Annotated in this window: 37 protein-coding genes and 5 pseudogenes (2 of these 42 running past the window's edge); 17 read left to right on the forward strand and 25 right to left on the reverse strand. The window is 69.9% G+C overall.

All coding sequences use genetic code 11. From position 1 onward, the window contains the following. The 4 genes from DNK56_RS30485 to DNK56_RS30500 all read left to right on the forward strand — a co-directional run. Positions 1 to 463, forward strand: the final stretch of a protein-coding gene (locus tag DNK56_RS30485; protein ID WP_241990135.1) for a sigma-70 family RNA polymerase sigma factor. Its footprint begins 755 nt before the window's first position; only the last 463 of its 1,218 coding nucleotides appear in the window; the start codon falls outside the window, past its left edge; its stop codon occupies positions 461 to 463. A gap of 65 nt (positions 464 to 528) precedes the next feature. Next, positions 529 to 3,681, forward strand: coding sequence for a helicase-related protein (locus DNK56_RS30490; RefSeq protein WP_111338995.1), 3,153 nt, complete (start codon positions 529 to 531; stop codon positions 3,679 to 3,681). Further along, positions 3,678 to 5,555: a DUF1998 domain-containing protein gene (drmB, locus tag DNK56_RS30495; protein ID WP_111338996.1), complete on the forward strand. Its 1,878-nt coding sequence runs from the start codon at positions 3,678 to 3,680 to the stop codon at positions 5,553 to 5,555. The genes DNK56_RS30490 and drmB overlap by 4 nt, the downstream gene beginning before the upstream one ends. 3 nt (positions 5,556 to 5,558) lie before the next feature. Next, a complete protein-coding gene (locus DNK56_RS30500; RefSeq protein WP_111338997.1) occupies positions 5,559 to 6,686 on the forward strand; it encodes an AAA family ATPase in 1,128 nt (375 codons plus the stop codon). 60 nt (positions 6,687 to 6,746) lie between these two features. Here the strand turns inward: DNK56_RS30500 and DNK56_RS30505 are convergent, their stop codons facing one another. The 3 genes from DNK56_RS30505 to DNK56_RS30520 all read right to left on the reverse strand — a co-directional run bounded on the left by DNK56_RS30505 (position 6,747) and on the right by DNK56_RS30520 (position 12,028). Next, positions 6,747 to 9,248 (reverse strand): Hsp70 family protein, encoded by a 2,502-nt coding sequence (locus DNK56_RS30505; RefSeq protein ID WP_111338998.1) that lies wholly within the window; start codon positions 9,246 to 9,248, stop codon positions 6,747 to 6,749. Between the two features lie 52 nt (positions 9,249 to 9,300). After that, a complete protein-coding gene (locus DNK56_RS30510) occupies positions 9,301 to 9,909 on the reverse strand; it encodes a nucleotide exchange factor GrpE (RefSeq protein ID WP_111338999.1) in 609 nt (202 codons plus the stop codon). 283 nt (positions 9,910 to 10,192) lie between these two features. Further along, positions 10,193 to 12,028: a hypothetical protein gene (locus DNK56_RS30520; RefSeq protein WP_111339001.1), complete on the reverse strand. Its 1,836-nt coding sequence runs from the start codon at positions 12,026 to 12,028 to the stop codon at positions 10,193 to 10,195. Between the two features lie 464 nt (positions 12,029 to 12,492). On the opposite strand from DNK56_RS30520, the gene DNK56_RS30525 reads away from it, so the two are divergent. Together DNK56_RS30525 and DNK56_RS30530 are read left to right on the forward strand one after the other, a co-directional pair. Continuing rightward, positions 12,493 to 12,867 carry a hypothetical protein gene (locus DNK56_RS30525; protein WP_111339002.1) on the forward strand — a complete coding sequence of 125 codons (375 nt, stop codon included), beginning with the start codon at positions 12,493 to 12,495 and terminating at the stop codon, positions 12,865 to 12,867. Between the two features lie 11 nt (positions 12,868 to 12,878). After that, a complete protein-coding gene (locus DNK56_RS30530) occupies positions 12,879 to 13,607 on the forward strand; it encodes a nucleotidyl transferase AbiEii/AbiGii toxin family protein (protein ID WP_111339003.1) in 729 nt (242 codons plus the stop codon). On the opposite strand, the gene DNK56_RS36285 is transcribed toward DNK56_RS30530, so the two are convergent. Continuing rightward, positions 13,571 to 14,035 (reverse strand): ATP-binding protein, encoded by a 465-nt coding sequence (locus DNK56_RS36285; RefSeq protein WP_342211051.1) that lies wholly within the window; start codon positions 14,033 to 14,035, stop codon positions 13,571 to 13,573. The genes DNK56_RS30530 and DNK56_RS36285 overlap by 37 nt on opposite strands. A gap of 35 nt (positions 14,036 to 14,070) precedes the next feature. Between DNK56_RS36285 and DNK56_RS36290 the strand changes: the two are divergent. After that, positions 14,071 to 14,801, forward strand: a pseudogene (locus tag DNK56_RS36290) (DUF5753 domain-containing protein); the annotation flags it as partial. Further along, positions 14,798 to 14,989 (forward strand): DUF397 domain-containing protein, encoded by a 192-nt coding sequence (locus DNK56_RS30545; RefSeq protein ID WP_111339680.1) that lies wholly within the window; start codon positions 14,798 to 14,800, stop codon positions 14,987 to 14,989. The pseudogene DNK56_RS36290 and the gene DNK56_RS30545, both read left to right, overlap by 4 nt. A gap of 72 nt (positions 14,990 to 15,061) precedes the next feature. Here DNK56_RS30545 and DNK56_RS30550 read toward each other — a convergent pair whose 3' ends face one another. From DNK56_RS30550 to DNK56_RS30580, 7 genes are all read right to left on the reverse strand, one after another. Next, the gene (locus tag DNK56_RS30550; RefSeq protein ID WP_241990136.1) at positions 15,062 to 16,573 is read right to left on the reverse strand and encodes a hypothetical protein; all 1,512 of its coding nucleotides are present in this window, start codon (positions 16,571 to 16,573) and stop codon (positions 15,062 to 15,064) included. 840 nt (positions 16,574 to 17,413) lie between these two features. Beyond that, positions 17,414 to 18,670, reverse strand: a complete 1,257-nt coding sequence (locus tag DNK56_RS30555) for a hypothetical protein (RefSeq protein ID WP_111339007.1) — start codon at positions 18,668 to 18,670, stop codon at positions 17,414 to 17,416. 259 nt (positions 18,671 to 18,929) lie between these two features. Then, positions 18,930 to 19,514 (reverse strand): hypothetical protein, encoded by a 585-nt coding sequence (locus DNK56_RS30560; protein WP_111339008.1) that lies wholly within the window; start codon positions 19,512 to 19,514, stop codon positions 18,930 to 18,932. A gap of 173 nt (positions 19,515 to 19,687) precedes the next feature. Further along, on the reverse strand, positions 19,688 to 21,442 hold the full coding sequence (locus DNK56_RS30565) for a DUF6119 family protein (protein ID WP_111339009.1): 1,755 nt from the start codon (positions 21,440 to 21,442) through the stop codon (positions 19,688 to 19,690). 151 nt (positions 21,443 to 21,593) lie between these two features. Beyond that, a complete protein-coding gene (locus DNK56_RS30570; RefSeq protein WP_111339010.1) occupies positions 21,594 to 25,712 on the reverse strand; it encodes an Eco57I restriction-modification methylase domain-containing protein in 4,119 nt (1,372 codons plus the stop codon). Beyond that, a complete protein-coding gene (locus DNK56_RS30575; protein WP_111339011.1) occupies positions 25,712 to 28,690 on the reverse strand; it encodes a DEAD/DEAH box helicase in 2,979 nt (992 codons plus the stop codon). Before DNK56_RS30575 ends, DNK56_RS30570 begins: the two co-directional genes overlap by 1 nt. Positions 28,691 to 28,740: 50 nt before the next feature. Beyond that, a complete protein-coding gene (locus DNK56_RS30580; protein ID WP_111339012.1) occupies positions 28,741 to 35,079 on the reverse strand; it encodes a protein kinase domain-containing protein in 6,339 nt (2,112 codons plus the stop codon). A gap of 334 nt (positions 35,080 to 35,413) precedes the next feature. On the opposite strand from DNK56_RS30580, the gene DNK56_RS30585 reads away from it, so the two are divergent. Then, positions 35,414 to 37,159: an N-6 DNA methylase gene (locus DNK56_RS30585; RefSeq protein WP_111339681.1), complete on the forward strand. Its 1,746-nt coding sequence runs from the start codon at positions 35,414 to 35,416 to the stop codon at positions 37,157 to 37,159. Positions 37,160 to 37,259: 100 nt separating this feature from the next. Here DNK56_RS30585 and aceB read toward each other — a convergent pair whose 3' ends face one another. Together aceB and DNK56_RS30595 are read right to left on the reverse strand one after the other, a co-directional pair. After that, a complete protein-coding gene (aceB, locus tag DNK56_RS30590; protein WP_111339013.1) occupies positions 37,260 to 38,879 on the reverse strand; it encodes a malate synthase A in 1,620 nt (539 codons plus the stop codon). Between the two features lie 234 nt (positions 38,880 to 39,113). Further along, entirely contained in the window at positions 39,114 to 39,719 is a 606-nt protein-coding gene (locus DNK56_RS30595; protein WP_111339014.1) for a nucleotidyltransferase family protein, read from the reverse strand. A 181-nt stretch (positions 39,720 to 39,900) separates the two neighbouring features. Between DNK56_RS30595 and DNK56_RS30600 the strand changes: the two genes are divergently transcribed. Next, positions 39,901 to 40,215: a DUF5955 family protein gene (locus tag DNK56_RS30600; protein WP_111339015.1), complete on the forward strand. Its 315-nt coding sequence runs from the start codon at positions 39,901 to 39,903 to the stop codon at positions 40,213 to 40,215. Positions 40,216 to 40,244: 29 nt separating this feature from the next. Here DNK56_RS30600 and DNK56_RS30605 read toward each other — a convergent pair whose 3' ends face one another. Next, positions 40,245 to 40,877 (reverse strand): response regulator, encoded by a 633-nt coding sequence (locus tag DNK56_RS30605; protein ID WP_111339016.1) that lies wholly within the window; start codon positions 40,875 to 40,877, stop codon positions 40,245 to 40,247. After that, positions 40,874 to 42,076: a sensor histidine kinase gene (locus DNK56_RS30610; protein ID WP_111339017.1), complete on the reverse strand. Its 1,203-nt coding sequence runs from the start codon at positions 42,074 to 42,076 to the stop codon at positions 40,874 to 40,876. Before DNK56_RS30610 ends, DNK56_RS30605 begins: the two co-directional genes overlap by 4 nt. 108 nt (positions 42,077 to 42,184) lie before the next feature. Between DNK56_RS30610 and DNK56_RS30615 the strand changes: the two genes are divergently transcribed. Together DNK56_RS30615 and DNK56_RS30620 are read left to right on the forward strand one after the other, a co-directional pair. Next, positions 42,185 to 43,285 (forward strand): ABC transporter permease, encoded by a 1,101-nt coding sequence (locus tag DNK56_RS30615; protein ID WP_111339018.1) that lies wholly within the window; start codon positions 42,185 to 42,187, stop codon positions 43,283 to 43,285. Continuing rightward, complete coding sequence (locus tag DNK56_RS30620; protein WP_111339019.1) at positions 43,282 to 43,965, forward strand: ABC transporter ATP-binding protein; 684 nt, start codon at positions 43,282 to 43,284, stop codon at positions 43,963 to 43,965. Before DNK56_RS30615 ends, DNK56_RS30620 begins: the two co-directional genes overlap by 4 nt. A 75-nt stretch (positions 43,966 to 44,040) precedes the next feature. Here the strand turns inward: DNK56_RS30620 and DNK56_RS30625 are convergent, their stop codons facing one another. Then, a complete protein-coding gene (locus DNK56_RS30625; protein ID WP_111339020.1) occupies positions 44,041 to 44,841 on the reverse strand; it encodes an IclR family transcriptional regulator in 801 nt (266 codons plus the stop codon). A 314-nt stretch (positions 44,842 to 45,155) separates the two neighbouring features. On the opposite strand from DNK56_RS30625, the gene allB reads away from it, so the two are divergent. After that, positions 45,156 to 46,505 (forward strand): allantoinase AllB, encoded by a 1,350-nt coding sequence (gene allB / locus DNK56_RS30630; protein WP_111339021.1) that lies wholly within the window; start codon positions 45,156 to 45,158, stop codon positions 46,503 to 46,505. Further along, positions 46,502 to 47,617 (forward strand): allantoicase, encoded by a 1,116-nt coding sequence (gene alc, locus DNK56_RS30635; protein WP_111339022.1) that lies wholly within the window; start codon positions 46,502 to 46,504, stop codon positions 47,615 to 47,617. The genes allB and alc overlap by 4 nt, the downstream gene beginning before the upstream one ends. A gap of 31 nt (positions 47,618 to 47,648) precedes the next feature. Here the strand turns inward: alc and DNK56_RS30640 are convergent. The 5 genes and pseudogenes from DNK56_RS30640 to DNK56_RS36300 form a co-directional block, all read right to left on the reverse strand. Beyond that, positions 47,649 to 48,248, reverse strand: a pseudogene (locus tag DNK56_RS30640) (aldo/keto reductase); the annotation flags it as partial. An 11-nt stretch (positions 48,249 to 48,259) separates the two neighbouring features. Then, the gene (locus DNK56_RS30645) at positions 48,260 to 48,613 is read right to left on the reverse strand and encodes a transposase (RefSeq protein WP_111339023.1); all 354 of its coding nucleotides are present in this window, start codon (positions 48,611 to 48,613) and stop codon (positions 48,260 to 48,262) included. A gap of 74 nt (positions 48,614 to 48,687) precedes the next feature. Then, positions 48,688 to 48,975 (reverse strand): annotated as a pseudogene (locus DNK56_RS36870) (IS200/IS605 family accessory protein TnpB-related protein); the annotation flags it as partial. A gap of 15 nt (positions 48,976 to 48,990) precedes the next feature. Beyond that, a complete protein-coding gene (locus tag DNK56_RS30655) occupies positions 48,991 to 50,187 on the reverse strand; it encodes an IS110 family transposase (protein ID WP_111330384.1) in 1,197 nt (398 codons plus the stop codon). 224 nt (positions 50,188 to 50,411) lie between these two features. Continuing rightward, positions 50,412 to 50,762: pseudogene (locus tag DNK56_RS36300) on the reverse strand (hypothetical protein); the annotation flags it as partial. A 322-nt stretch (positions 50,763 to 51,084) separates the two neighbouring features. Between DNK56_RS36300 and DNK56_RS30665 the strand changes: the two are divergent. Further along, complete coding sequence (locus DNK56_RS30665) at positions 51,085 to 52,302, forward strand: ISAs1 family transposase (RefSeq protein WP_111339024.1); 1,218 nt, start codon at positions 51,085 to 51,087, stop codon at positions 52,300 to 52,302. Between the two features lie 145 nt (positions 52,303 to 52,447). Here the strand turns inward: DNK56_RS30665 and DNK56_RS30670 are convergent, their stop codons facing one another. The 3 genes from DNK56_RS30670 to DNK56_RS30680 all read right to left on the reverse strand — a co-directional run bounded on the left by DNK56_RS30670 (position 52,448) and on the right by DNK56_RS30680 (position 54,824). Further along, positions 52,448 to 53,209, reverse strand: a complete 762-nt coding sequence (locus DNK56_RS30670) for a hypothetical protein (RefSeq protein WP_111339025.1) — start codon at positions 53,207 to 53,209, stop codon at positions 52,448 to 52,450. Between the two features lie 1,190 nt (positions 53,210 to 54,399). Continuing rightward, complete coding sequence (locus DNK56_RS30675) at positions 54,400 to 54,630, reverse strand: DUF7848 domain-containing protein (RefSeq protein ID WP_111339026.1); 231 nt, start codon at positions 54,628 to 54,630, stop codon at positions 54,400 to 54,402. Next, the gene (locus tag DNK56_RS30680) at positions 54,627 to 54,824 is read right to left on the reverse strand and encodes a hypothetical protein (protein ID WP_030697984.1); all 198 of its coding nucleotides are present in this window, start codon (positions 54,822 to 54,824) and stop codon (positions 54,627 to 54,629) included. The genes DNK56_RS30675 and DNK56_RS30680 overlap by 4 nt, the downstream gene beginning before the upstream one ends. 156 nt (positions 54,825 to 54,980) lie before the next feature. On the opposite strand from DNK56_RS30680, the gene DNK56_RS30685 reads away from it, so the two are divergent. Beyond that, the gene (locus DNK56_RS30685) at positions 54,981 to 55,703 is read left to right on the forward strand and encodes a GntR family transcriptional regulator (RefSeq protein WP_111339027.1); all 723 of its coding nucleotides are present in this window, start codon (positions 54,981 to 54,983) and stop codon (positions 55,701 to 55,703) included. Positions 55,704 to 55,773: 70 nt separating this feature from the next. Here the strand turns inward: DNK56_RS30685 and DNK56_RS30690 are convergent, their stop codons facing one another. Next, the gene (locus DNK56_RS30690; RefSeq protein ID WP_111339682.1) at positions 55,774 to 56,646 is read right to left on the reverse strand and encodes a GntR family transcriptional regulator; all 873 of its coding nucleotides are present in this window, start codon (positions 56,644 to 56,646) and stop codon (positions 55,774 to 55,776) included. 441 nt (positions 56,647 to 57,087) lie between these two features. On the opposite strand from DNK56_RS30690, the pseudogene DNK56_RS30695 reads away from it, so the two are divergent. Continuing rightward, positions 57,088 to 57,671, forward strand: a pseudogene (locus tag DNK56_RS30695) (replication initiator) (it continues 762 nt past the right edge of the window).

Genomic DNA, 57,671 nt, shown 5'->3' on the forward strand with positions numbered 1-57,671 from the left:
CAGCAAGGTCGCCAATGCCGAGCGGAAACTTCTGAACGAAGGCCGTCCCAGGACTGTCGACAACGTCGCCTATGCCACAGGTCTGACCTTTGCCCAGGTGGAGGAGGTGCGCAGGATCAGCCGCCCGACCGACTCGTTGGACCGAATTATCGGCGACGACACGGCGCTGGGTGACCTCATCATCGGGCCGAGCCGGCTTCCCGGGCCGCTTGTCGTGATTCTCCGTAAGGAGCTTCAGGCCCGTGTGCGGCTGGCATTGGAGGGCCTGGTCGAGCGGGAGCGGCACATCCTCATTCGAAGGACGGGCCTCGACGGTGACGAGCCGGCCACGTTGGAGGAGCTCGGAGTGGTCTTCGGCGTCACTCGCGAACGTATTAGGCAGGTCGAGTCCAAAGCGAAGGCGAAGTTCCGCGGGCAGGCGATTCGCCTCGGATTGGCGCCGGCACATCGCGCGCTCCGCTGAACACGGGCGAGCCCCGTCTGTCGGCATCGGCTTTGACCACGAACATCACATCGAAGGATCCACCCATGGACCCCCGCCAAGACCTGGTCGACTACCTCACCCGCCACCTCGTGGGCCCGGCCGCCGGAGAAGACGAGGTGCTCGATGCCCCGCCCGACCGCCAGTACCTGATGGGCACCCTGTACCCGCAGCAGGCCGAACTTCAACGGCGCCTCTCCCACGCGGTCGAGGATCCGGAGGGCCAGGGCGCTGAACAGGGCGCCCCCGACACGAGCCCGGCCGGCGACCCGTTGCCCGAGGGCAACAGCTGGCTCCCCGCCTCTCTCGGCCTCAGCTTCTACACCGACGCGCCCGCGGTCGAGGTCGGCTGCACTGCGGCCCGTTACGAGACGCTGAAGAGTGAGCCCGGGCGGGGGCGCCGCTGGCGCCGCATCGCACTCAAGCCCGAGACACACCTGATCGAGCCGGACCGCGACTGCGTTCCCGTCCTCGAAGAGCGAGCCGAGATCCGGCTGACCCGCCGCCCTTACGGCAAGGGCACGCTCGTCACCGTTGCCCTGGTGAATGCGGCCCGGCATGAGTTGACCGACAGCAAGCCGCCGAGCTGGGACGACATGCTCTTCCAGTGCGAACTGACCGCCCGTCCCGTTGACGGCAGTGTTCTCCCGTATCCCAGTGTGCGGCTTGCCAGCCGCGACCCTGAGGAGCGCGAACTGCGTCTGCAGTACCGGCACGTCATCACCCGTGCCGTCGGCCACGGCTGTGCCGTGAGAGAAGTCCTGGCCGAGGACGGATCGATTGAGCAGCTCTCCTGCGAGACCCTCCCGCGCGCCGAAGTCCCGGCCATCCGGGCCGGAGGCCCGCTGGACTCGCCCGTGCTCAGGCTCTCCCATCTGGCGGACCCCATCGTCGGAGTCCAGCAACTCGGCGCGGAACTCGCCGAGTTCGCGTCCACCTACCACGCCTGGTACGTGGGTCAACGTGCCGTTGAAGTGCCCTCCTGGGGCCAGGAGGCAGCCGACAGGATCCTTGACCGCATCGGTCGGGCCGTCAGGCGTATCGAGTCGGGCGTACGAACTCTCTGCGACCCGACCCGCCCCGAACTCCTCGCCGCCTTCCGTATCGCGCAGCGCACCATGCATCTGCAGATGCGCCACTCCGCACCCGACCTCGCAGGGCAGCGACGTCAGCGTGCTGATCCGACCGTCACCGCCCCGACTGTCGATGACACGGCGGCCTGGCGCCCCTTCCAGCTCGCGTTCTTCCTCCTCGCCCTCGACGGCCTCGCGGACCCGGAGCACCCAGACCGCGAGACAACCGACCTGATCTGGTTTCCGACCGGTGGGGGCAAGACCGAGGCGTACCTGCTGCTCGCCGCGTTCACCATCGCCCTGCGCCGCATTCGCAACGAAGGGGACGGAACAGCCGTCCTCAGCCGGTACACGCTCAGTCTGCTCACCACACAGCAGTTCCAGCGCGCCGCGACCACGATCTGCGCCATGGAGCAACTCCGTCTGACCGAGCCGGGCCTCGGACTCGGCACCGAACCGATCACCATCGGCCTCTGGGTCGGCGATTCCACCACACCCAACAGCTTCGAGGCCGCGAAGAAGGCGTTCGACGATCAGCGCGTGGCTGCCCGTCCCGAGGACATCTTCATTTTGGACCGCTGTCCCTGGTGCGGCACGCGCATCCTGCCCGCGGCCAGGTCCACTGTTCGGGCGGACTACGGAGTCCGGGCGGAGCTGGACGAGTTCTCCTTCTTCTGCACCCGCGACGAGTGCCGCTTCCACGAGGGCCTGCCCGTTGCCGTGGTCGACCAGCACCTTTATCGGAACCCGCCCACATTCGTGCTCGGTACCGTCGACAAGTTTGCGCGGCTCGCCTGGGAGCGTGATTCCGGTCGGCTCTTCGGCGCGGGCACCGACAACCCGCCCCCGTCGCTGATCATCCAGGACGAGCTGCACCTGCTCACGGGACCGCTCGGCACCACTGTCGGCCTCTACGAGTCCGCGATCCTCGAACTGTGCACCGGCACCGACCGCCACCCCCCGAAGATCGTCGCTGCGACCGCCACCATCCGCCGGTCGGCGGAACAGGTCCGGGCCCTCCACAACCAGGACGTGCAACTGTTCCCACCGTCCGGACTCGATGCCCGCGACAGCTTCTTCGCTCTCCCCGACGAGGGCCGTCCCGGCCGCCTCTACCTCGGCGTCATGGCGCAAGGACACACCGCGGGCCGCGGAGCCGTCGCCACCACGGCGGCCATGCTCCAAGGGGCCCACGAGCTCCCCGAGGATCACCGCGACGACTACTGGACCCTCGTCGCCTACCACCACAGCCTGCGCGAGCTCGGCCGTACCGTCACTGCCGCTGGTGATGACATCCCCGCTCAAATCCGCAGCCTCGACGAAGGCACCGGCGTCCGCACGCTCGGTGACAGTGATGTCGAGGAACTCACCAGCAACCTGCCGAGGGCCGAACAGCCCATCCTCCTCGATCGCCTGGAACAGCCCTGGACGGACCCACGCTCGGTTTCCTTCCTGCCCTGCACCAACATGCTGTCCGTAGGCGTCGACGTGAAGCGCCTCGCCTACATGCTCATGCAGGGTCAGCCCAAGACCACCGCCGAGTACATCCAGGCCACCAGCCGCGTGGGCCGCCACCGGGTGCCCGGCCTTGTCGTCACGTACTTCAACGCGACGCGCCCCCGCGACCGCTCCCACTATGAGACGTTCATCGACTACCACAGCGCCCTCTACCGCTTCGTCGAACCCGTCAGCATCACGCCCTGGTCGATCCCCGCGCGCAGTCGAGCCCTGCATGCCGCGCTCGTCATCCTCGTACGCCACGGCCTGGGCCTGGCCGCCGAGAACGCGGCGGGACAGATCGCCGGGCGACGGGCCGAGGCCGACGGGATCGCCGACGCAATTGCCGCCCGCGCGGCCACAGCCGAGTCCAGCGGCACTGACGGAGCACGCGGCGACGCCGTACGCGCCGCGGTGCGCCGTGAGCTCGGCTACCACCTGGACGACTGGTGCAGGCAGGCCGAGTCCGCGGCAGCCGAGGGCAAGGACCTCTACTACCGAAGCCAGGGCAAGGGTCAGCACAACCTGCTCAAGGGCTTCGAGCAGCGGTACGGACTGTGGGAGACCCTCAACTCCATGCGCAGCGTGGATCGCGAATGCCAGATCACGGTGACGGGAGCAGGAAAGTGACGCGCAAACTCAGGGTCCGCCAGGCGCAGACGGTGCTGCCATTCGGCGTCGGAGCCGTCCTCGACATCCAGGGCGAGTCGTTCGTCGCCGCCGGCATCGAGGCATGGCCGTACAAGGGCAAGACCCCCGTCGAGTCCGCCCGCCTCGCCGCCCGCCTCGGTGTCACCGGCTTTTTCGCTGCCCCGCACACCCTCAACGACCGCTACGACAAGGCTGAGCAGCCGGGCGCGCCCTACGTCCGATTCCCCGGCTGGCTGTTCTGCGGTGCCTGCCGGGCCATGGTCCGCTTCCTACGTGAGGACGAGCGTCCTGGCAAGCCGCCCGTCTGCACCTCCTGCGGTGCCGCACCGCGCCTCACTCCGATGAGGTTCGTCCGGATCTGCCCGGACGGTCATCTCGATGACGTCGACTGGTGGTACTGGACGCACTCGAAACTCTCGCCCGAAGCCCGGGAAGCCTGCTCCGAGGCGAGCAACACCTGGAAGGCGCGCCGGCTCAGCTTCCTCGTCGCAGACCGTGCCTCCGGCCTCGAAGCCCTCTCGGTCCAGTGCGGCGCCACTCGCCACGGCGGCGGAACGTGCGGTGCCCGTCGCGACCTGCTCGACATCCTCGGGCCGCAGGGCGGCAGCTGCTCCGGCCGCAACCCGTGGCAGCACTGGAAGCAGCGGGCGACCTGCGGCCAGCAGGTCCACATCGTGCAGCGGGCCGCGGGCAACGTCTACTACCCGACCGTCTACTCCGCGCTGGACATCCCCACGTCCGACGAGCAGCCTCAGGCCAACCAGGACAAGGCTGAAGCGGTACGCGGCCACGCCTACTGGGATCACCTGCTCGGCGCACTCGGCAAGCCCCGTGCCGCGACCTTCCGCGACATGATCAAAGAGGACACCGAAGCTTCGGACGACCTCATCGACAGGCTCATCGCGGAGGCCGCGGGCGCGCCCGCACCCCTGGCGGAGATCAAGCCCGCGGCTGCGAAGCTCGACCTCAGCCGAGACGAGTGGAACGCTTTCGCCGCCAACCAACTCCCGGAACCTGAGAAAGACTTTGCGGCACGTCGCACGGGCCTCGGCCTCGACGGGGAGAGGGAGGAGCCCTGGGCCACCCTCGCCTCGCTCGTCGACGGCGTCGTCCTCGTCGACCGCCTGCGCGAGGTACGCGCACTGACCGGCTTCCGGCGTCACACGCCGACCGGCACCCTCGTCCCCGCCGACACCAGCGGCCGACTGCGCTGGCTGCCCGCCAACGAGGTCTACGGCGAAGGCATCGTGCTCAGCCTCGACGAGAGGCGCCTCGCCGACTGGGAGTCGGATCCGCGAGTACGGGCCCATGTCGCAGGCGTCCGCACGGACCTCGACGAGTCGTTCCGCAAGGAGCAACTGGACGAAACCGTCGGCGCAGAGCTCTCCCCGCGATTCGTGCTCCTGCACACCCTCGCCCACCTCCTGATCCGCCAGCTGTCCTTCGACTCCGGCTACACCACGTCCAGCCTGCGCGAACGCGTATACGGGCGGCCCGAGTTCGGCCAGCGAGGTGTCTTGATCTACACGGCGGCCGGGGACGCCGAGGGTACCCTCGGCGGCCTGGTCCGCCAGGGCGAAGCCCCGCATTTCACCGAGACGCTCATCCGCATGCTGGAGGCGGCCGCCTGGTGCTCCGCCGACCCGCTCTGCGCCGAACACACCGGCCAGGGCTTCGGTAACCTCAACCGGGCCGCCTGCCATGCCTGCACCCTGCTCCCCGAGACAAGCTGCCAGACCGGCAACACGCTCCTCGACCGCGCCCTCGTCGTCGGGTCCGCCGGTGTCCCCGGCTACTTCACCGACGTCCTCGACGCCAGCCGCGAAGCGGCGGCCGCAACCGCCCTGGGATGACCCATGACCACTACGAACCCGGCCGCCACAGGCCCCGTACTCCACCCGGACCTCACCCCGGCCCAGCGGGACTGCCTCGACGCACTGCCTCTGACGGGCAACCACCTCGTCAGCGGGCCGCCCGGCAGCGGCAAGAGCCTGCTCGCCGCCCACCGGGCCGTGCACCTCGCCCTCACCGGCCGCCCCACTGTGCTGCTCACCCGCTCCAACCTGCTCCGTCAGCTCCTGCAGTCCACACTCGCCGGCCTCACGGTCCCGGGCGCGGCGATCGAGGCATCCACCGTCCACAGCTGGATCATGCGCCGGTTCGGCCACGGCACCGTGGGTACGGCGGACGGGTGGTTCGACTGGACCGAACTCACCGGGCTGGCCGCCGCCACGATCGACGCGAGCGAGACGACGGTGACCCCGCACCTCGTCGTGGACGAGGGCCAGGACATGCCGCCCGGCTTCTACAGGATGGCCCGCCTGGCCGCCGTGTCCATCACGGTGTTCGCCGACGAGTGCCAGCGCCTCACGGAGACGAATTCCACGCAGAACGAGATCGCGTCCGCGCTCGGCCACTCGAGCGGCCGCTTCGAGGTAGGCGGCAACCACCGCAACACCCGCGAGATCGCCTCCCTCGCCGAACACTTCCGAGTCGGCGCCACACAGCCGTACAAGCCGGTCCGCAGCGGCACGCTTCCTGCCATCCGTTGCTACTCGGGCCCGAAGGACCTCGCCGACGACATCGCCGGCATGGCGCTCCGCGCACCGAAGCAGCGCATCGGTGTCATCGTGAACTCCCTCCCCACGGCCGCAGACTTGATGCGCCGCCTCGAACGGGCCAACCTCCCCATCGAACCTCAGCTGTACAGCTCGACGGCCCAGAGCGGCCGCTACCGCAACCTCGACCTGACCCGCCCCGGCGTCGTCTTCGTGCACCGGGCCAGCGCCAAGGGTCTCGACTTCGACACGGTGTTCGTCGCCGACGCGGAAACCGACTCCGTCACCGACCCGACCGACGCGGCCCTGCGTATGGCGTACTACGTCATGATCACGAGGGCCCGCCGGCGCCTGATCCTGGGCTGGCAGGGGTCGCGGCTGCCGCGGCATCTGGAGGGGCTGGACGGCTTGGCGACGATGCGCTGAGCGGCGTGGGGCGAGACGTGGATCGTGCGCCATGACCTCGCCCCGCAGCGATGCCCGCGCTCACCACCGGGACGGCCGGGCGATCGCCGAGATCGGTGGAGCGCCCTCCGCGAACTGATCGAGCCCCTGCTTGCCGAGCCGTCCGAGGAGGACGAGTTGGGCATCGCGGGCGCTCCTGTCGTCACGAGATACGGCGCTGCGCAGGGCATCGCGGGCGGCGATGACCTCGGTGCGGATCGTCGTGGGGTAGGCGTCCTGTTCAGCGAGTCGGATGGCGTAGAGCGCGTTTCGGATGGACGGGTCGATGCCGGTCGACAAGTCCTCCGCCCGCTCCGTGGCCTCCCGCATCGCAGCCGTGTCCATGGCCTCGCGCGCGTCCCTGACGGCCTCGGCCGCGTTCCGCAGGCTCTCCACGAGTGCGGCAGGCAGCAGTCCGCGCCCGCCCTGGGCGAAGAGCCTTGCGCCGGCCTGGGCGCTTCGGGCGCGAGTGCAGAGATCAAGGGTGTCGCGGGCGGAGTCGAGCAGCCCGTCGAGGGAGCGGCTCATCGTCTCCCCGCGACCGAGGGCCGCGAGGGCCAGCATGGTCTCGGTGAGCGCGTCACGTTCGGCGTGGGTGAGCTCCTGCTTCCAGGTGTCCAGGAAGTCGGTGTAGCGGACGCGCAGGTACGCGGCCTTCCGTCCGACGGCGGGGGACACCAGGTTGCGCCGGAGTTCGGCACCGCACCAGTCGTCGGAGCCGAAGCGATACCGCAGCCCGATGGTCCGGTCGGCATCGAGCCTCACCTGAAGGGTGAGCGGTACGTCACCACGGAAGCCATCGGGGCGCTCATCGACGAAGCCGCCGCAGAATTCGTTGCGCTGGGCCGAGCGCAGATGCGGCCCTTCCCAGAGATTGATTGCCACGGAGGTGGCGTTGTCACTGCGGACTGCGAGGCCGTCCACCCGATGCCATTCGGTCGGGTACGGGGTACCGCCGGGGAAGAGGGCCTCCACGGTGCCGTCCGCGAGCTCGACCCCGATGGTCTGGGCCGTGACCTGCTGGGGGAGGGCGGTGCCGAAGTCGCCGCCGCAGTACGAGCAGGAGCTGAAGCCTGCGGCGTTGACCATGGAGCAGCCGGGGCACTTCAGGCCGCCGGAGTCCAGGACGGCGTCGCAGTCACCGCAGATGGTCGCTCCGGCGGGGTTGTCGTCCCGCCCGCAGGCCGGGCATTCGGAGGGAGCGACGGCTGGGGTGGCCGAGCGCAGTCCGGACAGGTCCGTGGCGCACACCGGGCAGGCGGCGGTGAGTTCGGGGGCCGGGACATGGCAGTCCGGGCAGTCGACTGTGGGCGTTCCGAGCAGCGGCACGGCACAGGCCGGGCAGGCCTCGGAATCCACGGGAATCTTCTCGACCGTGCACGTCTCGGAAGGGCAGTCGAGCGTCTGGAGGAGGCCGGCCTCAACCGCTGCGCCGTGCGCGACGGCAGTCATGGGGTCCACCGCGTCGGACACTGTGTCGGCGCCGAAGAGGTCCTCGAGCCCGCGCCGGACGGCCGGCACGAGGGTGGAGCCACCGACGAGGAGGACCCGCTGGACGTCCTCGGGTGTCGCGCTGTACTCGGTGAGCACCGCTTCGACCGTCTCCCTCATCCTGCTCAGGTGGCCGGTGAGGAGCGATTCGAAGTCGGCACGCCGAAGGGCCCCGGACCAGGCGCCGCCTTGCTTCCCGAGCGGGGCGAGGACGACCTCGGCGGTGTCCTGTGAGGACAGTTCGATCTTCGCCCGCTCGGCTGCGGCCCGGAGGCGGGATGCGTCTCCGTCCCCGTCGTGGTCGCGCTCGCCGAGTCGTGTCCTCAATTCGGTGTCGAGCAGCGCATCGAAGTCGGCGCCGCCGAGGAGGTTGTCACCGCCCAGCGCGGCTACGGAGAAGTGTCCGGGGCCGATTGCCAGGAGTGACACGTCGAAGGTGCCGCCGCCCAGATCGAAGACGAGCACGGTCGCGTAGTCCTTGAGCCCGCCCTCGCCAGGGCGGACCCCGAAGGCATGTGCGGCGGCCGTCGGTTCCTGCACGATGCGTGCCACGTGGAAGCCCGCCAGCCGCCCGGCCGACCGCACCGCGTCGAACTGGGGCTCGGCGAAGTACGCGGGCACGGTGATCACCGCACGTCGAAACGAGGTCCCCGCTGCGTCCTCGGCGTCCTTCCTGAGCCGGCGGAGCAGGATGGCGGACACCTGCACAGGGGAGAGCCAGTGTGAGCCGACCTGGATCTCCACAGCACCATCGGGGCTCTCCCGGACGGGCGGGGCGTCGTCGGGCCGGGTCTTCAGTGCCTTCTGGACGAGCTCGTCGTTCCAGCGTCGCCCGATGAGGCGCTTGACCTCGGTGATCACGGAACGGGGGGCGCCGCCGCGCCAGCTGAGGGCCTCCTGTCCGACGAGCAGGCCGCCGTCGGGGCCGACCCCCACGGCCGAGGGGGTCGCCCGGCCGCCGTCCCGGTTGGGCAGGACGACGGGGACGCCGTCGTGCATCCAGGCCGTGACGGAGTTGGTGGTGCCGAGATCGATACCGAGAGTCCGGTGCATGAAGGGCGTACTTTCTGATCGTCTTGGTACGGCGGTGGATGGGGGTGCGCGGTCAGGCGCGGCGGGATCGGCGGCGCCTTGCAACCATCGACGGCTTACGTAGAAGCTGCCGCTGGGAACGAGTGGTGCGCCGTGGCTGAGCACGCACAGGTCCGGCCCCGGGCTCGGCCACTTCTACGGGATCGGGCGCGGGCCCAGGCACCGCGACGACAACCTCAGCGGGCCTCAACGTGGCGGACCCCTGACGGAAGCCGGTGGCCTTCTCCCGCAGCACGGTGCCTTCCGGACGGCTCGGGTGCGGCTCGGCGTCCACGACGCGCATCTCCGCCGGGTCGACAGCCCTGCCCACGACATCCATCGGCCTGACGTCGTACTGCTCGAGTTCCCGACGCAGCATCAGGTGGGCCGCGTGAATCTGCTCGCCCAGCGCGAGCGCGGCCGAAGCCTTCTGGCGGGCAGACCGAGCCGTGTGCAGGGCGTCGGCGCGGACACGCGTGTCGGCCAGCACATCGTCCAGGGTGAGCAGCGAACCCAGCAGGCCCCTCAGCTGCCCTTCGGCGGTTTTCCGCTTTTCGGACAGGACGGCGACCCTGTGCCGCAGCTTGTCGAGCTCGGACGGCGGGCCGCCGTCGGCAGCGGAGATGGGGCCGGGGCCGGTCATGGGCGCTCCTCGGTGTCGTGTCCGGGCAGGGGCGGGGTGAGCATCTCGGCGACGAGGGCGTCGACGGGCGTGTGGGAGTTCTGGTTGGCCCGGTGAACGAGCGCGTGTCTGGCCGAATCCTTCAGAGCCGCGGAGGCAGTGAGCTCCGGCGCCGCCAGTCTCCGGAGACCCAGGGGCCGGGTGCCGAGCGGGGCGTCGGGGAGGAGCTCGTGGAGGGTGGGGCCGAGCCAAGGGAGGAGGGGCGGTTCGGTCCCAGGGTTTTGAGGGGAGGGAGCGCCGGTGGTCAAAAGAGGGTGTCCTGTTCGAGGTCGGCTCGTCCGGAGGGGCGGAGAGCGGGGCCGAAAAGCGGGACTTGGGGCGGCATCCCGGCACCGATCCGTTCGGCGCAGTCGCGGTCGCGCCGTGCGCCGCCTGGGTCTCCCGCGCCTTCCCGGTCCCGGGCGCGGTGCAGGTAGGCAGCCTCCACGACCCGATCGAATCGCCCGTCCGTCCCGGTCCGCATCAGGTCCCGCAGGAACAGCTCGATGACGGCGGAAGGGGGCGCTGCGGTCTCCAGATGCTCCACGAGGTCGAGGAGCGCTGTGTCGAGGGCTTTCCGGATGTTGCGGCAGGCTGGACCGGACAGCGTCAGGGCCGTGTGCAGCAGTTCGACCCGGTGCTCGAGGGCGTCTCGGTTTCCTGCCGTGACGAGGCCATCGGCGGCGGCGACCAGGAGGTCGACGAGCTGCTCGTCGACGTCTACCGCGTCGTGGGAGTCTTCTGGGCCGACGCAGACGAGCATCGCGTGGGTCGCATGCTGTGCGTCGGCCGTCTGTCCCCGGACCGCGGCGGAGACGGCCAAGGCCGCGTAGTGGTCCTCCAGCCACATTCGTGCCGCCGCACAGTCCGGATCCCGCTTGAGCAGGTCCCGTACCGCCTCGTCATCGAGGCCGTCCTCTACGTCCGCACTGTTGAGCGCCCGGCGTAGATCCGCCCTCAGGAGGTCGTCGAGACCTGCGCGGGCGTCAGGGTGCCCGGGCGTCACGGTCAGTGCTCGGGCGAAGCGACCCCGGCTCATCGCGGGGTTGGAGTCGATGATCTCCCGGCCCTGACGGACCAGCTCTGCGGCCAGTTCGGCAGCCAGAGCGGTATCCCCGGGGAGGAGTGCACGGGCCTGCTCGAGTCCTTCGATGCGTACGAGGGGAGAGTTGCCGACCCCGGTACGGCTGCGCCCGACATTGTTCCCCGCCCGGCGGACGGCAGCCCGCTCGTCCTCCGGGAGGGTGTGCCCGAGTCGCACCGCCGTACCGAAGTCGGCAAGTGCCTCGCTCCACTTGCCTCCCTGTACCCGGGCCGTCCCCCGGGTGGCCAGGGCCCGGGCCAGCGGGATGGCGCACGTGCGGTGGCCGGGCAGCTCGGTCGGCCAGGTGCCGAGGTCGGGGTGGCGGGCGGTGAAGGCGGTGAGAAGGTCGCCACCTCTGCCTTCGTCGATGAGATGCCAGGCGGCTTCATCGAGGTCGACCAGGGCATGCGGTCCAGCGTCTGTCGGGAGGCGGCCGGGGACGACGGTCGGGTCCATGAGCTGGACCTGCCAGGCCGTGCGCCATGCGGTGAGGTCGTCCCGTCCATCCCGGACGTCCAGGGCGTGCAGCAGGCCGGAGATACGGTCGCGCAGCCGGGCGAGGCCCTGGCCCCAGAGAGCATCGGCCACGGGCGCACCGCGCCGTTCGGTGAGCAGCGCGCGGAAGTCCCCAGGGTCCTCCTCGTCCAGGAGATACGCCCACAGCACGATGGCGACCGACGCGATCCCGGCGTCGGTGTGGCGGCCTTCCTTGCCCAATTCACGGAGAGCATTCAGCGCGAACGCGTGGAGGACGCCGGTCGCCACCTCGTCCAGGTCCTCGGGGCACCGTCGTACTGCCTCGGCCCAGTTGCCGGCTCGCGCGGCCAGCGCGCCGAGCAGAGCGTCGTAGCGTACGGCGACGGGCTCGGTGCCGGGCAGGCCCAACTCTCCCTGGACGCGCTGCAGAAGCGGTCGGACGACTTGGAACTCGGCCCGCAGAAACGCTTGTTCGGCCGCGTTCAGCAGGGATTCCGCTGTGAAGTCCGGGGCCGGTCCTCCGGCGCCTTCCAGCTGCACGTGCTGTCGTCCCTTCGATCCCCCATGCGAGGAGAGTAACCGTAGGAAGATGTGTTGGCGATGTCAACACATCTTGGGGCGTGGGTCGATCTTGGCGCGATTTCGCCGGGCCGGGCGGCCCGCCCACGTAGAGGTGATCTTCGCGTTCCCGGAATGTCGGGGGAATGCCCCGATGCGCACCGTGTCACCGTGCGCATCGGCGATCATGAGGACATGAACGTTCCGCCCGCCGCATCCTCTGGTGCTTACCGGTCGATACGCCGTGCAGGCGCACGGCCTGGTGGAGCGGCTCAGGTGAGGTGGGTCCCATCTTCGCCTCCACTGATCCCGGCACCTGGCCACAGGCAAGTGGCGAGCCCGCAGCCAACTCCCGAACGATTTGCGTTGTAAACCACTAGTCTGGAAGTTCAAGACCAGGCATGCTTCCCATCCTGTGGAGGCTCCCACAGAAAGTGACAGCGCCTATGCCGGCTCCAGACGCTGCTGACGCGCTCGCGCCGGGCGTGACCGATCCATACAAGGTCAAGTTCGTACGCCGGCTCCCTGGAACGCTGGAGGAGCTGCACGGCCCCCGGCACGGTGTGGTCCAGCTTCCTCTGCACGTGGCGTGGTCGGGGCTGACGGCCTTCGACCTGGACCGCCCCCGTTCCCGGATGAGCCTGTACCGCACCGTCCTGGCCGAAGGGCTCTGCGACGACCTGCGCCGCTACCTCGACCGTGACCTGCTCCTTGAGCTCTGGCCGGTTCTGCGCAACCTGATCGGCCGGGCGGTGCGCGAGGCATGGGAAGAATCATTCCCCGAGCTGAGCTCCGCGACGGGCGGGGCTGCGGCCGCGTGAGGAAACCCGATATGCCGGAGCTCCACGCCCGGCTCCTGGACGAGGTCCTCACCCTCGGCTCGCCCTACCCCCTCGTCCTGACCGGCGGTTACGCAGTCCAGGCCCACCAGCTGACCGCCCGCCCGAGCCAGGACCTCGACGTCGCCACCCAGAGCCCTGCCCCGATGGACGACATCGCCCGCACCCTCCGCGACAAGCTCGTCTCACGCGGCTGGTACGTGGAGCTCCTGGAAACCGCCCCGCTCTCCGCCCGGTTTCTGGTCACCGACCCGCCCTCCGGTCAGACCTGCGAGGTCGACATCCTCAAGGAGGTCTTCTGGTATCCCGTCGTCCCCACCTCCTACGGGCCGGTCCTGTCCGAACAGGACGTCATCGGTACCAAGGTTCGCGCCATCGCCGAACGCGGCGCTCCACGCGATCTCATCGACGTCTATGCGGCCTCCCGCCGCTGGACCACTGCCGACCTGGAGCGGTTCGGCCGCCGCCACGCCCGCCCCGGCGGTCTGTTCGGTGAAGCCGAACTCCAAGCCCGTCTGGAGGGGGCCGACTGGTTCGAGGACGAAGCCTTCACCGCCTACGGGCTCGACGCCCCGGCCATCGCCGGCCTCCGCTCCTGGGCAGCCGCCTGGGCCGACGGCCTCGTCGCCCGCGCTGCCTCAGCCGGCGACGACGGTTCGGGAGCGGCCCCCGCACAGCACGACCCTTACGACGACTTCGACCCGGATGAGTACGGCCTCTGAGGCGACTGGATCGCGCTGACCGCTGCTCCGTGAAGCCAGACATCTCCTGCACTTTCGATGACGTAGGAGCGTTCCATGAGCGGCTGCGGAGTCGGGGGCGACGGCGTTGCCGAGAGCTCGGCACGGACTGTCTTGCCGGAGGGTGGAGAGGGGGCGCAGTCCCAGTCGTCGGCGAGGGCGGCGACGAGGAGCAGACCCCGCCTGCCGTCCGCGAGCGATGCGGGCTCGTAGGACGGCAGTTCGGGGCGCCGGTCGCCGCGGGCGTCGGTGACCTCGATGCTGAGGTGCTGGGCCGGAGGCGTATCGGCGAGAGTCAGGCGGAAGTCGCGGCCGGGGACGCGGCCGTGCCGGACGGCGTTCGACGCGAGTTCGGCCACGACGAGTTCGGCACGCTCCGTGAGGTCGGGTGGTGCGTCCCAGGATTGCAGCTCGTTGACGGCGAGGAGGCGGACGAGACGGGCACCGCGCGGAGCTCGCCGCCAGGGTCCGGTATTCCAAGCACACCGTGGAGTCGGTGGAGCTGGGCCGCCGGATGCCGGACGAGGCGTTCGTCGAGCGCGCGGAGAGGCGCTCGGCAACACGGGGGCCATAGGGAAGGCCGCCCGTCACCTCACTCGCGGGGAGGCCGGACTTGCCGCATGGTTCCGGAGGTGGGCCCGGCTGGAGCGGGAGGCGATGAGCCTGTGCACGTACGAGTGCCAGCTGGTGCCGGGGCTGCTGCAGTCGGAGGGGTACGCGCGGGCGGTGTTCGACAACAGCATCCCTCTGTTGACCGACGCACAGACGGAGGAGCCTCTCGCCGCCCGGATGGAACGGCAGGTCAGGATTCGAGAAGACCGAGCCGTACCGTTCAGCTTCATCGTCGAGGAGGCCGTGTTCCGTCGTGGGCTGGGGGTCCGCAGGTCCAGGCCGGCATGCTGGAGCATGTGTTGGAGCTGACCGCGCCACGTAATGTCACACTCCAAGTGGTGCCACTGGAACTCGAGTTCCACGGGTGCTTGGACGGTCCGGTCCAGTTGCTGGAGACGCGGCAGGGGCGGCGGTTCGGCTACTCCGAAGGACAGCAGAACGGGTGGTTGATCTCGGACCCGAAGGAGGTGGGTCTCCTTTGCCGCCGCTATGACACTGCGCTCGCAGGGCCTGAACCCCAAAGAATCGCGGGCTCTGCCGGAGCGATTGCGAGGAGAGCTATGAGAGTCCACGAGGCTGAACTAGCCTGGTTCAAATTCAGTTACAGCGGCACGCAAGGCGACAGCTGCGTGGAGGTCGCGGTCGCCGAACAGGTCGTCCACGTGCGGGATTCCAAGGACCTCGCTCTCCCGGCCTTCGCGGTGGGGCGCGAGGGCTGGGGACGGTTCGTGTCCTTCGCCACGAACACCTGAGCGGTGCATCGGGCGCCGTCGAGCGGCGGCGCTCGTCCGTCGACAGGGTTTCAGCTGCGCCACGCGGGATGATCACTGCTGGGCCATGCGGGTTTCCCATCCCCATCCGAAGTGGTGGCGCAGCGCCATACGCCAGTGCATGTGCATGGCATCTGGTGACGGTGTCAGCCGGTCCAGGTTGAACAGGACCTGGCGGTAGAGCGGATGAGGCCGATCGCCTCCGCGGTCGGTCACCAAAGCCGAAAACGGTGGGCTCGTGTCCGGGGTGTCGCGATCGACCTCGACCAGAACCGCCACCCTGTCCTCGGGATGAAGGGAAGACAGGGAGAGGTCTATGCGGGCGGCCAGTTCAGCCCACGTGGTCGTGCGCACCTCACCCACGTTGCGGCGAAGTGCGACTCTCACCGCCATCGCGTGGCGACGGATCTCCACCAGAGTCGGCCGAGCGGCGAGTTGCGCCAGGTGCTGTCGCCACCGGGCGATGTCCTGGATCTCGGCCGCGCCGAGTTCCTCCCCGACCTCGCGGGCGATTTCCTCGGCGTGGTCCAGGAGGCGGCGCAGCTGATCGGGGTGTAGGTCATCGCCCTCCTGATTGAGGCGTTCCGTGAGTGTGGAGAGGCGCTCCCACGTTCCGTACAGCGCTTCGGCGGATTGGTCCGAGAACCACTCCGTGAGCGTCTTCACCGTCCTGTCCGTCTCCGGCGGAACGACTACTCCGTCGAGCAGGAACAAGACCTGCTCGACGGAGTGCAGATCGTTGGTGCGCTGAGCCTCGCACGCCCAGTCGATGAGGGCGTCGCAGGCTGCCCGATGTCGAACGGCCGCCGATTCGACGCACGTTTGACGACTGGTCCGGGGCAAGCAGTCAGGTTTTGGGTTCGGTGAAGCCACTGAGGCCGTGCTCCACCGACCATTCCCGAAGGCCGCGTGAGCGCGTCGGCCTTCCCGTCTCCAGACGTCGAGCAACTCGGTCCAAGAGAAGCTCCTTGTCCAGCCGAGTCCGCGCAGCACTTCTGCGAAGAAGGGGGCCGGTCCGCCGTCGCGGTCCTTAACGAGTGCGGACAGGATGGGCTTCCCCGGTGTCCAGGGCTGCTCCGCCTGGACGAGTAGGGTCTGCCACCGCTCTGGGGTGAGCACATCATCCCTGATCCTAGCTCGCTTGCAGAGCGTCGAGACGGTGACGGCCCCTCCGCTCCGTGCAGTGTTCTCCAGCGTCCTTCGGAAGGAACGAACAAGGCTGGAGTCCGAGGGCGCCTGCACCGGTTCGGGCTGAGGCGGATGACGATCGTTGGTAGGCGAGCCTTCTTTCTTCTGTGGCGCAGCCTCAGCCTGTACAGGTTGCAGCCCTTCAGCTGAGATCAACCACCTGCCCTCTTTGTCCCACGACAGGGTTGCGCCGACCGGCAGGTACGAACGGTGAGGTTCTGGTGCTTCGCTATGGACCGGGAGCGCGATGCGGCCGGTGATGCGGGCCGAGACGTCGAAGTAGCGATGCGTCTCTGTGCTGTGCATCGACGTGGTGCCGGTGACGATGACGGAACCGGGCGGGAGGGGTAGAGGAGACGGGTTTTCGTCAGCTACCACGAGAGCATGGAGCGGGATGATGCCGTTGGCAGTCTGGACAAGACTCGGAGTGACGACCCCCTGAGGCGTGAGGGTGCAGTCCGTGAGCGAGGACCAATCCACCGGGCGGTCAGGAAACTGAGTCCCGATCTCTACCTCGCGGACCGCTCCAACGGATCGGCACTGTACTCGGAGGGCATATCCTTGACGTTCCATCTGCCAATTGGCCACGAAACTGTCAGGCCCGAACAGCCAGTCGAGTGATTCGTACCGGGCGTGCAGCCCTGCGTCCGCGCCTTCCCATTCCCGCTTCGAGCTCCGACCGAGCTGAACGCGTACGAGGCGCCGTCCGTCTTCATATGGAACATCTACTACGTCACCTACCTGATGCCCTCCCGGCCTGTAGTCGAGCTGACCGACTCTCTGCCTCTGGCTCTGCAGCCACTCGGCGAGAGCACGCCCGATATATAGGTGATCTGCGCTGGACTCGTCATTGGCGGTACGACGGCAGTGAACGGGTGGGTGGTGGGCAAAGTGACACTTCTTGTCAACGTACCGCTTGGGGCTGAGCGACTTTCCGCAGCCACCGAGGAGGATTCCGCAGTAGAAGCCGCTACGGGAGCGTCCTCGCATGAAGAGGTCAAACTCGTCGTGATCATAAGGAAGGAAGGCAGGCGCGTCGGAACCGGGCCGCCCGATGACGGCGGTCTGAACCTTACGGGTGTCTTCCTCCCTGGAGAACGGGGGCATGATTCGGCTCCGGTCGAGTGCGGGATTGAAACGGTGGGGTGCTGAGCTGATGCCCGTGAACGCACGGGCAACCGCTCCGGTCTCGTGTCGGCGGGGAAATCCTTCATGCGATCAGTGGCCGCGCTCCTGGGTGTCCTTGCCGCCCCTGCGGAGACGGAGCGCTCGCTCGGTGATTTCGCTGGAGAGCTTGCCCGTTGCCGATTTGGCGCGGTCGAGGGTCTCGGTGCCGATACGCCTGGCGACGTCGACGTTCTCCGCGCCCTTCTCCAGTGCTCTGTTCCTCACCTCCACTGCGGCGTCCTTCCAACGGCGTGCTTCCAACGACTCGGGGTCTCGCTCGATCCCGAGCCGCCCGTGGAAATCGACGACGGCGGCCTCGACGTGGTTGCGCGCGTGCACTACGTCCCGAGACGTGGTCGGGTGTGACAGCACTTTTGCGTTCGCTCTGCCGGCAGCCGCGTGCATTCTGGACATGAGGCGCTCCGTGCTCCGTGAGATGAGATCCACTCGGTTCTGCCGCGCGGCTCGAAGTCCGAGGCGATGCAGGTCCAGTTCCTCTGGAGACGCGTCCTGTACACGGTCGAGTTCGAGCACGGCGAGCGCGTCCTGAAGACGGAAGCAATGCGCCAGGACGACGAGCCATTCCCCAGCCTTGGACTCGAGATCCTTGGACGCCTTGGCGAGATCGCCGATCTTGCTCCTGCTTTCCATTTTTTCTGCGAGAGCGTCAAGCTGGCGTAGTGCGTATACCTGGGTAGCCGCGATCGTCGTTGCCGTGGTCTGTACCTTCGACCAAGTGATGTCGGAGACCCGGCCCACCTTCTCCCGGATGGTCAGAGCATCCTCGATTACGAGATCCACACCGACCATGTTCGACAAGGTGGCATCCTTCTGGGCGCGGAGCAAGTCATCGACCTTCTCGTCGATCGTGGCGAGATAGTCTGCTATTTCGTCCATGGCCTGCTGCATGGCCAGCTGCGCCATGGCCGTTGCGATATTGGCCAGCCGAGCCGGGTTGGTTCGGAGCGGTCCCGACCCCTTCACGAATTCGACGAATCCCTTGACCTGGCCGCTGTCGCCCTTCAATACACCTGTGCTGAGACCCGTCTTCGCGTTCTCTCTGAGTCCGTACTTGTCCATGCGCTTCGCTGACTCCTTGGTCAGCTTTACCCAGCGAGTTGAGTTGGCCGCCTTGTCGGCAGCCGCCTGAGCGACTCCGGCCGCGTTGCCGAGAGTAGATCCCAGCCGACGCGATCCGCGATCATTCGACGGGAGCCCCTCGGAGACGAGGAAGCGTTCGACCGCTATCGGACTTCCGATGACCGTTAGGCCGTCGCCATCCGTGATCAACTGAATCTCGTCATCCACGACTGAGCTCTCTTTCAGGGCGGGGTCAGGCCGAGGGGTCTCTACGGGCCGAACCATCTGGGCTTGGTGTGCGTCAGGCTGGAGGGCGGCGAGGTCGGGGCAGGAGCGGAGCGGCGTACCGTAGTCGCCTTCGGCGAGGCCATGGGCGCGACACCGCAAGAAGATGCTCAGCTTCGGTCGGGTGACGGCGCGGCGGTCGTCGTCTCAGCAGAGAGTATCCGGTGCCGCCGAGTTCGCAGGAGAATCTTGCGGTGGAGGGTCAATTTGCCAGCGCAGTACGCTCCACATGAGCGACCCTCAGGACGGCGATGTCGGAGGGCTTGTTGTCGCCTTCAAAATTCGAGTACTCGCCGAACTCGTTTTCGTCGGACTTTGTTTTTCCAGGGGCAAGATGACTGACTGAGATGTAGTCCTGTCCGATGAAGTTTCCGTCCTCGTCGAAGGCGTTGATGACGGCGGAGTAGCTGGCGATCTCATCGCCCTCGTTCCTGATCTTGTACTTGAACTTGTACGTGGTCTCGGCATCGCAGTCGTTGTAGCTCAGGTCGTCGTAGTCGTCGCAGTCCTCGTCGGCCTCCGCCTCGACCAGCCTGGCGGCCGATATGTCGACGGAACGCAGAGGGCCGAGGGAGTCGCTGTCGTCGCGGCTTCCCCACCAGAATCCGGCTGCGCCGGCGAGCAGGGCTGCGCAGGTTGCGATGGCGAGCAGGGGTGTCTTCCTGGAACGCAGTGGCGGGACCGGAGCGGTGAAGACGGGGTTGGAGGACGGCACTGGCGGCACGGGGCCGAATCCAGGGGTCGAGGCGGAGGCGTCGGCGGGGTTGACGGGGGTGGGCTCGGTCATGTGAGGACTCCAGGTCCATGAGCACGGGGCGTGGTTTGCGCCGCGCGAAGGCGGGTGGGGTGAGTGACGGGTGCATCGGCGGGGTGAAGGCGGAACGTCAGGTGCTGGGCTCGGAATCGGGGGAGGAACGTGACCGGTTTTGCGGACTGAGCCAGGTCCCTCGCGTGGTGCTCCTAAGTCTGTGCCTTGCTCGCCTTCGCGGCACGGTCTTCCGCGCCTCTGACTCGATAGTCGATTCCCTGGACGTGCACCTTGATGTTCAGGTTCTGGAGCGCCCGGGCTGCGTGCAGCAGAGAGATCTTGGAGACGGTGAACAGGGACTCGGGGGTGAGGTCCGTCCCAGTCTTGAGAGCGATGGCGAAGACGACGTCGCGGGGCTTGAAAGCAGCCTTCGGGAAGGTTTTGTTCTGCTTTCTCACGGCCGCGATGAAGGCGTCATTCGCGTCGGCCTCGGCGTGCAGGGCGTCTGCCGAGACGCGCCCCTGCACGAACAAGTGGCTGAGCGATCCCGACCCGTCGGCCCGTTTCACGTGGATGAGGGCGCCGTCGGTGGTTGCGAGATCCGCTGCTTCGAATCCGTGCGGGTGCAGTCCGCACTTGATCATCTCGCGGTCGAGGAACGCGTATCCCAACTTCTTGGACGCCAGCTGGTTGTAGCCGTGCTCGTGAACGTCTTTGAGCTTGAGGCGGGCCATCTCGCTCTTGGTGGGCCAAGGGGGCAGACGGTAGTCGGTGGATTCGCGAAAGAGTCGCTCGACCTCCGCCTCGACATACGCCTGGTGATCAGCACCGATCTGGTACCACCGGTGCTCGTGGAAGAAGAAATGGCTGCTGTCCAGGGGTACTTCTGCGGTGATCCACTTCAGCGCGTCGGTTCCACGGCCGACGGGGGTGCCATTCTCCACGTCGGACATCATCTGCAACTTCGTCCTCTTGAGGGCTTCGAGCCGCTTGTCCGCCATGTGGCCCGCAAGGAACTCGCGGAAGTCGTCGAGGGACACCTCGTCGAGGGGAAGGAAGCGGCTTCCTCCGTTGAGGCGAACGCGGACCGCCTCGGCTTCCTGTGTCTTGTCGAGAAGTTCGGACGGTGCCGTCAGGGCGATTCGCGCGTAATCCTGTGAGCCGTCCAGGGACTCGCCGAGACGCTGGTTGAGGCGTGCTACGAGAGGGTCGGTCGGCGCGAGACGCCGCACGTACGAGATGCGCTCGAAGCCCTTGGCGGGCTCGCCTTCCAGGCGTCCGCTGATGGTGCGCAGGTCTTCAGTCAGAAGTTTGGGGTCGTTGGCCAGATGCACCTTGAGCGAGTCACCGCCCGCTACGCGCGGGCGCGCCTTCTTGATGCGGGGGTTCTGCTCTGCGCTGAGCCCGATCTCCAGAGCGGTGCCGACGATGCGCGTACAGATCTCGCCGTACTCGTCGAGATTGAACGCACGGACGTTCTGGCCGCGGGCAGTGGAACTGCGGTCGGTGTGTGCCCTGGCATCCATCACCGTGTGCGTCAGCTGAGTCACCGTCCCTGGGTCGACCGTGCGCAGGGCGAAGTCAAGCCCGAAGAAAGGAGTCACACAGTCGGTCTCCAGGAGCAGGTGACCGCTGCCGAAGCAGATCGCGAACACTTGCTTGTCCAGCGGAAGAAGGATGACCGCTGCCGCCGTGTGGTTGGTGAGATCGAGGGGCTCACCGATGAGTTTCCCGGCGATTTTCATCCAGCCGGGTTGCTTCTGAGCGCCAATTCTTCCGTGTGACGCGACTGCCCCGATGCCGTTGAGGGTGATGTCCCGTACGGCGAACCCCTCGTGTTCGGCGTACCGGGGACGTAGCGCCGTGCGCAGCGCTTCGGGTGTGCCACCGATGTTCTGGAGCAGGTAGAGGGTGGTGGGCCGGGTGGCCGGGGGTTGAGAGGAGCTGGATATCTGCGATTCTGGCATGCCAAACCAATCGCTGGCGCAGAAGTTCCTGCGAGGCGGGGTGGAGCGTCGGGGCCGACGTAGCGCATCGGCTGGAGTGGCCGAGCGGAAGTCGGCGCATCATGTCGGCCCGCCCTCGATGAGGCTGGCCGACGGCACGGGGTGGAAACGGTCAGGAGCGTGTATCCGCCGGGTGGCGGGGGCCGTGGCCGGGGGGCGGGGTGAGGGTGGAGCGGTAGGTGCCGTCCTCACCTTCGGTGAGGGGATTTTCCAGAGTGAGGCCGGCGGCGGCCATGCGGTCGTACTCGTCGAGGATCAGGCGCTTGGTGCGGTACTCGCCGTGAGCGGCCTCGTCCTTGCGCCTCACGATGGGGAACGTGTCGAGGATGTACGACGCGTCGTCACGGGTGATGCCGTAGAGGTGGAAGAAGAGGGCGTCGAGTTCGGCGCGGATCGTCGCGCGGCGGTCCTCGTCCCAGCGGAAGGGGGTGCCGGTGTCGCCGAGGTCGTGGGCGAAGGGCGTCATGTCGTTTGCGGTGTAGGTGAGTTCGAGGAGGCGAATGCGGATGAAGTCTGAGTGGGGGGCGAGCAGAGCAGCAGTGGGGGCCGGAAGCTGCTTCATGATGAAGAACGACATGGAGGTTCCGCCAATTGCCTGGCGAGCCGCGTAGTCGAAGGCCAGTGACGACAGGGCCGCTCCGAGAAGCTCTGCGTCATCCGCCAGGGCGATGAGGAATTTGTGGTTGAAACCGTTAGCGGGTGCCAGAGCTGCGATGACGGTGCGTTCATCGGTTGCCCGGCAGATGTCACGCCAACCGAGGAGCCAGTCGTGGGCCCACCCGCGGTTCTCGAGCCTCTGCCGAACTCCGTCGACCTTGACCTCGGCACCGCGCTTGTCCATGGTTCCGGTGGGAATGTTCTGCTCACTGGCCCAGTACCGGGGCAGAGCGACGGCGGTCGGGTCCCGCTTCTCGGCAAGGGTGAGGTCCCTGGGTTCGCCCTTGTCCGTGTACGTCGCCCAGCGGTGGTCGTAGTGGTGGAGCATCTTCGCCTCGTACAGCGGCAGCAGGCGCTCCCCACCCCGCACGAGGACGTTCCCGTCGAGGTGCCAGCCATCCGCGAGCATCGACTTAAGCGTCTCGCCGTTGGCGGCGGAGGGGCGGAAGAGGTGGGAGTCGTGGGACATGTTGAACAGCCCCTGCATGAATGACACCGCCCACGGGTTGCCGTGTGCCTTGTCGGACTCATTGAGGAGGACCGGGACGCGGCGGTAGATGCCGAGCGTGATTTCGGCGTCGCGGCGGGAGCGGAAGACCGGGCAGGTACCCGTGTTGGGATTGAGGAGCGTGATCTCCTCTGGGGTGAGCGTGAAGGCCTTGTCCGCGGATTCGAGTTCGGCCGGGTCGTGGAGGAAGAAGGCGAAGCGGGCTGCCGGCTCCCGCCGGGAGCGGCCTGCGAGGGAGAGAACGCAGAACTTCATGCGTGAGTCCACTGCAGGGAACAGGCTGGCGCGGTTCTCGAAGTCGAACAGCGCCGCCAGCGAACCCGCCGACACCAGATCCTTGAAGAAGTACTGCGTCCGCGCGTCCGTCGCGATGCCTGTCGGGATGATCACGCCTGTCCGGCCGCGTGCCGCCGTCAGGATGCGGTCGTCCTCGGCGAACAGCGCGTACAGGTTGAGGTTTCCCTGGCCCGTCAGCGGATAGCGGCCGGAGTTTCGCAGAAAGTGGCTTGCGCCGAGCGTCTTGCGCTTTGCAGCCTCGTGTTCGTCGTAAAGGTCGACGGTGTCGGGGTTATTCCTGAGCGCCTCGATCTTCTTCTTGCGGGCAGCGGTGTTGTTCGTTGCAGCGATCTCGGGGGCGCGTACGGCGAAAAACTCGACCTCTGGCAGGTTCACGCTGTCCCACGGCGGGTTCCCCAGCACCGCGTCGAACCCGCCGGCCCACCCCGTCACCGGATCGACCTCCGCTCCCGACTCCGGGACCGCGAAGACCTCCGGGAACTCCAGGTGCCAGTGGAAGAAGTGGTACTGCTCGCTCAGGGTGAGGACTTCCGCGAGCGTCTCGTCGCTCACCGTCGAACCGTTCCCCGCGAGCAGGCCCCGTACGACGTCATATGTCGGGGCCTCGGGTGCGCCCTCGCGCTTGGGCCAGACGAAGGCGGCGCACCACGTGTCCGCCGTCTCGCGCTCACGCGTGTAGGCGGAGGAGCTCACGTACTTCTCGTACGCGGCCTGCTGGGCGTTGACCTGGCTCAGTTCGTCGGCTGGCGCGTTGGTGATGCGGGTCAGTTCGGCGGCAAGGCGGGTGTTGGCGGGGACGGTGACCGCCGCGTCCGTGAACAGGTCGCTCTGGCCGCCGCGCTGGGCCTTGTTGCGCTTCTTGAGCGCGTTCGCGTACTTCTTGTCGTCGCCCTCGATCGCGTCGAACGCCTCGTCGGGAACGCCGCCCGCCAGCAGCGACGGCGTCGCGCCGATCAGACCGTTGCCGTGCTTCACATGCGCGTCCAGGAACCCCAGCGGCTTCCCCGGCTCCAGCGCCTCCAGCCACAGTGACACCTTGGCCAGCTCCACGGCCATCGGGTTCAGGTCCACGCCGTAGATGCACCGCGCGATGACCTCGTGCAGGGCGTGGCGGACCGCGTCGGCCGTCGGCTCCGGGTTGCGCTCACGTACCGACGCGACGCGCTTCGCGATACGCCGCGCCGACGCCACCAGGAAGTGGCCCGAGCCGCAGGCCGGGTCGCAGACCGTCAGGGACAGCAGCTCGTCGACGATGTCGTCCGCCGGGTCGGGGCGGCCGGCCGAGGCGGCACGCTCCTCACCCCGCTGGACGGCATCGTCTATCACCGGGTTCAGCGTCGTGTCGAGCAGGCACTCGATGAGCGAGGACGGGGTGTAGTAACTGCCTGTCGTCTTACGGCTGTTGCCCGCAACCTCCACCAGCTCGAAGGAGCGGTCGGCCGCCGAGTGCTTCGGCTCCAGTTCGAGCAGGGACTCGTAGACCGAGCCGAGTTCCTCGGCGTCCAGGTGGCGGTAGTCGACGGAGCGCCAGCGCCGGGCGCCGGGGTCGCGGACCTGGGCGAGGTGGCGGACGGCGGTCAGCAGCGACTCGTTCGACAGCTTCAGGCCGTCGAGCGGGGTGTCCGCGTCCTTGTGGGAGAAGAGGCCACCGAGGCCGGGCAGGCCGAGCTCGGGGCGGCCGCTCTCCGCGCCCAGTGCGTCGAGGACGATGCGCAGCGCCTCGTAGAGGTCGCTGTGGGCGGTGCCCTGGCGGCGGCGGGCGTGCGTGCGCAGGCGGGCGGAGGAGAAGTACTTCTCGTACGTCTCGCGCTGGCGATCCGTGGCGTCGGGGCGGAGCAGCGCCTCGCGGTCCTCGGCGACGAAGATGAACAGGAGCCGGTAGACGAGACGGAGGAGGGCGGCCTGAAGCTCCTTCGGCTTCACGTCCTCGCGCAGTGCCGTGTTGGCGGGGTGGCGGAGGAAGCCCGTGCCGAGGACGGTGAGCGCGTGCTGGACACCGAGGCGGAGCTGGTCGAGGGCGCGGGCGCCCGACGTCACCGCTTCCGCACGCCACTTCTCCAGCCAGCACCCCGACGCCGGCTGCCCCTCGCCGACCTCGAAGCGCGACGCGTGCAGCGTCATGTACAGCAGCACGAACTCGCTGAAGAGTTCACCGTCGAAGATTGCTTCGAGGTCGAACTCGACGTACGCCGCCGTCGCCAGCGCCGACGAGTCGCGCAGCAGGCGGACGCGGCGGCCGTTGGTGAGGACCGCCCACAGGTGGGCGTCGGTGCGGTTGAGGCAGTCCTGGAGCATCGACTGGGCCGGTACCTGCCCGGCCGAGGCCCGCTTGTCGAGTTCCTGGTTCCAGGGGATCTGGTGGACCAGCGCCGCGCCGTGCCGGTGGGACACGGGGAAGTGCTTGGCCGGGTCGGTGCCGGCGGGGACGCCCGGCGCGCCCACCTCCGTCAGGCGGCCGAAGTCGAGCTTGCGGAACAGCTGGGCGAGCCAGTCGTTGCCCGCGCGGCCCGTCGGGTCTGCGGCCGGGGCGCCCGTCTTCGGGTCCGAGGGCAGGGCGGTGCGCAGGTCGCGCCAGAGCGGCTTGAGGTACTCCCAGGCGCGCTCCGCCTCGTCCCGGACGGCGACGGACGCGGGCAGGTGGTAGTCGGCCGGCTTCGTGCCGGGCAGTTTCGCTGCCTCCGCGATGCGCAGCAGCATGTCGGAGGGGAGCAGGCCGCCGACCGTCGTGACGGAGGTGAAGGCCGGGGCGGTGCGGGTGGCGGCGGACATCAGGCGACAGCTCCAGCGGGGGTCACGCCGGCGGCGGCCGGGTTCGCGGGCAGGTAGACGTAGGCGCCGAGGATGTCGGCGGGCTTCTGCGGGACAACCTTCAGACCGCGGACGATCTCCCGGAGCCGGGTGTCGGTGTCGGCCCTACGGACCCGGCGGTGCGAGGCGTCCAGTTCGGCGGCGAGGCGCTCGCCGTACTCCTCCAGGTGGCCGGTCAGCTCGTCCAGGCCGTCCAGCGTGCGCGTGATCTGGTTGCGGGACATCTGCGGGTTCGTGTTGGACGAGGCACGGGCCGCGAGCAGCTCGGCCGCCGCCTCGTCGTCGAGCCAACGGGCGCGCTGCGGCATTCCCTCGAAGGCGAGCAGCCGGGCGTCCTCGGCGACCACCTGCTTCTCGCCCGTACGGGACGGCAGCGTGAGGTGGAAGCGGTAGCGGACCAGGAGCAACGTCGTACGGGACGTGACCGCGTCCGTGGTGACGACCCCGCAGCGACGGGCCGGGCGCGGACCGGATGTGTCGCTGTCCAGCGCGGAGTTGAGGACGTAAGAGGCGAGGGCGCCGATCGCCGGGTCGGTGCGCACGAGTGCCGCCTCGCCCCGGGCGATCGCCGGGGAGGTGCGGAACGGGATCTCGCGGTCTTCCTCCACGACGCGGTTGCCGAGCGTGGCGGCCAGCGCGTCGCGCAGCCCGGCCGGGGTGCCGCCGATCTGGGCCGTGAAGTCGCCGGAACCGTCGCGCGGGTCGCGTACGAGGGCGTCCAGGCCGTGCAGGGCGGCGAGGGCGAAGTCGCGGACCTCGTCGGCGCCGCCCAGCGCGGCGCGTACCGACGCCACCTCACGGGCGACGTCCTCCGGGTGGATGGAGCGCTGTGCGTACTTGGAGCGGGAGGTCTTCTCGCGTTCGGCGGCCGAATTCCAGTCCCGCTCGACGCGGTCCAGGGTCTGCTGAGCTCCCGGGACCTCGAAGAGGGCCTCCTGGCTGCCCCGGCGGCCGTGCAGAAGCAGCCACTCGACCACGGCGTCCGTGACACCGGAGGCGGTCTCGTCGGGGACGGAGACGGAGATCCCGAGGTCCTTCTGGATCTGGCGGTGCTTCTTGAACAGGACTTCGAGGACCTTGCCGTCGATGCCGTTGTCCTCACCGAACATCGTGATGACCCGGACCTGGTCGCGCTTCTGCCCGTAGCGGTCGACGCGGCCCTCGCGCTGGTCGTGCCGGGTAGGGTTCCAGGCCAGGTCGTAGTGGATGACGGCGTCGAAGTGGTGCTGGAGGTTGACCCCTTCGGACAGGCAGTCCGTGGCGATCAGCACGCGGCGGGCAGCCGGGTCGTCCGCGCCCTCGGTGCCGAGCTGTTCGATCCGCTCCAGGCGCTGCTGCGGCGAGAGGGTGCCGGTGACCGCCGCGACGTGCACCTTCCTGCCGAGCTTGCCCGGCTTGCCGTCCGCGCCGCCCAGCTCCTCGGCGAGGTACTCCGCGGTCGGGATGTAGCGGCAGAAGACGATGGGGTGGTAACCGTCGGCGAGCAACGACTTGAGGTGCTTGACCAGTGCCTTGAGCTTCGCGTCGCCCTGCTGGCCGGCCAGGGCTGCGGCCCGCTCGGACAGTTCCAGGAGGCGGGCACCCGCGTTCTCGCTCTCACTCGCACCCGGGGCGACGTCAAGCCCTTCCAGCGCGTCCGTGTCGGCTGCGTCCTGGTTGAGCGGGGCGCCGAGGATGTCGGCCTCTTCCGCGCTGCGCGCGACGGCCGCCGTGGAACGGGTCTTCAGCGTCTGGGCGGCCGCCTCCGGCGACGACACCATCGAGCGGAGCAGCGCGATCACCGACCACCAGGCGATCCTCGCCTCCCGCTTGCCCTGACTGCCGGCCGTCTGCACGCGGTCGGCGGCATACGCGATGGCGTCGTCCAGCAGGGCGCGGTACTCGGGCGTGAGCTTGTACGGCTCGTCCTTCATCCAGCGGTCGGACGGGAAGGCGGTGCGCTCGGCAAGCGAGTCGTCGGCCAGGCCGTCCTCCTTGGTGAGGTACTGGCGTACGTCGGCGCGCTTACGCGCGACGAAGTGCTCGGCGAGCCTGGCGCGGCCGGCCGGGCTCTCCAGATCGACGGTCGCCAGATCGGGCCGGACCAGGCCGAGCAGGTTGCGGAACGCGGACTCCTTGCCGGAGTGCGGGGTCGCTGTCAACAGCAGCAGGTGGCGGTCCTGGTCGGCGGCGACGCGCTGCAGCAGCTCGTAACGGAGCTGACTGGTCCCGGACTTTCCGCCCGCGTGGGTGTCGTCGGCGGAGACGCAGGTGTGCGCCTCGTCGACGATGACCAGGTCCGGGCAGTGGCGGACGAAGTCCTCGCGGTGGCGGGTGGACTTGATGAAGTCTGTCGAGATGATCGTGTGCGGGTGCTTCTCGAAGAGCGATTGGCCGAGATCCAGACCGCGCTCCAGACGGGACACGGTCGAGGCGAGGACGAGCTCCGCGTCGATGCCGAACTTCTCGCGCAGCTCCTCCTGCCACTGCTCCGCCAGCGCGGGCGCGCACAGGACCGTCATCCGGCTCGCCTCGCCCTGTGCGAGCAGCTCGGTGGCGACCAGTCCCGCCTCGACGGTCTTTCCGATCCCGACGTCGTCCGAGATCAGCAGCCGGACCGTGTTCTGACGCAGGGCCATGAGCAACGGGACGAGCTGGTACGCCCGGGGTTCGACGGCGATCGAGGCAAGCGAACGGAAGGGGCCCGCACCCGAACGGAAGCCCACACGCAGCGCGGTGCGCAGCAGTCCCGCGGCCCGCTGGTCACCGAGGTCGTCGGCGTCCGGGGCGGCGAACTCCGCCGGGCGCACCTCCTCGAAAGCGGGGAAGACGGCCGCGATGTCGTTGTTGCCGCCACCCAGCGGGCGCAGCACCAGCATGTCGGGTGTGCTCTCGGGCAGCACCACCCATTCGCGGCCGCGGGAGGCCACCAGGGAACCGGCGGAGTACGTGAGGCTCATGGAATGTCTCGGATCCTTCGACGCGTACTGAGGGTGTGGGGGCGGGTAGGTCAACGGGTACGGAAGTAGCCGAGGTTGGAGGCGACGATGGCGTCCCAGTCCGTTCCGGGGGCGAAGTGCAGCACTTCCCAGCCGGCGTCTTCGAGACGCTCGACGGCGCCACCGTCCCGGGACGGATCCGCGCCGTGGGAAGGGCTGTCGACGAACACCGCGACGTTCGCACCGCCAGGCCGGAAGACGAAGTCCGGCCTGGCGGCCGCCTCCGGGACCAGTGTGCCCGACTCGTCCGGCAGCCGGTGGCCCTTCGCCCGGAGCCAGCCGAGGAGATCTCCGGCCTCGACGAGCGCGGCGAGGTCCGCCTCCAGCGGAGTGCCGGCAGAGGGCCTTTCGGGAGTCTGCGCCGCGAGTCGCCGGAACTGCTCGGTGCGCGACTCACCCCGGTCCTCCTTGACCGTCGTCGCGCTCGCCAGACGCAGCAGCAGCGGGCGCGCGGAATGGCGGCTCAGCTGCCGGTGCACGCCCTGGTTGCCATAGGTGAGCAGGCACTCGTAGCAACCCCGGGCACACTTCTCGTCGGCGCTCGGGCCGCCATCGTCGGTGCCGTCGGCCGGGTCGAAGTGACAGATCTCCAGGGCGGTGCGGGCAGCCTCGGCGAGGGCCCGCTTGTCGTGCTGGATGCGGCGCAGCACACCCGCCCCGCCCTCCGCGGCCTCCGTGAAGAGGACCCGGCGGCGCGGACCGTCGTCCGGCGGCAGGAGTTCGGCCGTCAGCTCGGCGTCCTCCAGCTCGAAAGCAGCCTCGATGCCGCGCTCCAGCGCGTACATGAACGACAGAGCGACCGGCTCCGGCTGCGGCTCGTCGAGCGTGACCACGAGGATGTTGCGCCGGTCCTCCACGTACGGCAGGACGCGCTTCTTGCGGCGCTTCTCGTTGCCCTCCTCGTCGACGACCGGCATGCCGGTGCCCTCGATGGCCTCGGCGGCGGCCTTGTCGTTGAGCCAGCGGCCGTCGCCGAGATCGAGCCAGTAGCCGTCCGGCTCGCCCTGCTTGTCGCGGACCCGGCCCAGGTTGGTGATGCGGACGGTCGCCGAGTCGCCGTAGTCCAGATTCAGGACCGGCGCGCCCTCCGCGTCCGTGACGTGCGAGGTGAGGCGGCCCTTGCGGGTGCCGTGGTCCTGGAAGGCGTATGACGTCTCCAGCCGGAAACCGGCCCTGCGCCGCTCCTCCTCGTCCGAGGAGATCCGCTCCCGCGGTGTCGTGAACACGGTGTGCAGATGCAGCAGGCTGGTGCGCCGGCCGGTCAGCGGCTCGTGGCACATGTCGCAGACGTCGGCGCCCGCGGACCCCTCGTAGTGGTAGCCACAGTGGTCGCAGCGCTTGGCCTCGGCCGTCGCCAGGTCGCCCGAGGCATCCGGGGGCAACTGCACGCGGGTGACCTGGTAGCGGGCGCCCTCGTGGTAGATCAGCGCACCGGGGCCGAACTCGCGGATGGCGAGGAAGCGGGGACGCTGCAGGTAGTCGCCGTCCGCGTTCCGCCGGTTCCCGGAGCGCGGGATGTACGCGGCCAGTGGCAGCCGCGGGAAGCTGTAGCCGGGCAGGAACCCCTCGGAGGCCAGGTAACGGTACGGGTTGAAGTCGCTCATCACCGACTTGGAGTCCGACGAGCGGTTCAGGAGCAGCGCGGTCTGGGTCTCCGCCTCCCGCCTCCGGGACCGGGCACGCCCCTGCTCGCCCTGGCTGAGGGTGTGGTCGACGACCCGCCGGTTCTGCTCGTACTGGTCCAGGACGGCGGCACGGAACAGCTGCCGCCACCGGTCGAACGCCCCGTCGAATACCGCGGGCGCCTTGGCGACCTGGTCCTCGATCCACTCGTCGTACCACCAGGTGGTGTCGGTGAAGTCCGGGATCAGGGGCCCCAGGGCCGTGCGCGCGGCCGCGACCGCCCGGCGTCGCGCGTCCTCGTCCAGCGACCGGTCACGGATGTCGGACAGCAGAGGCAGCGGCATGTCCGGGTCCGGACGCTCCTCACCGTCCGGGTCGTACGCCACGTCGACGACGTCGGGAACGGCACGGCCCAGCTTCATCCCCGTCTCGGCGAGCCAGATGCCCTGCAGGTGCGAGCGGACCAGGTCCTCGTTGGCGAGGTCCAGGCGGGGTGGAGCGACCTGCCCGGCCACCATGTCCCGGGAACGGCGGAAGTAGTACTGGTCGTGGCTGTTGCCCGTGGCGCAGTACGTGGTGACGAGAGCGGGCTGCCCCGACCGGCCCGCCCGGCCGGAGCGCTGGGCGTAATTGGCCGGAGTGGGCGGCACGTTGCGCATCATGACGGCGTTGAGCGAGGAGATGTCCACGCCCAGCTCCATCGTCGGCGAGCAGTAGAGCAGGGGCAGTTCGGCGGAACGGAACTCCTCCTCGCGGCGTTCACGATCCTCGGGTGCCACCTGCGCCGTGTGCTCACGCGCGTACAGACCGGCCAGCTCCGCGGCGGCGTCCTGGTAGAGGCGGCGGAAGAACGGGTTCACGCGCGGGCCCTCACCGCTGTGGTACGTCCGGGTCAGCGGGTCCTGCGCTCCGCTGCCGCCCGTGCCCGCCTTCCAGATCAGGGACGCGGCCGAGACCCGGAAGCCGGTGCGCTGCTCCGCACGGCGGCGGCGGTACACCGGTCCGGACTGCTCCGGCCCCGCCTGCACCTCGTGCACCAGATCGGCCTCCCGCAGGACCTTCAGCAGGTCGTCGATGACCGTCTGGACGTCGTCCGTGCCGAGGCCGCGGAACGAGGCCGCCGTGCGCTTGAGGTACTTGCCGAACTTGCCGCGCGCGGACAGGAACAGCGCGGAGCGCTCCATGCCGGGCTTCGACGCGTACGGGTACGCGGTACCGACCTGCGGCTTGTCACCCTCGGAAAGCACCCAGGGATCGACGAGCCGCTCCTCGCTGGCACGCTGGAGGGCGTCGAAGTCGTCGCGGAAGTACTGCACATCGATGGCGAGATGACGGCGCATGTGGTCCAGGAGCGCGTGGGCCACCTCGTAGCGCAGGGCCGGTTCGGCGTCCCGCAGTGCGAGGTGCGTGGACTGCCAGCGGTCCTGCTGCTCCGCCAGCCAGTCGAGGTCCTCGTAGTCGATGCGGAGCAGGCCGGACTGCTCCAGGTTGGGCATCGTGATGCGCCAGCCGCGTTCGAGGTCGCGGTAGAGGCGGTAGCCGACGACATCCCGGAACACCTTGGTGGCGCGACGCTCCAGACCGGGGGCCATGTTCGCGTTGCCGGTGTACTCGCGGGGCCTGATATCCATGACCTCGGTGACGGCCTGGGTGAGGTCGTCATGGCGCAGCCCTTCCTCACCCGCCAGGAGCGCCGCCTGGTGCAGGGCACTGCGCAACTGTGTCACCTGGGCGAAGTCGTTGAAGTGCCCGGCCTGCAGGGAGGCGTCCTGCCGGTTGTCCACGAACGTGAGGAGCTTGCGGGCCTCCTTGGACAGCACGTCCTCGGGGACCGAGCGCAGCGACTTCACGATCGACGCCGACACGACGGAGGTCGCCGACGAACGCCCCTCCTGGTCGAGCGTGGCGAGCTTGGCGAAGTCCCGGCCGCGCGTCTGCTCGTAGGTGATCTGGCAGTGCAGGCAGAACAGGAACGGGGCTGGGATGAACGCGGCCACCAGGCCTTCACCGGACTCGTGCCCGAACGCGTCGACGACGACGCGCTTCGGCACGCGCGGCCGGTAGGTCTTCTTGACGGCGTTCACTCCGTGGCCGTCCGGCTCCAGCCAGGATTCCGGCAGTCGCCGGTCCTGGATGGCTTGCTGAGGATCGGCCGGCCACTCGTAGTCCTCGCCGGGCGTGCCGATGTACAGGTATCCCTCGCCCTCGCGGCCGCCGGACCCGGAGGTGTCACGGCGCGGCTCGTAACGGAAGGTCCCGTTCTCGTCGGTGCGCCACACGGTGACGTACTCCTGGCCGCACTCACGGCAGAACGCCAGCGGGAACAGCGGTTTGCCGTCGCTGTCGGGCTGCTCCAGCTGGTAGGTACGGGTCAGCGGACGGGTCAGCGGATCCTGGAGTGTCGTGTAGACGGTGTCGCCCTTGGAGAGGAACTGGTGCAGCCGGAACGCGAACAACGGGCGCTCGGTCAGCGGGTGTTTCGCCTGCGACCCGGCTTCCAGCGTGGCGCGGATCGCCTCGCCGACCATTTCCGCCGCCACGCCGGACTCCGCGGCGAGGTCTTCCGCCGCCTGCTCGATCGTGCCCGGCGGGCAGCGCCGCAGACGCCCCGTCCCAAGCTCGCGCTCCAGGCCGAAGTGCGACTCCAGCCACCGCGCCAGCGGGTCCTTGGTGAGCGCCTGGTACGACAGGGGCGCGGCGGCCGCGCGCAGCCGCTCGGCCGGAACCCGGTCCGGGGCCTCATCGGTGGCGCGCACCAGCGTCTCACCGATGACGCGCCGGGGCAGCACGGTGGTGCCGAAGAGGCGGCCCGCGACCTTGGCGACCTCGCGCTGCTGGTCCGGCCAGGTGCCCTCGGTCGACATGGTCGCGGACGTGCCGATGCACTGAAGAGTGTCCGCCGCGCGGCAGGCCTCGCGGACTCGGCGGATCAGCAGGGCGACGTCCGCGCCCTGGCGGCCGCGGTAGGTGTGCAGCTCGTCGAAGACCAGGAACTGAAGACCCTCGGCCATCCGGATCAGGCTCGCCCGGTCGTCGGGCCGGGTGAGCATGAGCTCCAGCATCACGTAGTTGGTGAGCAGGATGTCCGGCGGGTTCTTGCGCAGCTCCCGCCGCTGCTCGTCGCTCTCCTGGCCCGTGTAGCGGGCGAAGGTGACGGGCTCGCGACCGGCGCCGAAGCCATGACGCAGGTACTTCTCCAGCTCCTTGAGCTGCGAGTTGGCCAGCGCGTTCATCGGGTAGACGATGATGGCCCGCACCCGGCCGGGCGCGCTGGGGCCCTCCGTCTCCCGCTCCTTGAGGACCTGGTTGACGATCGGGACGATGTAGGCGAGCGACTTGCCCGAGCCCGTGCCCGTGGTGAGGACGTACGAGTCGCCGGCCTGCGCGGCGTCGATGGCCTCTCGCTGGTGCCGGTGGAAGGTGAGCGGCCGGCCGCTGGGGCGGCGGGCGTCCTCCTTCTTCCCGGCCTGGAAGATCTCGGCGCACTTCTGGTGCAGGACGCCGTCGCGGACCAGGTCCTGGACATTGCCGCCGTCGTCGAAGAACGGGTTGAGGGACAGCCAGGGGTCGGGCCACTGGGACTTCCCCGCCAGGTCGTCCTCGATGAAGCCGCTGATCCGGCCGTCGCGCACGACGGTCGCGCCCTTGGTGAAGCGCTCGTACTCGTCGATCAGTTCACGGTGGATGCCGAAGACGTCCATCGCGTCCGGAACGCGCGGCGCGCGGCGCGGCACCGGAACGGGCACCGGGGCGGACGGCGCGGGGAACTCCTCGCGCAGCCGCGACACCGGGTCCATCGCCGTCCACTCGGGGGCAAGCAGCGAGGCGCTGTCGTCCGGAGCGAGAGCGAGCGGGACGAGGACCTCACGTACCCGGGCGGCGCTCGAAGGACGGTTCGCCGCGTCCTTCTCCAGGAGTCGGTTGACCAGCAGGACGAGCTCGTCGGACAGGTCGGGGCGGACCACGGTGAGGGACGGGGGCCGCAGGTTCTGGTGCTGCTCGGCGAGATCGAAGGCGACCTTGGCGTTGAACGGCGGCTTGCCGATGAGCAGCTCGTACAGGACGCAGCCGAGTGCGTACAGGTCGGCGGAGGCGGTGACCAGCTCGGCGCGGAACTGTTCGGGGGCCATGTAGCGGGCGGTGCCCACTGCGACGCCGGTGCTGGTGAGGCGGGTCTGGTCGGTGTCGTCGACCATCCGGCCCATGCCGAAGTCCAGGATCTTGACGGTGCCGTCGCGGGTGAGCATGAGGTTCGCGGGCTTGAGGTCGCGGTGGACGATGCCCGCGCTGTGGGCCGAGGCGAGCCCACCGGCAATCTGCGCGGCGAGGGCCGCGGCCCAGGAGACGGGGAGCTGCGGCTCCTCGTCGATCAGTTCGGTCAGGGGGTGGCCGTCGAGCAGTTCCATGGCCAGGTAGGGCAGGCCGCTGCCGCCCTGCGCGACTGCGGTGTCGACTCCGCCGGCGATGAGGCGGGTGAGATTCGGGTGACGCGGGGAGAGGCGCCGCATGATGTCCACCTCGCGGCGGAACCGCTCCACCAGGTGTCCGTCCTGAGTGGTCCCGATCGCCAGGCCTGTCCGGCTGCGCAGGATCGTTTTCAGGGCCACCTCACGGTCTGCCACGTTCTCCGCTGCTTGCAGATCGAGGGCCCGGTGGACCTGCCCCATGTTCCCGCGGCCGACGGCCCCTGTGATCCGGAACCGGCCGGCCACCGTCTGCAGGTCCACAGGCACTCCCTAGCGTCATCCGACAGATGGAGGGGTGATGCGCGTGATGCGAGCCCCCGGCAGGCAACAGTACACCCCATGCGACTTCACACGACCAGTATTGCACTGTTGACATGGTTAACGTGTTCACGTGTCGAGCTCTGGTTTGTATGGCGTCGTTGAGTGGGCTGGATGGGTGATGGGCGTCCAAGGTCCGTGGAGTCGTAGAAGCGCTGCGCGAGGAGGGGGCATCCGTCTGAATGGCTGTGACCCTGCGGGATCGAAATGTGTGTGAGTTGTGTCAACGTGTTGGTGTCTCCCCGTTCCGGGAGGGGTGCCGTGTACGGTGACGCTCATGCCGGACACCGTCAAACCCAGCCCGAGCCAGCCCGCCGGGGCGTCGTCGGCGCTCGTCACCGGCGCCGAGATCGCCCGACTCGCCGGGGTGACCCGCGCGGCCGTCTCCAACTGGCGTCGCCGCTACGAGGACTTTCCCCCGGCCGTCGGTGGCAGTGCCTCCAGTCCGCTCTTCGTCTGGAACGCGGTCCAGAAGTGGCTGGAGGGGCGGGACAAGAGCCAGGAGGTCTCCCTCGAGGTGCAGACGTGGCAGGCGCTGCGGGCCGCCTTCGGGGACGCCACGGTCGCGGCGGTCGCGGCCGCCACGGAGTACCTCGCCGGCGACGCGGTGCGTGAGGCGGTGGACCGGCCCGCGGGACCGGACGGCCCTCCATTGCTCGATCCGCCCGGTGTCCCCCTCCGGAGCCTGCTGGACCGACTCGCCGAGGACGCGGGTCGGGTGGAGGCAGTCGACGCGCTGGTGGCCCGGCTGACCGATTCCGCCCGCCGTTCCGGCTCCGACCTCGTCACCTCACCACGCATCGTCCGGGCCGTCGCTCACTTCGCCCCCGACCTGCGTGGCGGACAGACGGTCTTCGACCCTGCCTGCGGTGTCGGGACACTGTTGTTCGATCTGCGCCCCGCTCGCGGCCTCATCCGGCTCGGTCAGGACAGCGATGAGGACTGCGTCCGTATCGCCCGCGCGCGCGCCGTGTTGACCGGCCAAGAGGACATCCGCATCGCGCACGGTGACGCGCTGCGTGCTGATCGTTTCTCCGGTCTCGCCGCCGACCTGGTGGTGTGTGACCCGCCCGTCGCCGTTACCGACTGGGGCCGCGAAGAACTCCTGCTCGACCACCGATGGGAGTTCGGAACTCCCTCCCGGGCAGAAGGCGAACTCGCCTGGCTGCAGCACGCCTACGCGCACACCGCCCCCGGGGGGCACCTGCTCGTCGTCATGCCGGCTTCCGTGGCCTACCGCAAGGCGGGCCGACGCATCCGCGCCGAACTGGTCCGACGCGGAGTCATCCGTCAGATCGTCGCCCTGCCCGGCGGCGTCGCTTCGTCGCATGCCCTTCCGGTACACCTTTGGCTCCTGCGGCGCCCCGATGACAGGGGTGCGAGGCCGGACACCATCACCATGGTCGACCTCACCTCGAATGATCCCGACGGCGTCCTCGTGCCGGACCAGGGGCAGACCAGCGCCGTCCCTCTGATCGACCTTCTCGACGATGACGTCGATCTCACCCCCGCTTCGCACATGCCCGTAGTCCGGCGCGACATGGTCGCCGAGTACGAGAGGGCCCGTGCGGAACTCACCGCGACGCTCTCAGTCTTGGAAGCATCGCTCCCCGATCTACGCGCAGGCGGCGGTGCCGACTTGTGGGATGGAGCAACCGTCAGCGTCGCTGATCTGGCCCGCGCCGGACTGGTGGACATTGAGGGGGGCGTTGTCCGGGCCACGGGGGAGCAGATCGATCCCGACTATCTGCAGGGATTCCTCGGCTCCGGGCCCAATGTCCGCCGCTCCGTGTCCCAGAGCGGTACCTACCGTCCTGACCCCAAAAGTGCCCGCATTCCGCAGCGCGAACCCGTTGTCCAGCGCCGCTACGGCTCCGCGTTCCGAGCGTTGGGGGAAGCGGAAGCCCAGGCTGCGCGTCTCGCCGAAACAGTGCGGCGTATGGCGCAGGCCGCCAGGGAGGGGTTGGGCAGCGGTGCGCTGGAGCCCGGGGAAGGACAACAAGGTGACGCCGGCACAGGGTGACGGGCGCCGCATGGCCGAAGGGTTGCGGCCCGCCATCATCCCGTGACGCGTCTCCCCCCGGCGCCGTGTGGCACCGGGGCGGAGACGCGCGGGCGAGCCGTCAGCGCAGCCTCTCGTATGCCGGGAGGGTCAGGAAGTCCGCGTAGTCCTCGTCGAGCGCGACCTGGAGCAGCAGGTCGTGGGCCTGCTGCCACTGGCCGGCGGCGAACGCCTCCTCGCCGGTCTCGGCGCGGATCGCGGCCAGTTCCTCGGCGGCGACCCTCCGGGCCAGTTCGGCCGTGGCGTGCTCGCCGTTCTCGAAGACCACGTCCGCGTTGATCCACTGCCAGATCTGCGAGCGGGAGATCTCGGCGGTGGCCGCGTCCTCCATCAGGTTGAAGATGGCGACCGCGCCCATGCCGCGCAGCCACGCCTCGATGTAGCGGATGCCGACGGCGACCGCGTTGCGCAGGCCGTCGTAGGTCGGCCTGGCGTCCAGCGTGTCGACGGCGATCAGGTCGCCCGCAGCCACCGAGACGTCCTCGCGCAGCCGGTCCTTCTGGTTCGGCTTGTCGCCCAGGACCGCGTCGAAGGAGGCCATGGCGATCGGGACCAGGTCGGGGTGGGCGACCCAGGAGCCGTCGAAGCCGTCGCCGGCCTCGCGGTCCTTGTCGGCCTTGACCTTCTCGAACGCGACCTTGTTGACCTCGGCGTCCCGGCGGGACGGGATGAAGGCCGCCATGCCGCCGATGGCGTGGGCGCCGCGCTTGTGGCAGGTGCGGACGAGGAGTTCGGTGTACGCCCGCATGAACGGAGCGGTCATCGTGACCGCGTTGCGGTCGGGCAGGACGAACTTGGCCCCGCCGTCGCGGAAGTTCTTCACGATGGAGAACAGGTAGTCCCAGCGGCCCGCGTTCAGCCCGGAGGCGTGGTCGCGCAGCTCGTAGAGGATCTCCTCCATCTCGTACGCGGCGGTGATGGTCTCGATCAGGACCGTGGCCCGGACGGTGCCCTGCGCAATGCCCAGCTCGTCCTGCGCGAAGACGAAGATGTCGTTCCAGAGGCGGGCCTCCAGGTGCGACTCCGTCTTGGGCAGGTAGAAGTACGGGCCCTTGCCGAGGTCGATGAGGCGCTGGGCGTTGTGGAAGAAGTAGAGGCCGAAGTCGACGAGGGCGCCGGGCACCGGGGTGCCGTCCAGCCGGAGGTGGCGCTCGTCCAGGTGCCAGCCGCGCGGGCGGGTGACGACGGTCGCCAGCTCGTCGGCCGGCTTCAGCGCGTACGCCTTGCCGGACCTCGGGTCGGTGAAGTCGATGGAGCGGTTGTAGGCGTCCATCAGGTTGAGCTGGCCGAGGACGACGTTCTCCCAGGTGGGGGCGGAGGCGTCCTCGAAGTCGGCGAGCCAGACCCGCGCGCCCGAGTTCAGGGCGTTGATGGTCATCTTGCGGTCGGTGGGACCGGTGATCTCCACCCGGCGGTCGTTCAGCGCGGCCGGGGCCGGGGCGACCTTCCAGGACTCGTCCGCACGGATCGCCGCCGTCTCCGGGAGGAAGTCCAGCGTGGAGGTGCGGGCGATCTCCGCCCGGCGCTCGGCGCGGCGCGCGAGCAGCTCGTCGCGCCGGGGCGTGAACCGGCGGTGCAGCTCGGCCACGAACGCGAGGGCCGCGGGGGTGAGGACCTCGTCCTGCCGGGGCAGGGGTTCGGCATCGACGATGGCCAGCGGGGACGGCGCTGGTGCGGACATGAGCTGTCACTCCTTCAGCGGGCGGTGCGGACGGCGTCCACGGCCGCCGGGCCGCCCGATTCGGCACGGCGTGCCGGGGCTCCGGGATACGGCTGAGGCCGCCGTCTGAGGTGCAGAGGGCTTCTGGTCAGTGGATAGTAGTTTCCTCATGGTGGAAGTTCAATGTTTTGTTGATGTCGAGATTCTCCGGCTCGACAGAACTGCCGGGGGCATCGGCGCAGCGTCCCAGGGGGCTCACTCCAGGTGCGAGAGGTCCGCCGGAGTGTCGATGTCGTACGCCTGTGCCACATCGCCGCACTCGACGAGCGCCAGCGCGTCGCGGTGCGCCCGCAGATACGCCCGCGCCCCCTGATCGCCCACCGCCCCGGCCGCGACGTCCGCCCACCGGTCCGCCCCGAACAGCACCGGATGCCCCCGCTCACCCCCGTACGAGGCCGCCACCAGGCTCGTCCGGTCCCGGCAGGCCGCCCGCACCCGCGCCACCGCCCGCCCGCCGATCCCCGGCTGGTCGACCAGCAGCACCAGCGCCGCGTCCGCTCCCGTCCCCGCGAGCGCGCCGAGCCCCGCCCGCAGCGAGGAACCCATCCCGGAGGTCCACTCCGTGTTGACGGAGACCGCGCAGCCGGCCAGATCCGCCCGCGCCCGTACCTCGTCGGCCGCCGCGCCCAGCACCACGTGCACCGGACCGCAGCCGCCCTCCCGCAGCACCCGCACCGCATGCTCCACGAGCGGGCGTCCACGGTGTCCCAGCAGGGCTTTCGGGCGTCCGCCCAGCCTCCGCCCGCCCCCTGCGGCGAGCAGCAGTCCGGCGACGACGGGCGACACGCGTTCACTTGTCATACCGCTCTGGATACCCCACGCCCGCTGTTCACGCCCGCGCCGCCCACCCGTACGGCGTGCATGAGGCGCGCGGAGTGGCGCCCGGTACCTTTTATGGCGTTAACTTGCCCGCACCCCCGGACACTTGACCAGGTCCGGGGAGCGGTCGGAACACCGGCACGAGGACGTGCGAGGGGGAGCTTTGTTGAAGAGCGTCGGGCAGGAACGGGTGACCGGCAGCGGTGAGGACCCCAGGGTGACGGAGCTGCGCACCGCGGTCTCCCGGCTGCGGCGGGCCCTGGCCGGGCATCCCGGACAGTTCCCCGACCGCGCCATCGCCGAGGACGAACTCGCCGCGCTGGCCGCCATGGCGCTCAGCGGGGTGCCGGAGATCCCCCGGCTGCGCCGCTCGCTGCTGCTGGTCGCGGGGGCGATCGGCTCGGTGAGCGCGCTGGCGTCGGCGCTGCGGGACGTACGCGTCGCCGTCGACCTCTTCGGCGAGCCGCCGCGCCGCTGACCGGCGGCCGGCGACGGATCGGCGACGGATCAGCGGCGGATCAGCCTGCGGGCCGTCGCCGCCGCGACCGCCGCCGTGCGCGAGTCCACGCCGAGCTTGGCGTAGATGTGCACCAGATGGGACTTCACGGTCGCCTGGCTGAGGAACAGCCGCTTGCTGATCTCCGCGTTGGACAGGCCGTCGCCGACCAGCCGCAGCACCTCCAGCTCGCGCTTGGTGAGCGCCTGGGCGGGCGTGCGCATCCGGTCCATCAGCCGGTGCGCGACGGCCGGGGCCAGCGCGGAACGGCCCGCCGCCGCCGTACGGACCGCGGCCGCCAGCTCCTCGGGCGGCGCGTCCTTCAGCAGATAGCCCGCCGCCCCCGCCTCCACCGCCGCCAGGATGTCCGCGTCGCTGTCGTACGTCGTCAGGATCAGCACGCGCGGCGCGTCCGGCGCGGCCGTGATGGCGGCGGTGGCCTGCGCGCCGTGCATCCCGGACCCGAACTGCAGGTCCATCAGCACCACGTCGAGTCCGCCCGCGGCGGCCCGGGCGACGGCCTCCTCGGCGGTGGCGGCCTCCGCCACGACCCGGAAGTCCGGCTCGGTGTCCAGGACCGCCCGCAGCCCGGCCCGCACCACCGGATGGTCGTCGGCGAGCAGCAGCCTGACCGGCGCGCTCATGCCGCCTCCCGCCCGGCCCGGCCCACCGGCAGCGGCAGCGTCAGCGCGACGGCGGTGCCCTGGCCGGGCGCCGACTCCACGCTCAGCGTGCCGCCCAGCGACCGCGCCCGCGAACGCATCGCCGGCAGCCCGAACCCGCCGGACTCCGGGGACGTCGCCGCCGGCTCGTCCTGCGCGAAGCCGCGTCCGTCGTCCACCACGTCCAGCGACACCGAGGTGTCCATGAAGCTCAGCGTGATCTCCGCCCGCCGCGCCCCGGCGTGCCGCACGGTGTTCGCGAGCGCCGACTGCGCGGTCCGCAGCAGCGCCACCTCGTACGGCGTGGGCAGTTCGACCGGGGTGCCGCTCACCGCGAACTGCACCGTGAGCCCCGGCGCGGCGGTACGGGCCGTGAGCCGTTCCAGGGCGGCCGCCAGCGAACCGTTCTCCAGGTCCGGCGGGGTCAGGGCGCGGACGAAGCGGCGGGCCTCGGCGAGGTTGTCCTGCGCCGCCTCGCGCGCCCGGTGCACATGGGCGGCGGCCGGGGCGTCGTCGGGCAGGGCCCGCTCGGCGGCGCGCAGCAGCAGCTGGATGCTGGACAGGCCCTGGGCGAGGGTGTCGTGGATCTCGCGGGCCAGCCGCTCCCGCTCCGCCAGGGTGCCCGCGGTGCGCTCGGCCTCGGCCAGCTCCGCACGGGTGGCGACCAGCTCCTCGATGAGCCGGCGGCGCCGCTCGCTCTCCCGGAACAGCGCCTCGTAACCGAGGACCGTGGCCACGGCGACGGCGCCGCCCAGCAGCGGGCCGATGAACGTGCCCGGCGTGACCGCCTGCCCGTGCAGCAGGAAGCCGGCGATGGCCGCGCCGGCCGTCGCCGCGACGGCGGGCAGGCTCCAGTGCGTCGGCAGCAGATGCAGCTGGAGGAAGTAGAGCGGGAAGGCCACCCACAGCGCGTCCGGCGACAGCACCAGCAGCACCGCCCACAGCAACCCCAGCACCGCCAGCCAGCCCGCGCCCGCGCGGGTGCCCGGCTGCACGGACCGGACCGTGGCGCCGGTCACGTACACCGCGCCCAGCACCCCGGCGGTCGCGATCACGGCGCCGGCGCGCGGGAGGCCGTCCCCGGCGGCCTTGACGGCGGTGAGCGCCAGCAGGCCCAGCAGCAGGCCGTGCAGACACAGCCGCAGCGCGGCGGCGACGGGAGGGTGGACACGCGTTTCCATTGAATCCAGCGTAGGCGCGTCCCGCCCGGAGGCGGTCAATCGAAAGGTTGATGTCGTCACCAGCGCGGGGGCGATGCCCGGCGGGCTCCGGAGAACAAGGCTGGGGGCATGTTCGTCGCATGGAGAGATCTACGGTTCGCCAAGGGCCGCTTCGCGCTCATGGGCACGGTCGTCGTGCTGATCACCCTGCTGGTCGGCCTGCTGTCCGGGCTCACCGCGGGGCTGGCCCGTGAGAACACCTCGGCCGTCACCGGGCTGAACGCCGACCGGCTGGCGTTCGCCGCCCCGCCGGACGGCCGCTCGGTGTCCTTCACCGACTCCTCGGTCGGCGAGGACGCGGTACGGGCCTGGGCCCGGCAGCCGGGCGTGACGTCCGCGCAGCCGCTCGGCATCCGCACCCTGAACGCCACCGCCGGTACGGGGGAGCGCCCGCCCGGTACGGGGGAGCGCACGGCCGCCGTCTCCGCGTTCGGTGTCGAGCCCGGCAGCGGACTGGCCCCGCCCGGCACGGAGGTCGCCCCCGGCGAGGTCGTCCTCTCGCGCGGCGGAGCCGACGAGCTGGCCGTGCGCGCCGGGGACCGGCTGCGGCTCGGCGGCCGGGAGGTCACCGTGGCCGCCGTCGCCGGGGACGCCTCGTACAGCCACACCCCGGTCGTCTGGACCGACCTCGCCGACTGGCGGCGCGCCGGGAACGGGGACGCCCGCGCCACCGTGATCGCCCTGACCCTCACCGGCGCCGCCGACACGGCCGCCGGCGACCGGGCGGCGGGCACCCGGACCCTCACCCTGGCGGACTCCCTCACCGCGATCGGCTCCTACCAGGCCGAGAACGGCTCGCTCCAGCTGATGCGCGGCTTCCTCTTCGTCATCTCCGCCCTGGTCATCGGCGCGTTCTTCACCGTCTGGACGATCCAGCGCAGCGGCGACGTCGCCGTGCTCAAGGCGCTGGGCGCCTCCACCCCGTATCTGCTCAGGGACGCGCTCGGACAGGCCGTCGTGATGCTCGTCCTCGGCACGGGCCTGGGCACCGCCCTCGCCTCCGGCATCGGCGTCCTGGTCGCGGGCGGCAGCGTGCCGTTCGTCCTGGACGCGGCGACGCTCCTCGTGCCGGCCGCCGTGACCATCGCCCTCGGCGCCGCCGGGGCGGCCCTGTCCATCCGGCGGATCACCGCCGTCGACCCGCTCACCGCGCTCGGGAGTGCCCGATGACCCTCACGCTCACCGACGTCACCCTCACCTACCCGGACGGCGACGGCCGCCTCACCGCCCTGGACCGCGTCGCGCTCGACGTGCCCGCCGGCACCCTCACCGCCGTCGTCGGCCCGTCCGGCTCCGGCAAGTCCAGCCTGCTCGCGGTGGCCGCGACGCTGGTCGCCCCGGACTCGGGCACCGTCCTCGTCGCCGGTACGGACACCACGGGGCTGGGGCGCGCCGAGCAGGCGGCGCTGCGCCGGGAGCGGGTCGGCATCGTCTTCCAGCAGCCGAATCTGCTGCCCTCGCTGACCGCCGTCGAACAGCTCCAGGTCATGACGCATCTCTCCGGCGGCCGGGCCGGGGCCGCCCGTGCCCGCGCGCTCGACCTGCTCGACGCGGTCGGCCTGGCCGGGCAGGCCGACCGCAGGCCCCACCAGCTCTCCGGCGGCCAGCGCCAGCGGGTCAACATCGCCCGCGCCCTGATGAACGAGCCGGCCCTGCTGCTGGTGGACGAGCCGACCAGCGCGCTGGACCACGAGCGCGGCGCGGCCGTCCTCGACCTGCTGGTCACGCTGACCCGGCAGCGCTCCACGGCGACGGTCCTGGTCACCCACGACCGCGCCCACCTGGACCGCGCGGACCGCACGGTCACCATGACGGACGGCCGGCTCACGGCCGCCCCGGCCCCGGTGTGACGCGAACGGGGCCCTGTGCGACGCGGGCGGGCCCGGACCCTCCAAAGGGTCCGGGCCCGCCCGCCGTGCTCCGTCTCAGCCGGCCGTGCCGCTGCCGGCCAGCGCCTCCGACAGGTCCGTCGCGGCCTGCTGGAGGATGGGCACGATCCGCTCGGTGGCCGCCTCGGTGACCCGGCCGGCCGGGCCGGAGATCGAGATCGCGGCGGAGGTGGGGGAGTCGGGCACCGAGACCGCCAGGCAGCGCACCCCTATCTCCTGCTCGTTGTCGTCGACCGCGTAGCCCATCCTGCGGACCTGGTCCAGCGCCTCCAGGAAGCCGTCCGGGGTGGTGATCGTTTTGTCGGTGGCGGCCGGCATGCCCGTACGGGCCAGCAGCGCGCGCACCTCGTCCGGCGGGGTGTGCGCCAGCAGCGCCTTGCCGACCCCGGTGGAGTGCGGCAGCACCCGGCGGCCGACCTCGGTGAACATGCGCATCGAGTGCTTGGACGGCACCTGCGCCACGTACACGATCTCGTCGCCGTCGAGCAGCGCCATGTTGGCGGTCTCGCCGGTCTCCTCGACCAGCCGGGCCAGATACGGGCGGGCCCAGGTGCCGAGCAGCCGCGAGGCGGACTCGCCGAGCCGGATCAGCCGGGGGCCGAGCGCGTAACGCCGGTTGGGCTGCTGGCGTACGTAACCGCACAGCACCAGCGTGCGCATCAGGCGGTGGATCGTGGGCAGGGGCAGTCCGCTGCTCGCGGACAGCTCGCTCAGGCCGACCTCGCCCCCCGCGTCGGCCATCCGCTCCAGCAGGTCGAAGGCGCGCTCAAGGGACTGCACACCACCGCTGGAACCGGCGGGCTTGGAGTCGGAAGTGCTGGCGTGGGACGGCGGCACGTCAACGGTCCTTTCGAAGCGGAGGAGCAAGGCAGCAGCCTACCGGGCCCGGTCGGCGGGACCCGGGCCGGCCAGGGGCCGTCGTCGCCGGTCAGCGCCCATCCGTCCGGGTGTCCGCAGGTCGTGCGACGGACCGGCCGTGCGGCGCCTGGCTCATTCTACGTTCCGCACTCCGAAATTGACCTTTTACTTCGTGGAAACGTCCAGAGGGGGTCGCCGGGCGCCCGCAGCACGGTGGCGAGGTCTTGACGGGTCGCCCTCCCGAGTGAAGACTCCTTCAACAGTTCGTTGAAAACGCGAAGTGAGGAGCACGGGTGCCCGGTCCGGACGTGAAGCTGCTGCTGCGCTCGACGCGCGTCGTCACCCCCGAGGGAACCCGGTCCGCGGCGGTCGCCGTCAGCGGCGAGACCATCGAAGCGGTCCTCCCGTACGACGCCGGGGCACCGGCCGGCGCCCGCGTCGAGGACCTCGGCGACGACGCCCTGCTGCCCGGCCTGGTGGACACCCACGTCCATGTGAACGACCCCGGCCGCACCGAGTGGGAGGGCTTCTGGACCGCCACCCGCGCCGCCGCGGCCGGCGGCATCACCACCCTGCTCGACATGCCCCTCAACTCCCTGCCGCCCACCACCACGGTTGAGCACCTGCGCGTCAAGCAGCGCGTCGCCGAACCCAAGGCGCATGTGGACACCGGCTTCTGGGGCGGCGCCGTCCCCACCAACGTCAAGGACCTGCGCCCGCTGTACGAGGCCGGGGTCTTCGGCTTCAAGTGCTTCCTCTCGCCCTCCGGCGTCGAGGAGTTCCCCGAGCTGGACCAGGAGCAACTGGCCCGGTCCATGGCCGAGATCGCCGGCTTCGGCGGACTGCTCATCGTGCACGCCGAGGACCCCCACCACCTGGCGTCCGCCCCGCAGCGCAGCGGCCCCGCCTACGCCGACTTCCTCGCCTCCCGGCCGCGCGACGCCGAGAACACCGCCATCGAGGGCCTGATCGCGCACGCCCGCCGGCTGGACGCCCGCGTCCACGTCCTGCACCTGTCCTCCGGCGACGCGCTGGCCGCCATCGCCGCCGCCCGGCGCGAGGGTGTCCGGCTCACCGTCGAGACCTGCCCGCACTTCCTCACCCTCACCGCCGAGGAAGTCCCGGACGGGGCCACCGAGTTCAAGTGCTGCCCGCCCATCCGCGAGGCCGCCAACCAGGACGCGCTGTGGCAGGGGCTCGCCGACGGCACCATCGACTGCGTCGTCTCCGACCACTCGCCCTGCACCACCGACCTCAAGACCCCGGACTTCGCCTCCGCCTGGGGCGGCATCTCCTCCCTCCAGCTCGGGCTCCCCGCCATCTGGACCGAGGCCCGCCGCCGGGGCCACACCCTGGACGACGTCGCCCGCTGGATGTCCACCGCCCCCGCCGCCCTCGCCGGGCTGCACCGCAAGGGCGCCATCGAGGCCGGCCGCGACGCCGACTTCGCGGTGCTGGCCCCCGAAGCCGCCTTCACCGTCGACCCGGCCGAACTCCTGCACCGCAACCAGGTCACCGCCTACGCCGGACGCACCCTGCACGGCGTGGTGCGCTCCACCTGGCTGCGCGGCACCCGCATCGCCCACGACGGCCTCCTCACCGAACCCACCGGCCGCCTCCGGACGAGGGAGACCCGAGCATGACGGCGCTCACGCACTTCACCGGCGACGCGAACCCGTACGGCGGCGGCGACCCGTACGCCGACCACCGCAGCGCCGACCTCCCCTTCACCCACCTCGTCGACCTCGCCGACCGCCGCCTCGGCGCGGGCGTCATCGCCGCCAACGACGAGTTCTTCGCCGAGCGCGAGAACCTGCTCAGGCCGGAGCCCGCCCGCTTCGACCCGGAGCGCTTCGGCCACAAGGGCAAGATCATGGACGGCTGGGAGACCCGCCGCCGGCGCGGCGCGAGCGCCGGCGAACCGCATCCGGCCGACGACGACCACGACTGGGCGCTCATCCGCCTCGGCGCCCCCGGCGTCGTGCGCGGCCTCGTCGTGGACACCGCCCACTTCCGCGGCAACTACCCGCAGGCCGTCTCCGTGGCGGCCGTCTCGCTGCCCGGCACGCCGTCCCCCGCGGAACTGCTCGACCCCGGCGTGACATGGACGACGCTCGTCCCCCGTACCGAGATCGGCGGCCACGCCGCCAACGGATTCGCCGTGGACGCCGAGCGGCGCTTCACCCACCTGCGGCTCGCTCAGCACCCGGACGGCGGGATCGCCCGGCTGAGGGTGTACGGCGAGGTCGCCCCCGACCCCGCCTGGCTCGCGGCGCTCGGCACCTTCGACGTCGTCGCCCTGGAGAACGGCGGCCGGGTCGCCGACGCCTCCGACCGCTTCTACTCCCCGGCCACCCACACCATCCAGCCCGGCCGCTCCCACAAGATGGACGACGGCTGGGAGACCCGGCGCCGCCGCGACCGGGGCAACGACTGGATCCACTACCACCTCGCCGAAGAGGCGGACATCCGCGCCGTCGAGATCGACACCGCCTGCCTCAAGGGCAACGCCGCCGGCTGGGCCCGGCTGACCGGCCGCGACGCCGACAGCGGCGCATGGTCCGAGTTCCTGCCCCGCACCCGGCTCCAGCCCGACACCAACCACCGCTTCGTCCTGCCGGAGGCCGTCCGCGCCGACCAGGTCCGCATCGACATCTACCCGGACGGCGGCATCTCCCGGCTGCGCCTCCTCGGCTCCCTCACCGCACGCGGCGCGGCCCGGCTGGCCGCCCGCCACACCGCACTCGGCGGCTGACGGCCCGGCCGGCCCGGAACCCCGGGGACCCTCAGAACTCCTCGTGCTCCTCGGGGTCCCTGCCGAACCGCTCCCGGCGGCCGTTGGAGATCCGGCCCAGCTCCTCCGGCGTCAGCTCGAACCCGAACAGGTCCAGGTTCTCCCGCTGCCGCCCCGGATCGGCCGACTTCGGGATCGGCACGGAACCGAGCTGGGTGTGCCGGCGCAGCACGGCCTGCCCCGGAGTCACCCCGTGCGCCCCGGCCACCGCCACCACATCCGGGTCGGCCGGCAGATCGCGGCCGCGCCCCAGCAGGCTCCAGCTCTGCGTGACGATCCCCTTCGCCGCGTGCACCGCCCGCAACTCCTCCTGCGGCAGCCGGGGATGCAACTCGATCTGGTTCACGGCGGGCACCACCCCCGTCTCCTCCTCCAGCCGCGCCAGATGCTCCGCGGTGAAGTTGGAGACCCCGATCGACCGGACGAGACCGTCCTCGCGCAGCTTGATCAGCGCCCGCCAGGTGTCCACGTAAAGACCCACCTTCGGCAGCGGCCAGTGGATGAGATACAGGTCCACGTAGTCCAGGCCGAGATTGCTCCGCGACTCCTCGAACGAGGCCGGCGTCTTGTCGTAGCCGTGGTGCCGGCCGGGCTAGCGGCTGATTACCAGGTCATCTCCGAGGCGAAAAACTTCGTCGCCTTGCGCAGGATGTCCCGCTCGGTGGCGAGTGTCGCGTTGTCCTTGCGGGCGGCCTTCAGCTCGGCCTCCAAAGCGGCGACGCGGGCTTCGAGCTCCTCGCGGGTGGCCTCGGCGGCCGGGGTGGTGCTGGTCATGTTCTTCCTGGTCAAGCCGGTGGTGCTGCCGCCGCGGGCGCGGTCGGCGCGGATCCAGTTCCGCAGGGTCTCCGCATTGATCCCCAGGTCACGCGCGGTCTGCGCGATCGTGAGGTCCGGGTCCGAGCGGAACAGGGCCACGGCATCGGCCTTGAACTCGGGCGAATAGACCTTCATCACCATAATCGGTCACCCTCTCCCGGCCCCCACCGGGGCCGGAGGTCAGGGTGTCCACCATTCGGGGGGAGGTCCCCCTCCTCGCTCAGCCCGGCCTCGGCGAGATGATGGCGGGCGTTCAACAGACGCTTTCCGCCCCGCACGATCCGCACCCGCCCCGACCGCCAGTCCGCGACAGCGGCAGCGTGCCGGTCCTCCAAAGCTTTGAGACGGCGGGACTTCTGGAACCACTCACCCCGGGACCGGTAGCCACCCGCCGCACGCCTCGTACCCTGCGACCCGACCGGGAGCGACAACCGGTGCCGCAAGGTCCTGATCCCGGCCTCCAAGGAGCGGATATGCGCGGCAAGGCACCGCCTCGCCAACGCTTCCTAATGCTGTTGTCAAACGGCCGCAGTCGCTGAGGGTGTGACTTGATAGCACCGTCGGTCACGGATCAGGGCCCACAGGACGTTGACGCGTCGGCGGGCGAGGGCGAGCACGGCTTGGACGTGCTTCTTCCCCTCGGCGCGTTTGCGGTCGTAGAACTTCCGCGAGTTCGGGTCGTAGCGGACGCTGACCAGCGCGGAGGTGTAGAAGACGCGCTGGAGTCTTCGGTGGTAATTGAGCGGCCGGTGGAGGTTGCCACTGACCTTGCCCGAGTCGCGAGGGGCGGGGGCGACGCCGGCGAAGGCCGCCAGGGCGTCCGGGGAGCCGAAGTCGTCCAGGCTGCCGCCGATAGCGGCGAGGAACTCGGCACCGAGCACGGTGCCGATGCCCGGGACGCTCTGGACTATGTCGGCGAGTTCGTGCTCGCGAAACCGGCCCTCGATGAGCTTGTCCATCTCGGAGATCTGCTCGTTGAGGGCCATCACCTCCTCGGCCAGGGTGTGGACCAGCTTGGCGGTGGTCTTCTCCCCGGGGACGGCGGTGTGCTGTCGCTCGGCGGCCTCAACTGCTGTTTCGGCCAAGGCTCTTGCGTTGCGGACCTTGCGGTTGGCCAGCCATTTGGTCAGCCGCGCGGTCCCGGCGCGGCGGATCGCGGCCGGAGCCTGGTAGCCCGTCAGCAGCCTGAGCGGGCCGGTGTTGGTCACGTCCAAGGCACGCTCAAGGGCCGGGAACATGCTCAGCAGGGTGCCGCGCAGCCGGTTCACCACGCGGGTGCGGTCTTCGACCAGGTCGGCACGGCGTCCGGTCAGCAGCTTGAGTTCGATGGCGGCTTCGTCACCGGGGCGGATGGGCCGCAGGTCACGACGCATCCGGGCCTGGTCGGCGATCACGTAGGCGTCGCGGGCGTCGGTCTTGCCCTCGCCGCGGTAGCCGTCGGATGCCCGGTTCACCAGACGGCCGGGGATGTAAAGGACTTCCTGGCCGTGGTTGATCAGCAGAGCCAGCAGCAGCGCGGGCTCCCCGCCGGTCATATCGATGGCCCAGGTCACCTGGCGGCCGTCGGCCAGGTCGAGGACGTCACCGATCAACTTCAGCAGCTCGGGCTCATCGTTGGCGACCCGCCGCGACAGCAGGGTCTTGCCCCCGGCGTCCAGCGCGAGGCCGTGATGGTGGCCCTTGCCACTGTCGATCCCCGCCCATATCCGGCTCATCGTGCTCCTGACGTACGTGTGCGTGCTGTTCGTACCACGGACGACCTCGCCGGCATTGCTCTACACAGCGACTTGTTCGCACTTCCTAATCGGCGGCCGAGTCGTCGTGGGGCGCCGGGCGGCGAAGCGATGGTAGCCACGAAACGGCAGCCCACTGATAGCCACACCCAGCACCCCTGGGCGACCCAACCCTACGAATGGCTCGATCAACCCGATCAAGAAGGTAGAGCCCACTGATCATGCGACGCCTTCGTGATCGCCCCCGCGATCCGCGACGACGACACCCCCGTCAACCCACGCTTACGCACAGCCCACGACTCAGCGCCGTGCCCCAGACCATCCGCACACCGCGCCTTCAGATCCCGCGACGCCAACTGACCCTGATACGCGCTCACAGCCCGCAACACCAGCTCGTCCTGCCCGGTGAGGTGCTTGAAACGGCCCCGCACCGCCACCCCCGAAGGGCCCGGGACCACGAACGACGCTGCCAACTCCCGCACACCACCACACCCCCTGGCGCCGCCCCACAAACCCGTCACCCGGCCCAACGAGCCACCACCCACGAGGTCACCCATACGCCCCCGAAACACACGTTCCCACCCCCACCCGCCAGACCACCAAACCCACCCCCAGGCACCGAAACACACTCACACACAAGAACAACAGCAGCTCACAACCCCCGCCCGAGGTCGCCCGCGCCGCCGGGGTCATCCGGGACAGCGCGCACGAGGCCCTCCAGGACCCAGGGCTCCGTCGTTCTCGCGGTCGGCCCGTTGCGGCCGGTCTGAGTCTGATGCCCGACTCGGCCGTGATGCGGCGGTTCGGTAGGTACGCGGGCAGGCACGACTCCCGGTGATCATGGAGTGTCGAGTTCCCTGATCACCACAACGGAAGACCGTGCCTGCTGCGTCATCATCTCCTGCACCTGCCGGGCTGGGTCAACTCGCCGGTTGTCCTCCGGCCCGCCGGGATGAACTTCCGGGCTTGCTGGACCGGTTGAGCTGCCTGCCCGACCCGCGCCGCTGCCGGGGCCGGCGTCACCCGCTGTCATACGTTCTGGCCGTGGCCGCCTGCGGGGTTCTGGCCGGAGCGAAGTCCCTCGCCGCGATCGCCGAGTGGGCCGCCGACGCCCCTGACCAGCTCCTTATCCACTGTGGGGCCATGCTGCGCGATCCAGAACGGCCCTACCGGGCACCCAGCGAGGCGACCGTGCGCCGGGTACTGCAGCGCATCGACGGCGACGCGCTCGACGCGGCGATCGGCGGCTGGCTTGCCGCTCGGGCGGACGCCTTCCGCGCCGCCGACGAGGACAAACGCTCACCGTCCCGCCCGGCGCGGGAGGCGGTCGCGGTGGACGGCAAGTCCCTGCGCGGCGCTGCCCGCGCCGACGGCCGCCGTGTCCACCTGCTGTCCGCGCTGCGCGGCGACGGCATCGTGCTCGCCCAGCGCGAGGTCGAGGCCAAGAGCAACGAGATCACCGCGTTCCGGCCGCTGCTGGAGCCGCTGGACCTGACCGGCGCGGTGGTCACTTTCGACGCGCTGCTGACCCAGACCGACCACGCGAGGTTCCTCGTCGAGGAGAAGGACGCGCACTACATCGCCGTGCTCAAGGGCAATCACCCGACCCGGCACGCACTGGTGAAGAACCTGCCGTGGAAGGAGGTGCCGCTGATGGACCGCACCCGCACCGCCGCACACGGCCGGGACGAGATCCGCCGGCTGAAGGCCGTCACCCTGCCCGGGCTGCCGTTCCCGCACGCCGGCCAGGCCCTGCAGATCGTCCGCAGGCGGCGCACGGTGCGCACCGGGAAGGTCTCACTCGAACGCGTCTACGCAGTCACCAGCCTGACGGCTCACCAGGCGACACCAGCCGACCTGGCGGAACGCGTCCGCGGGCACTGGGCGATCGAGAACCGTGAGCACCATGTCAGGGACGTGACGTTCGGCGAGGACACCTCACGGGTCCGGACCGGCAGCGCACCACGGGCGATGGCCTCCCTGCGCAACCTCGCCATCGGCGCACTCCGACTGACGGGACGGGACAACATCGCCGAAAACCTACGCCATCACGGGCGGGACATGACCCGGCCGCTGTCAACCCTCGGACTCACGTGATCATTCCCGACCTATCGCGAGAACGACGGAGCCCTGCCGTCGCCGGCGCCGAGGAAACGTACCTCAGCGACAGCCGGGATGCCCTCCGGGCATTGATCACGGGGATCAAGGCCGGGGAGGCGGGCCACCTGCTGTAGGGGCGTCCTCAGTCTTCGGGCAGAGGGATCTGCGGCGCCTCGTCGAGGCCGGCGTGGGTCAGCCAACGCGTGATCTCGTCGGCGTGCGTTCCGGAACTCGTGGCCCGTGCGACCCGCTCGTCGCCCTGCGAGTCGGCCTCGCGATCGCGGCTGATCAGGTTCAGTGGCCACTCCGGCGCGTTTCCGGGACCCTGGTCGAACGACGTCCAGCGCCATGGGGCCGAGAAGGTCCAGGCCCTCCCCGCGTGGTCGACCACCTCATCACCGTCCCGCAAGAACGCATACGGCCGGTGGATCATTTCAGCCTCGATCGGTTCCGCCCCGTCCGGGTCCAAGGTGAAGCCGACTTCCTCGGCGTGGGGAGGTACGCGGACTCCGTGTGACACGAGCGTGAGGTACACGCTCGGCCGAGGGAGCCAGCCGACGTCCAGCGGCTCGGGGAATTCATCGATCGCGGCGACGTACGCGACCACATCGGGAATGGCGACCTCGCATACACCTTGTGGTCGGATCACGTCGGCGGGAGAGAGCACTTGGAACGGCTCGCTGTCCCAGTCCGGAGTGTCCGGCGTCCGGGGAATGGAACGCAGTCCATTCCACTGCGTCATCGAGTCCGGGTCGATCTCATTCCACGGCCACCGCACCGACACACACTGATCGGATACACCCGCGACGGCTGCCTCACGGGGGACGCACCGGAGCGTGACGATATCCCCGACCCGGGCGTGCTTCAGCGCGTAAGCGCTGCCACGGTCAGAGCTTTCACTCATAGGCCAGTCCTCATTCTGGGTGTTCGTCGATGCCGTCGTGGTGTCAGGGTGCCGAAAAGCTACCAGCGCGTACTACGGACTCGGTGAGTCTTCTTTCCGTTGCCGGCCCGAACCTCTCCGAATGGCGCTCCCCGGCTTGCGAAGATGAGTACACCGCAGCGGCTACGGCAGATGTTGCGTGAGGCTCCGCCCTGGATCGGTCTCGCGCCCAGCAGCATCGTGCCGAAGATGACGCGCTGTTCGGCGTGCAGGTCGCCGGGCACAATGTCGGGGTCGATGTGTACCTCGCCGGGGGGCGAGAGCGGTGGTCTGGGCGGGGGTCAGCCCGCCTTCACCGTTTCCTGCCACGAGCCTCGTGATACCGACTCCCGGCACATCGACGTCCAGCACTGCCGTCGTGTGGATGTCGAAGTCCGTCTGAGTCGGCTCGGACTCGTTGATCTCACGCGCCCGCTGAGCCTGCGGTTCATTGCAGTTGTGTACGAGGACCGGCGCGGTCCCCGCCACCACGTAGTACGTGTGCTGGCCGAGGTACCGTCATCTGCGTTTTCGCAGGTCACCGTAATTCGGCCAGTCCGTGGATGTGCGCGGAAGTCTCCTCCGGTGCGCCCCTGTTGCCGTCGACGTTGCCGTCAGACGACTGCGCGCGTGAGGGCGGTGGAGTGGGCTTTGGCCGGTGTCCTGCCCGGGTTGGGGTCGGGCATGGTCAGGGGGCCGTACGCTGGCCCGGCAACTCGGGCAGGCTGTGATCCTGCCCGGAATTTGAACGAGTGGCCCCCTGGCCTTGCCCGACGCGGGCCCCGACCCGGGGAGGTGGGTAAAGCCCACGGAGCCGACCGCCCCCACCCGGACCTTCGGCTCAGCCAACTCCCTGCCATCGCCTTGCCGTCGGCCTGGCGTTCGCCGTGCGGGCGTGTTCGGATCTCTCCGCGCTTCCGTTCGCCCGCTGTGCTGTCTTTGCGCGGCCTGGTCGCTGGCCGGCCCGCGGTGGCGGAGCCGAAAGCGGGCCGGGTGGGCGGCCGTGCCGCGCGCGGCCCGCGTCAGCGGGTCGCCTTGAAGACGTAGAGAAGGTTTGGACGCATCCCGCTTCGGCGGTACGCCCTGGCTGTCGGTTGAGCGTTTGGCTGGGCTGCTGGCCTGGTGCGATGGCCCACGGGTTGTGGGTCCTGTTCCGGCTGGCGGTGGTGGTTCTACTCGGCTCGGGTGACCTTGGCGTGGTCGGTGAAGACGCGTCTGAACGGGTTGTGACCGGTGCGTCCGGTGTGGCGGAGTGCCCAGTCCTGTGCGGCTTCCTGCTCGGCGTGGGGTCCGGATTCGGCTTCGCAGTCGGCAGCGGTGCAGAACGCCTCGTAGGTGATGCCGCCTTCGGGCACGTGACGGATGGTGTGAACGACGTGCCGGTATACAGCGCGGGGGCTCACTGATGACCCTCCGGGTGGCGTCGCATGTAGACGTTGCAGTCGCTGACGGTGGTCATGTCACCGACCTCGCGGGCCCGGTCGCGTACGTTGGCCAGCTCCGCGCAGCCCGCACAGCCCTCAACGGGTACCGGCTCCAGCTCCAGGCGCAAGGGGAGTTCAACTGGCGGGGTCGAGTACCTGGTCGGCTCCGTCACTGCACATCGCCACCTCTCGAACGTCACATGGCCGACCTCTTGACAGGCCGGTGCTCTAGTTCAGTATTCGAGTGGCCGAAGCACTCCCGCTACGGTTCGCAGTGCACTAGTGTGCTTCTACTGACAGCACGTCAACTCAACGGAGGGGCAAGCCTTATGCCCAGTCCCAAGACGTTCACGAAGATCGCGGATCACTTCCGGGAGCGCATCCTGTCGGGAGAGCTTGAGCCGGGCGCCAAGCTGCCGACCAACCGGGAGATCGCCGGCCAGTGGCAGGCCGCAGCCGCCACGGTCTCGCGGGCCTTGCAGGCTCTCCAGGTGGAGAACTTCATCCGCACCACCCCCAGGGGCACCTACGTCGCCGACGACCCTCGCTGGACGCTGTCGGCGCGGGACCGGCTGGCCCGGGTCCAGCGGGTGAAGTCGTTCCTGGCCGAGGGTGAGACGAGCCGGGTGACGGCGGCCGAGCTGATCGTCCCACCGTTGTACGTGGCGGAGATCTTCGACCTGGAGGCCGGGGACCAGGTGGTTCGGCGCGAGTGGCTGGCCGGACGGGGCAAGACCCGGACCGTGTTTGCCGTGACCTGGTACCCGGCCCCGTTCGCAGCCCTCGTGCCGGACCTGCTGAACACCGCCCCGGGCCGCAACCACGGACTGTCCGCCCGGGTCCTGGAAGCCACCGGGCGCACGATCACCCACGCCCGCGACGACATGCACGCCCGCCCCGCCGACGCCCGAGAGGCGAGCGCACTCGGCCTGCCGGTCGGCTCCCCGATCCTGGCCGGCGCGCACCGCTGGTCGGACACGGAAGGGGTCATCGAGTACGGGGAATGGTGCCTGCCGCCCCGGTTTACCATCGGCTACGAGTACGAGCCCTGACCGATCCACACGAAGCGTCCCCGAAAGCCAGCCTGCGGCCTTCGGGGACGCTGCTGTTCACGTGTCCGCCTCAGTCCGCGTCGCGGCCTTCGAGGCGTTCGACGCGCTCCTCCAGCTCCTCGATCCGCTCCAAGGCTCGCTCCAGCTTGTAGGTCAGATCCGCAACCCCGCCGGTCGGGAACTCCTTCACCGGGGTCTCGGATGCTTCGGCCGACTCGTCCACCGGCTGCACGGTGACCGGTACCTCGGTGCCGAACTCGCTGCCCAGGACGACGTACGCGACTTCCCGATGGGATCCCCTGGTCTCGTGGATCTTCCTGGCCCGGCCCTCCAGGGCGAGGAAGGTCAGGGCCTGGTCGGCGGCTTCGGCGTCGCCTCCGATCGCATCGACTACTTCATCCACCGTCAGCGTGGCGCCCCTGGACAGTGAGCCGTTCCTGATCTTGCGAACCAGGCGACCGTGGATGAGCTGGGTGGCGAAGCCGTGGTCCTCCCAGTCGCGTACATAGACCTCGTCACCGGGCAGCTCGCCCGGGAACCGGAGCAGGAAGTTGCCGGCCAACAGGGCGATGGCGTTGGTGACCACATTGAGCGGCACCGCGTAATGCTCGGCCAACACCTCGCGGGCGGGAAGCCTGGCGCCGGGTGCCAGGGTGCCGGAGTAGATCTGCTGCTGGAGGTCGCTGGCGACCTTCTCGAAGGCGTCCTCGAAGTCGGCCGAGCGCGTGACGAACGTGCCGCGTCCTTGGCGGGCGATGACCCAGCCCTCGTTCCGCAAGAGCCGGATGGCCTTCTGTACGGTCAGGCTCGACGCCTTGTACGTCTGCATGAGCCGGGTCTGCGCCGGAAGCAACTGCCCCGGTCGCAGCTTGCCGTCCCGGATCTCCTGCCGCAGGTCGTCGGCGATGCGCTCGAACGTCAAACGCGCTTCGTCAGCAGGCATGTCCATCCCTGGTCCGGGTCCGATTGGGCTCACAGGGCTGCTCGCTGCCGCCCTATTTCACCAGCTCAGCCCGCGGGGTCAGGGTAGCGGCCCTACGGATGGACCGCCGCAGCAACGGATGGACTCAATACGAAATGACTGCGGATGGACTAAGGATTGATGTTATGTTGTGCGGCACGTAATCACCCACACGGGTGATCCACATCCCTCTACCTGGAGGTTGGCAGATCAACGACCTGATGTGCGCCGAAGGGCTCAAGGTCCGCGAACTGCCCGACCGCGTCGACTTGGGCAAGGCGGCGTGACCGCCGCCTCCTGGTCCCGTTTCGCAGTGATCCCCGGCAAGGGCGTGTAGTCGCCAAACCCTCGCCCCTGCCGGGGCCTCCCTCCCATCCCTCCACGGCACACGTGTGTGCCGCAGTGCAGAGAGGTCCCGCCAGCATGCCACCGCACGACCCCACCACCACAATCCCCCGCCCCGAACCCGCCACGGCCACGCTGCCCACGTTCACCGGATACCGCGACCTGCTCGGCCTGGTACGGCAGCTGTCCTCGCTTGGCGGCTGCTCCCAGCCGATTCGGCTCGAAGGCCAGCGCACCGATGTCGACTCCTTCACCGGCGAGATCCTCCGCGAACTGAAGTCCAAGGAACTTCCCGCCGGGCACCTCCTGGTCCGCTGCGGCAACCGCCGCACCACCCGCTGCCCTCCTGCGCCGAGCTCTACCGCCAGGACACCTACCACCTCATCGCCGCCGGCCTGCGCGGCGGCAAGAACATCCCCGAACAGGTCGCCACCCACCCCCGCGTCTTCGCCACCCTCACCGCACCCTCATACGGCCCGGTCCACGGGCGGCGCATCAACGGCTCCGCCCGCTGCCGCTGCGGACGCGCCCACACCAAGGACGACCCGCTCCTCGGCACCCCGCTCGACCCCGAGCGCTACGACTACACCGGCGCCGTGCTGTGGAACGCCCATGCCCCCGCCCTGTGGGCCCGCTTCATGCTCCACCTGCGTCGCACCATC

Source organism: Streptomyces sp. AC1-42W, from assembly GCF_003248355.1.
In the GTDB taxonomy this organism is placed as follows: Bacteria; Actinomycetota; Actinomycetes; order Streptomycetales; family Streptomycetaceae; genus Streptomyces.

What these genes read in the sequence shown, in the direction of transcription:
- DNK56_RS30490 (WP_111338995.1), top strand. Translation starts at nt 529, where the DNA reads ATGGACCCCCGCCAAGACCTGGTCGACTACCTCACCCGCCACCTCGTG.
- DNK56_RS30500 (WP_111338997.1), top strand. Translation starts at nt 5,559, where the DNA reads ATGACCACTACGAACCCGGCCGCCACAGGCCCCGTACTCCACCCGGAC.
- DNK56_RS30505 (WP_111338998.1), bottom strand. Translation starts at nt 9,248, where the DNA reads ATGCACCGGACTCTCGGTATCGATCTCGGCACCACCAACTCCGTCACG.
- DNK56_RS30510 (WP_111338999.1), bottom strand. Translation starts at nt 9,909, where the DNA reads ATGACCGGCCCCGGCCCCATCTCCGCTGCCGACGGCGGCCCGCCGTCC.
- DNK56_RS30525 (WP_111339002.1), top strand. Translation starts at nt 12,493, where the DNA reads ATGCCGGCTCCAGACGCTGCTGACGCGCTCGCGCCGGGCGTGACCGAT.
- DNK56_RS30530 (WP_111339003.1), top strand. Translation starts at nt 12,879, where the DNA reads ATGCCGGAGCTCCACGCCCGGCTCCTGGACGAGGTCCTCACCCTCGGC.
- DNK56_RS30545 (WP_111339680.1), top strand. Translation starts at nt 14,798, where the DNA reads ATGAGAGTCCACGAGGCTGAACTAGCCTGGTTCAAATTCAGTTACAGC.
- DNK56_RS30560 (WP_111339008.1), bottom strand. Translation starts at nt 19,514, where the DNA reads ATGACCGAGCCCACCCCCGTCAACCCCGCCGACGCCTCCGCCTCGACC.
- DNK56_RS30565 (WP_111339009.1), bottom strand. Translation starts at nt 21,442, where the DNA reads ATGCCAGAATCGCAGATATCCAGCTCCTCTCAACCCCCGGCCACCCGG.
- DNK56_RS30570 (WP_111339010.1), bottom strand. Translation starts at nt 25,712, where the DNA reads ATGTCCGCCGCCACCCGCACCGCCCCGGCCTTCACCTCCGTCACGACG.
- DNK56_RS30575 (WP_111339011.1), bottom strand. Translation starts at nt 28,690, where the DNA reads ATGAGCCTCACGTACTCCGCCGGTTCCCTGGTGGCCTCCCGCGGCCGC.
- DNK56_RS30585 (WP_111339681.1), top strand. Translation starts at nt 35,414, where the DNA reads ATGCCGGACACCGTCAAACCCAGCCCGAGCCAGCCCGCCGGGGCGTCG.
- aceB (WP_111339013.1), bottom strand. Translation starts at nt 38,879, where the DNA reads ATGTCCGCACCAGCGCCGTCCCCGCTGGCCATCGTCGATGCCGAACCC.
- DNK56_RS30595 (WP_111339014.1), bottom strand. Translation starts at nt 39,719, where the DNA reads ATGACAAGTGAACGCGTGTCGCCCGTCGTCGCCGGACTGCTGCTCGCC.
- DNK56_RS30605 (WP_111339016.1), bottom strand. Translation starts at nt 40,877, where the DNA reads ATGAGCGCGCCGGTCAGGCTGCTGCTCGCCGACGACCATCCGGTGGTG.
- DNK56_RS30610 (WP_111339017.1), bottom strand. Translation starts at nt 42,076, where the DNA reads ATGGAAACGCGTGTCCACCCTCCCGTCGCCGCCGCGCTGCGGCTGTGT.
- DNK56_RS30615 (WP_111339018.1), top strand. Translation starts at nt 42,185, where the DNA reads ATGTTCGTCGCATGGAGAGATCTACGGTTCGCCAAGGGCCGCTTCGCG.
- DNK56_RS30620 (WP_111339019.1), top strand. Translation starts at nt 43,282, where the DNA reads ATGACCCTCACGCTCACCGACGTCACCCTCACCTACCCGGACGGCGAC.
- alc (WP_111339022.1), top strand. Translation starts at nt 46,502, where the DNA reads ATGACGGCGCTCACGCACTTCACCGGCGACGCGAACCCGTACGGCGGC.
- DNK56_RS30645 (WP_111339023.1), bottom strand. Translation starts at nt 48,613, where the DNA reads ATGGTGATGAAGGTCTATTCGCCCGAGTTCAAGGCCGATGCCGTGGCC.
- DNK56_RS30655 (WP_111330384.1), bottom strand. Translation starts at nt 50,187, where the DNA reads ATGAGCCGGATATGGGCGGGGATCGACAGTGGCAAGGGCCACCATCAC.
- DNK56_RS30670 (WP_111339025.1), bottom strand. Translation starts at nt 53,209, where the DNA reads ATGAGTGAAAGCTCTGACCGTGGCAGCGCTTACGCGCTGAAGCACGCC.
- DNK56_RS30685 (WP_111339027.1), top strand. Translation starts at nt 54,981, where the DNA reads ATGCCCAGTCCCAAGACGTTCACGAAGATCGCGGATCACTTCCGGGAG.
- DNK56_RS30690 (WP_111339682.1), bottom strand. Translation starts at nt 56,646, where the DNA reads ATGCCTGCTGACGAAGCGCGTTTGACGTTCGAGCGCATCGCCGACGAC.